Consider the following 40,616-nt stretch of genomic DNA (forward strand, 5'->3'; position numbering starts at 1 on the left):
TACCAAGGTAGAATAACAAGACAGAAAGGCACTAAACAAAGGTTTAGCACCCAAAATGTCAGAGTACTACTCAATTTCGCAGAGTATACCCAAATATACTTTGTATCAAAATATAATCATTGTTAGATGAGGCTCCTATACTGGAAATATGCTACTGCCGCGAAATGTCGAGAGACGCCAAGCTGGTTAAACAAAATAAATCGTGAAGGTTTATTTCAATGTAGCTAGAAAATTTTCTTACGCCGTATAGTGCTAAAGTTCAACGATAGGCTAATGTGCGCAGATAAATGATTGAGGAATCTTGTGCATCAACTTATTGTTGATGTGCGGATTCCTTTTTGTTTGACCTGATTATTTCGTCACGCTAAGCCCGGCCAGCTAGACAAGACAAAATAATCAAATCAAACAAAAATACCTACCATCAAAGCCGTTTATGAAACTTGATTTAATACAATGATTCAACGAAAGAAAAGGTGTTCATGAGCGTTCAGCAATGCTTTTATGCGACGAGTAATCGCAGGAGTGGCGTGAAAACTTAGGAAAATAGGCAAAGACGCTTTAGCGTCTGCGTATTTTATCTAGTTTTATAGGTAATGCTCAAGATAAACCGGATTAAGAGGTCTAAAAATGGAAAAAAAGACAAAAGCGTTTGAATTACAAAAACTTGCCCTACAAGCAAGACAACAGTTGTTTGCTGATTACCAAACAACACCAGAGGGGCTAGGGTCGACAGAAGCCAAGGCACGTCTGGAAACCTATGGCATGAATATCGTGGCATCGCAAAAACCGTTGCCTGCATGGAAAATCTGGCTCAATGCCCTTAAAGACCCCTTTGTTATCGTCTTGATTTTGCTAGCCATCGTCTCTTTCATCACGAATGACATTGAAGCGGTCATCGTCATGAGTTTGATGGTCATCTGCTCGGTCTCTATCAGTTTCTACCAAGAATACACCAGTCAAAAAACCAGTATCAATCTCCGTGAAATGATTGAAAATACAGCAGCTGTCATCCGTGATGGCGAACGTCAAGAAATCCCGATGGATGAAGTCGTGCCTGGCGATATCGTCAAACTTCATACCGGTGATATGATTCCAGCAGACGGCGTTCTGCTCGATTCCAACGACTTGTTTATCAACCAAAGCTCACTTACTGGCGAATCACTACCAGTCGAAAAATTACCTTTAACTGATATCAATCGCGCCGACAATGCCGATAAACCAGCAGTTGATTTACCTAATCTTCTCTTCATGGGAACAGACGTCCTGAGTGGACAAGGTACCATTCTCATCTTGAAAACTGGGAAAGAAACATTTTTCGGAGATATTGCAAAAAGTGCGACAGGCAGTAAAGCTGAGACGGCATTCGAAATTGGTCTGAAACGCGTCAGTGCCCTACTCTTGAAGATGATTGCTATCTTGTTCCCCATTGTCTTCATCCTCAACGTGATTACCAAGCATGATGTCAATAATGCCTTTTTCTTCGCCATTGCCGTGGCGGTCGGTTTAACGCCTGAAATGCTGCCGATGATTGTCAATTCAAATCTGGCAAAAGGGGCACAAAAACTTGCTAAAGAAAAAGTAATTGTCAAGAAACTGTCTGCCATCCAAAATCTGGGTGCCATGGACATCTTGTGTACCGATAAGACAGGGACAATCACCGAGGACCGCGTCGTCCTCATGCACTATGTCGACCCTTTCGGTAATGAAAACGAAGACGTTCTCAACTACGCCTACCTCAATTCTAAATATCAAACCGGTTGGCGTAACCTCATGGATGTCGCTGTACTAGATTACTTTGCTAGTAAGAAAAAGACGTTGCCTTTCGAAAATGTCAGCAAGATTGACGAAATCCCCTTCGACTTTTCACGTCGGAGACTATCTGTCGCTTTATCTCTGGCTGGTGAGCGTATGATGATTACCAAAGGTGCCGTTGAAGAAATGGCAGAGGTCTGTTCATCTGTCCTAATCAATGGCGAAAAAGTCGCCCTGACGCCAGACCTCATTGAGCAAATGAAGGCGGTCAATATCAAGATGAATCAGGACGGTATGCGCGTGATTACTGTGGCACAAAAAACGATTGACAGTGATGTCATTCGCATCGCCGATGAAAATAACCTGACTATTCTAGGCTTTATCGGCTTTCTTGATCCAGCCAAAGAGTCAGCGATTACGGCGATTTCATCTCTTCATACGCATGGTGTGACGGTCAAAGTTCTGACTGGCGATAATGCTATTGTTGCTCAAAAAGTCTGCGCAGACGTTGGTATCAACGCTGAGCACTATCTGCTTGGCAGCGACATTGACGGCATGACAGATGCTGAGCTGACCGAACAAGCAGAAAAACTGCACCTTTTTGCTAAGCTCAATCCCATGCAAAAAGAGCGCGTCATTGGCTTACTCAAACAAAAAGGCCACACCGTTGGGTTCATGGGAGATGGCATTAATGACGCCCCTTCTTTAAGAACGGCAGACGTTGGTATCTCAGTCGACACGGCAGCGGACATCACAAAAGATGCCAGCACGATTATCTTATTGGAGAAAAGTCTCCAAGTCTTGGAAATTGGGGTTCAAGAAGGACGTAGCGTCTTTATTAACATGATGAAATACATCAAAATCACCCTCAGTTCTAACTTCGGTAACGTCTTTTCGATTTTGATCGCTAGCGCCTTCCTACCATTTCTTCCAATGTTATCAATGCAACTTCTCGTGCAAAACCTGATTTATGATGTGGCACAGCTCGCAATTCCTTGGGACAATGTCGATCCAGAAGAAATCGAAAAACCTGTGACTTGGAATATGAAAAACTTACTACACTTTACCTTCTTGATTGGACCAGTCAGCTCAATCTTTGATATTCTTACCTTCATCTTGCTCTATTTTGGTTTCCATTACAATATCGTCGCAAGCCAAGGCGCTTTCCAAAGTGGTTGGTTCATCGTTGGCTTGATTACACAAACACTGGCCTTGCATATCTTGAGAACGAAAAAAATACCGTTTATCAAGAGTAATGCAAGCATCGCAGTTTGGGTTGCAACACTTGGTGTCTTTGTTGTCGGCGGTGTGTTGAGTTTGACATCTATCGGTCACTTCTTTGACCTACACTTGCTACCAATGACTTACTGGTTGATTTTCCCATTTATTATTGTTGGCTATCTCATTACCTTGCAATTTGCTAAGATGATTTATCAAAAAAGTAATGAGTGATCTTGTATTCTCTTGACGTTCTCCTAACTTGAGTATTTTTCAACTTATAAGTTTAACGCATTGGGAGTGTTTGAGTTAAAGTTCAACCAGTACCTTGGTAATGAAAATGAACGGAAATTTGATGTTTAGATTTCTGTTTTTTTATTTGAATAAAAGATAAATATAAGTGAATATTCGGAATATTGACTGAAATATCTAAAAATGCTACAATTAGGAGCAAGGAGCAAGGAGCAAGGAGCAAGGAGCAAGGAGCAAGGAGCTCCCCTTGTGATTTGCTTCTTACAATGCTTATTTGTATTTTTACACTCTCCTGTGATTTTAAAGTAAAAGATGGAGAAATGATGGAATTAGAAAGTCTAGGGAGTTTTTTTAAAGCAACACGGGAAATACGAGGTTATAGTTTACGCGATATTGAAACAGATTATCTGGATAATTCTCAGTTGTCGCGCTTTGAAAATGATAAAGCGATGCTGTCTTCGGACAGACTAATGTTGGCGATAGCTGGACTGAACATGACGCCAACAGAATTTTTTAGCAGAAAATCAGGTTTTGAACAAACTAAGCTACATCTTTTTAGCAAAAAAATAAGTCATTATACGATGACTAGAGATTTTGAAGGATTGAAATCATTAATAAAAGCAAAAGCTAGGAAAAAAGAGGATAGAATTTTCAACATTTTGGTAAAGTGTTCTTTAGTTGATGTACCAGAAGTTGAAGTGCCGATTACAGTTTCAGACCGTAAGTTTGTTGAAGGTTATCTACTTAGTATAGAGCAATGGACAATTTTTGAGGTATCTATTTTTGGTATGTGTTTAGATGCTTTTGATGAAGTAGAAGTTTATGAATTATCCTTAGAATTACTTAAGAGAAATGAATTTTCTCAGTTAATAACTTATCATACGGAAGTTGTAAAGAAAACGATACAGAACGTATATGTGCATTTGATTTGTAAAGGCTGGTATGTCCGTGCAGAACGAATAGCAGAAGAATTAGAGAAACTATTAACTGATTGGGATATGGAAGAAAAAATATTATTCTATATTTTTCGGAAATTTGCAAAATTTAGACAAGAAAAAAATCTTGAACTTTTGAAAGAAATTCAAGACGATATTCAGATTTTAAAAAGATTTGGTGTGGCAGGAGTAGCTACCAGAATTGAAATGATTATTGAAAATTATCAATAAAATGATTTAAAGAAGTGGTAGAAAAATCCAAAAAGGGAATCTTTTTAACATAGTTAAGTTATCCTTTCTTTGTTTGATAAATTCATTTTAACATTTTAAAAAGGAAAAATTTGGAATCTGTTAATCCGCAGCACTTTAAAATGAAGTGCTGCGGATTAACAGATTTTAATTTTGAGTAATATTTTGTAGTAAACTAACCTTGTAGGTTAGTTCGAACGACTTATACAGGAAACAAGGGGAAATTTTCAACTAGTTGGTTCTTGTTTCTAAATTATTTCAGTAAGCGAAAGCTTGCAAGGCACTAACGATTAGCTGACCTGTCATCTGATCATTTTAGAAATGGAAGGAATATTATGAACAAAACAAAATTGGCACTTATTTCAGCGGTTGCACTATTCTCAATTGGTGTGAGTTCTGGTGTTTCGGCAGATGAGTCAGTAAGTGAAGTAGCAACTCAGGAGCAAATTATTTCAGTTGAAAAAAACGAATACGATACAAGCAATATTTTAAGCGTCTTTTTCGACGGAAAAGACGCTTAAAAATGGAGAAAAATGGCTATTAGAAGATTATGAGGGGAAATTTGGTGAATTTGAATTTACGTCGCAGGTTACGAATTCAAGATTGCGTGGTGTGCCGTCAAGCAAATATTTAACGACCTCATGGTATGGTTACGGAACGCCTCCAGCTAGAATGTCTGTAAGGAGTGGGATATATACGTATCGTGATAGTAGATACAGTGATGGCGGCTTAGTCCAAGCTATCTTTGGAGGTACTATACCTAGAACTGGTGCAACACAAGGTACAGGGGGAGGCGTAGCAGCATACTATGGTGGTAATTGCCCTGTAATTGCTTTGTCTCCTGCATAAGAATAGGAGGAAAACTAATGAAAAAATGGATAACCGATAACAAGTGGTATCTCATCTTTACCTTCGTTCCCATTCTCTTTGCCGTGTGTTGTACTGCGGTTGCAATCAAGGTTCAACCTCGGGCAGAGGCGACCATGCTGATTTATGGTGTCAAAAATGTTGAACATGCCCATGACAAGGTTACTGGTTTTAAAATTTCTAAAATGGTTTTGACTAATGGTGAAATCATTGAATATCCAACCATGGCGGATATACGTGAACATAGTTTACTAATTTATAACAATACCCAAGAATTAAATAATAACCTAGTCTTCCCAAAGAGTATGTTAAATTAGGATATAGTCAAAAATGGAGAACTGACTACTATGTTAGTTTGAACACCTTTACAATGAATGAAGAATTGTAAGAAGATAGGAGATATGAAAAAGTGGATAAATTAAAGTTAAAGAGAGCATTAACCGTTACCTCAGCAGTACTTTTGTTGTCGTTGGCAACAACAATAAAAGTTATGGCGAATGAGATATCTAGTTCTATGCAGGGGCAGGTCACGTCAAAAACAGGTAACCAAAATACTGTAGAGATTGAAACTAAAGATGAAATTGAAGCTAAACTTAAAGCAGAAGAAAAAAATGGTAGAGTTTCTATTACATCAGAAAAAGATTTGGAAACACTAATTAATCTTGAAGAAGAAGTTCAGGAAGATTTATCTAATTTTGTGGATGACAAACCCCTTGAAGCTGATAAACCCTCAAAATCTGTTAGGGCACGGTATGGTGCGTGGTCTTGGCGAGATGGAGTTATTGCATTGACAGATGGTGGTTCAGGGATTCAAGTTCCAGTTCTTGGTTTGGAGTGGTCATCTTGGCATGCAGCAATTGTTGCGCCTCAATGGCTCTATGCAGTAGTTGAAGCAGGTCCTAAAAATGGTGTATTTGTAACCCATAGTTCTGCTTCAACTAATAATTTTGAAGGGCGTTATCCAAATAATCAAGTCTGGCAAGTTGCACCAAGAACAACTTCTGTTGCACAAGACTTAGAGGCAGGACGTTGGGCGGGTAGACAAGTTGGTAAACCTTATAACAACGATTTTGCAGGTGATATTAGAAGAACGGATAAGTTTTATTGTTCTCAGCTTGTTTGGGCAGCTTATTACTACTCATGTGGGTATGATTTGGATTTGACAAGATACAATACTTTTGGCACTTGGCGTATTCATCCTAAAGAGATTTATGATGCAGATACAGCTTTGATTTATCGTAAAAGCTGATGAAAAGAAAACGATATTTAATCAGTCTATTGCCACTTGTCATGCTTATTTTAATGGTAGTCCTTTGGTTATGCTTTAAGTCCAATAAGCCTAATGCAAGTCAAATGAAGGCTTTTTCAGAGCGGGATAAGTCACAAACGCTAGCGGTTTTAACACGTGAAGCGCTCCAAAGTTATCAAATTGTGGATAAAAAATTAGTTGGAAATGGTCGTGTGCCGATTAAGACCGCTGATGTGGTTAATGATAGTCTTTTAATTGATGACACACTCTTGTTCTCAACGGGTCATGTGACTTCATCAACTAACGATTTTTATATCTATGCGCTTGATTTAAAAAACGGCAATCTTCTTAAGCATAAACGTCAAGCTTTTCCGACAACTGGGGAAGTTAAAGATAGTCAGCATTTTTATACCCTGACAAGCGAAGCGGGATTAAAGACGACAGTACAGCAATTTTCTAAAACAGGCAAATTTTTAAAAGAAGCCGTGATTGATGCACCAAGTGTTGGGACGCAAGTATTTGAATATGGTGATGAGATGTTTGTCATGGCTGGAACAGAAGACCTTGGCTACGATGAAACTTATTATCGTGGGCGACTGCATATTTTTGATACAAAAACACTAGCCTACAAACGATATGTTAATTTAGAGGCAGATGCTGCCCCTTACAGAAAGAACTATTCCAGTATGCAGGTTATTAATGGGATAGGTTATTGTTTCAGTGATGCTAAAAGAAAGCGTCATGATACCACACCCATGGAACCTGATAATACGCTTTTAACCTATGAATTTGCGACTGGCGAGATGAAAGAAACATCTCTAGCAGGTGCACCAACTAGATGGTTGTCAAAGTCTAGCGATAATGATTACTTGATATACGTATTGGCTGATGAGGCGACTAAAAGTAGTTTACGGATTGTCAATATGATAACAGGAGATGAGTACATTCTCCCAGCTGATGAACTGATTGCTAAAAGCAGTCATATTGATGTAATCAATCATCAATATGTTGTTGTTGCTGGGAAAAATCATCTGGGACTTTATGACTTATTGACTGGAAAGTATTTAGATAACATAAAGTTAAAGGAAAAAGAAAATGATGAAGCTGACATGTTTGTTAAGTTGAGTTATTTATCCGAGTAAAAATACAAGAATATCGTATCTTCAAGGTTTACTTTAATTTATGATGATGTGAGTTTGGGCAATACCGAACCGTAAGCAAATTAGCTTATCAAATTTTGATAGGCTAGTTTGTTTTTTCTACTCTACTCTATTCTGATTGATTTGATTGTGGATACTTTCTTATTACAAATATCCTTAGAACAAGAAATATGATATAATTAGCAATGAAAATAAATTTTGAAAAGGAAATCCTATCATGTCTAAAATCTTAGTTTTTGGTCACCAAAATCCTGATACAGATGCTATCGGTTCATCTTACGCTTTCGCTGAATTGTCACGCTTGCGTGGTCTTGATGCAGAAGCTGTGTCGCTTGGTAAAGTCAATGAAGAAACAGCTTTCGCTCTGGATTATTTTGGTGTGACAGCACCACGTGTGGTGACATCTGCTAAAGCAGAAGGTTCTGATACCGTTATCCTGACTGACCATAATGAATTTCAACAGTCTATCTTGGATATCCGTGATGTGACGATCATGGGTGTTGTTGACCACCACCGTGTGGCAAATTTTGAGACAGATGCACCTTTGTTCATGACTTTGGAGCCAGTTGGTTCAGCGTCATCTATCGTTTACCGTCAGTTTAAAGTTGAGGATCGTGAGTTACCCAAAGCAACAGCTGGTTTGCTCTTGTCGGGCTTGATTTCTGATACTTTACTTCTTAAATCACCAACAACGCATCCAACTGACTTTAAAGTTGCGGAAGAACTAGCTGAGATTGCTGGTGTTGACCTAGAAACTTACGGTCTTGCCTTGCTTAAAGCGGGAACGAATTTGGCAACTAAATCAGCAGCAGAACTCATCGACATTGATGCGAAAACTTTTGGTCTTAATGGTAACACTGTTCGTGTGGCGCAAGTCAACACCGTTGATATCGCAGAAATTTTGGAACGCCAAGATGAGATTGAGGCGACTATTAAGGCTGCGATTGCAGCAAACGGTTACTCTGATTTTGTTTTCATGATAACAGACATCGTGAATTCAAACTCAGAAATCCTAGCTTTGGGTCAAAACATCGGTAAAATCGAGGCAGCTTTTGATTTTGAACTCAAAAACAACCATGCTTTCTTAGCGGGTGCTGTGTCACGTAAGAAACAAGTCGTACCACAATTGACAGAGTCATTTAACAACTAATATAACTAAAGAAAAGTGGTAATGAGCCACTTTTTTTGCTGTTTTGATAATCTTTTGATAGAATATGTTTACAATCGTAAACGAATATAAAGGAGCAAAAATGGCTAAAAAATCAAAAATCGCCAAATATAAAAAACAAGAAGCCTTGGTAGCACGATATGCAGAGCGTCGCCAAGCCTTAAAAGCGGCAGGAGACATCGAGGGGTTGCGTCAACTGCCGCTTGATAGTAATCCTAATCGCTTGAAAAATCGTGATTTGCTTGACGGTCGCCCACATGCCTATATGCGAAAATTTGGCATGAGCCGGATTAACTTTCGCAGGTTAGCTTATCTGGGACAAATTCCGGGCGTTAAGAAAGCCAGCTGGTAATAGCTTAAAACAGTCTTGCTTGAGGTCACAACCATTGGCGCAGATTGATTAAGATAGAAAAAATCCTGTCAAAGTTCAGGATTTTTTTGGTAGGACGAAATAGGCGCTGTTAATGGTGTCGACGGTGATAGGCATCTGGTAGAAGTCGCTCAGGATATTTTCGGTCAAAATCTCAGGCGGTGTGCCGCTAGTGACGATTTGACCGTCACGTAGCAGCATGACTTTCTTAAAATCAGCTGTGATTTCATCAGGATGATGCGTGATATACAGGAGTGTTGGACCATCTTCTAATTGCGTGATATGATGCAGTTTTTCAAGCAAGCGTGCTTTGGCAAATAAATCTAAGCCACTTGTCGCCTCGTCTAATATCAAAATTTCAGGGTTAAGTATCAGACTGCGCGCAATCAAGAGCAGCTGTTTTTCGCCTTGTGATAAAGTACCATAGACACGACCAATCAAGTGTTCGGCACCGATTTGGTGCATGAGCAATCTTGCTTCGTCTAAGTCAACTTCTGAAAATTCCCGATAGAGCATGGACGAGTTATAACGCCCAGTCAAAACAAGGTTTTCAGCAATAATATCGGGTCTGAAACGCTCCGCGATAAAAGAGCCGACAATGCCGATTTTGGCACGAAGTTCAGGAATGCGGTCGATGCCGAACCGTGTGCCAAGAACAGTCAGTTCACCGTTTGTCTTCCAATTTTCAGCCATGATTAATTTTAAGAGACTAGATTTACCAGAACCATTTAGCCCTAAAATCGCCCAGTGTTCATTTTTTTCAACAGTCCAGTTGATATTTTTCAAAATGTATTGCTGATTTCTGATAAAATCAACAGCTTTCATTTCAATAATCGCCATATGTTACCTACCTCCGTGCTAATTTTATGTGCTAACTACTATCATTCTTATTTTAATTATTATACAATAATAGGAGGGAGAATAACAAGATGAAATGGTCATTACAAGAATTAAATAAAAAAAAATCGGTCGAATTTGAGGAAAAATTTGACTTAACACAAGAATTGAGATCACGAGAACCAGAAATTTTAGATGTTTCGACAGTTGTTGTGAGTGGTCGCGTGGATGGAGATGGTGGGATTTATAGTATGAGTTTTACAGCAGATTATACTTTAACCATGCCCTCAAGTCGGAGTCTGGCGCCGGTGGAGGTGCCGATGACTTTGAGCGTGTCAGAAATTTTTGCGACACAAGCCTATTTTGATGCGCACCAGACAGAGCTAGACGCGGATATGATTTTCGTTTTAGAAAAAGACTTGATTGATTTAGAAGAGTCTGTGGCAGATAATATCCTGCTAGAAATTCCTTTGCGTGTCTTAACAGAAGAAGAAAAGCGCTCAGAAGAACTGCCCTCGGGTTCATCTTGGCAAGTTTTGTCAGAAGAAGAGTATTTGGCAATGCAGGCTAAGACAGATGCAGAAGTTGAGAAAAAATCACCTTTTTCTCAACTCAATGGTTTATTTGATTAAGAACGGTGGTAAACTATAAATTGCGTGACAAGTGATACAGCCTAATTTGTATCGCTTTTTTGCTGTCAACATGGTAAAATACAGTCAAATAAGATTGAAAAAAGGAGATAGTATGATTTCTAAAATCTAACGATTCCAAGCAGAAATAAAAAAACTTGGATAACAATGCCGCTCATGTCGACATATCATTTGATGTCAAGGCGACATTTGACGGCGAACCTGACGAGGGTGGTCTTGTGAAAATGGGGACACCTTGTCAGGTTATCGGTGTACGCCAATCTATTCCGAGATAAGATCAATAAGCAATCGAGAGAGTTCATCACGGTGATGATAAAAGAGAGGAAGACAACAATGAAGCAAAGTTTTGAGGACATTGATGCCTATATCGCAGCACAAGCTGAAGACATTCAGCCGATTTTGCAAAAGATTCGTAGGGTCATAAGAAAAAATGCACCAGATGCCACAGAAAAAATAGCTTATCAGATGCCGACATTTTGGCAAGGTGAAAACTTGATTCATTTTGCTGCAGCAAAACGACATATCGGTATCTATCCGGGAGGCGAGTTAGTGGGACTCTGGGGCGAGAAGTTGGCGGGATATAAAACTTCAAAGGGAACCGTTCAGTTGCCCCTAAATCAGCCGATAGATTACGATCTGATTGGTGAGATGGTGAGATTTCGGTTGGCGCACCGTCGTTGAAAAGTTAGGGGATAAAATTTTGAGATAACCAACGAACCTTTGGGTGTTTTGACTGCCAAATCGACGAGAGTTCGCCTTGTTTTTTTTTTTTTAGGTATTTTTTGGGGAATTGATGTTCAGATAATCGTCAAAAATTTTTTTGTCGAAATGTTAGAATTTCAGATTTTTAGGCTTGAAAATATATTAAAATTATATTATAATAAATTATTATAAAGTACAAAAGTTGTAAGATTCGATAGGAGAATGGTCAATGACACAAGCAAACTTTGGTGTGGTCGGCATGGCAGTGATGGGACGCAATCTAGCGCTCAACATTGAGTCACGAGGCTACACAGTCGCAATTTATAATCGCTCAAAAGATAAAACGGAGGATGTGATCGCCTCACATCCCGACAAAAATTTTGTGCCGAGCTATGAGATTGCATCATTTGTAAACTCAATTGAGAAACCACGTCGTATTATGTTGATGGTGCAAGCAGGTTCGGGAACAGATGCGACGATTCAAAGCCTCTTGCCCCATTTGGACAAGGGCGACATTCTGATTGATGGTGGGAACACCTTCTATCAAGACACAGAGCGCCGTAACGCTGAATTGGCAAATTCAGGGATTAACTTTATCGGCACTGGTGTTTCAGGTGGAGAAAAAGGCGCGCTCGAGGGGCCTTCAATCATGCCCGGTGGTCAAAAAGAAGCCTATGATCTTGTCAAAGACGTTCTAGAAGAAATTTCAGCTAAAGCGCCAGAAGATGGCAAGCCATGTGTGACTTACATCGGTCCCGGGGGTGCAGGTCACTATGTGAAAATGGTGCATAACGGCATCGAATACGGTGATATGCAGTTAATCGCTGAGTCTTATGATCTCATGCAAAGATTGCTCGGTCTCAGTGCAACTGAGATGCAAGCCGTTTTCGCAGAATGGAACAAAGGTGAGTTAGATAGTTATCTGATTGAAATCACGACAGATATCTTGACACATCAAGACGATCAAGGTCAAGATGGCCCGATTGTCGACTACATCCTTGATGCTGCTGGTAACAAGGGAACTGGTAAATGGACAAGCCAGTCGGCGCTTGACTCAGGTGTGCCGCTCCCGTTGATTACAGAGTCAGTTTTTGCACGTTACATCTCAGCCTATAAAGCAGAACGCGTCGCAGCAAGCAAAATCTTGCCAGCACCAGACTTTAAATTTGAAGGTAATCAAGCAGAATTGATTGAAAAAATTCGTCAAGCGCTTTACTTCTCAAAAATCATGTCTTACGCCCAAGGTTTTGCACAGTTGCGTGTGGCTTCTAAAGATAATAATTGGGACTTGCCATTTGGTGAAATTGCAGCCATTTGGCGTGCGGGATGTATCATCCGCGCCCGTTTCTTGCAAAAAATTACAGATGCCTATGGTCGTGATGAAGATTTAGCCAATCTTTTGTTGGATGAATACTTCATCGATATCACAGCCAAGTATCAAAGTGCAGTACGTGATGTCGTGGCGCTTGCTGTTCAAGCAGGTGTCCCTGTACCAACGTTTTCAAGTGCGATTGCCTACTTTGACAGTTATCGTTCAGAAAACTTGCCAGCCAACTTAATCCAAGCACAACGGGATTACTTTGGCGCACATACCTATGAACGTAAAGACAAACCCGGCATTTTCCACTATTCGTGGTATGACGAAAAATAACGTTCTTGCTTATTAACTCACATTAGTTTAAATATTATATAGAAAAGAGAAAACAAAAATGGGAAAAAAAATTCTAATCATTGAAGATGAAAAACAATTGGCACGTTTCATATCACTTGAGCTTGAACACGAAGGCTACAGCGTAGAAACACGCCACGATGGCCGTAGTGGTCTCGAAGCAGCTATGACCCAAGAATGGGACATGATCCTCTTGGATTTGATGTTGCCTGAATTAGACGGTTTCGAAGTAGCCCGTCGCTTGCGCAATGAAAAACAAACATCAATTACCATCATGACAGCTCGTGATAGTACAATGGACAAAGTCGCTGGTCTTGATATCGGTGCAGACGACTATATCACAAAACCATTTGCGATTGAAGAGTTGCTAGCGCGCCTTCGTGCTAATTTCCGTCGTCAAGAACGTGAAATTCAAAAGCGCAAGAAAACTGACGGGACAACTTTCCGTGATTTAATCATCAACAAGAAAAATCGTCAAGTCCAACGTGGCGAAGAAATCATTGACTTGACAAAACGTGAATACGATTTGTTGACAACTTTGATGAAAAACATCAATGATGTCGTGACACGTGAACAACTCGTTCAAAACGTTTGGGGCTACGAAGAAGGGACAGAAACAAACGTTGTGGATGTCTATATTCGCTACCTCCGTAACAAACTTGACCAAAAAGGTAAAGAATCATATATCCAAACTGTTCGTGGTTTAGGATATATGTTGCGCGAAAATAATTAAGCAAAGCGTTCATAGTTTTAGACGCATTTAAGTATCAAAACGAAAGACAAGATTTTGAGAGAGTTTTGGAGCACTCAGAGAAGGCATTTACAAACGTAGCGGGCTACGATAGAATGTTGTCAATGAATTGCCTGAAACTAGTCAAAATCTGTTTTGATTTTGTGCTTGAACGCCTCTAACATTGATAAACTGACAATATTCGGTTTATCAAATTACATAGACAGGTCTGAGCAAGCGTAAGGATTTAAAGGCTTCATCTTGGACGTGATATCCTTTGGTTTGAGATAAGTTTGAAACATTTTCCTCATCGGACTAGTCGGACTGAGTAGTCGGGCTGTCGAAAGTGTTAGAAACGAAAAATATAGATTGGCATGTTTTGAGATGAGGTAAGTCTGCTCAAATCATAATAAAAAGACGACAAATAGTTAGGAGAAGGTCATGAAGACTGTATCGTTAAAAAAAAATAAATCCAAAAAACATAGCATCATACTCAAATGGTCCTTCGCAAATATGCTTTTTTGTTTATTGTTTTTTACAGCGGTTGTGATCATATCGTATCAGACCTCTGTTCTTTATTTTTTGCATGGCGAAAAAGACAATCTAGTTAAAGTTGTTGATAGAGCTGCGAAAAAACTAGAAACTAGCGATGGTGCTTTGACATCAGATAATATCTATAAGTATCTAGGCTATAAAGAACCAGATTCCCTGATGATTCGCTATGGGGAAGATGGTCATATGTTCAAGTCTGCTGAAGGAGTCGGTATTCCATATATTGATTGGCGCTCCTTTCAAATCTATGATGTAACAGGTCGGATCATCTTTACCACACAAGGTTCAGCTCTACCCTTGTCCAGTAAAAAATCAACGACACCTGTAGTTGTGGTACGAGGAGGGAAATCAGGCTATATCATAACGCGACAAATCAAATCTAAAAAAACAGGTCAAGTGGTGGGATATTTACAGTCTTTCAATAATCTAGGTTTTTACTATGCGATTCGCAACAAGCTCATGTTCGTTTTGATTGGACTTGAGATTATTGCCTTGCTTCTAGCCAATTACGTTGGCTACTTCCTTTCAAATCATTTCTTAAAACCGTTATCTAGGCTACACCTTGCTATGAAGCGAGTGACGCATTCGCCTTCCAGTGAGTTTAAGGAAGTCAAGATTGATTCTGGAGATGAAATTGAAGAACTGGCAAATGTTTTCAATAAAATGATGTATAAAACGCATGATTACATTGAGGAGCAGGAACGATTTGTCTCGGACGTGAGCCATGAACTGAGAACGCCACTCGCTGTGCTAGATGGTCATGTCAATCTCTTGTTGCGTTGGGGGAAGGATGACTCAGAGCAGTTAAAGGATTCCTTAAAAGCCTCTCGACAAGAAATTCAGAAAATGTCAAGCATGATTCAAGATATGCTAGATATTACGCGTTTGAAACAGTCGGATGAGTTTAAAATGGAGGAGACAGAAGTTGCAGATAGCGTGACTGATTTGCTCAATAACATGGAAATGATTCATCATCTCTGCAATTTTACTTTTGAATCTAAGTTAGATGATCCTCAAGTCAAAGCTCAAATTTATCAAAATCATTATGTTCAAGCTTTGACGATTTTGATTGATAACGCCATTAAGTATTCTGGTGAGGGAGAAAGTTTTGTCGAAGTAACCTTGTCAGAAGATGAACAACACATTATCACATCAGTCTCTGATCATGGTATAGGGATTTGTGAAGAAGATCAAGCTCATGTATTTGAACGCTTTTTCCGTGCCGACAAAGCTAGAAATCGTGAAATTGGGGGGACAGGTTTAGGGCTTTCTATTATTGCTAATATCGCTCAAATTTATCAGGGGTCTGTCTCAGTCAAATCAGAATTAGGCGTTGGGTCGACCTTCACATTAGTTTTACCCAAGGCTCAATTAAAATACTGACTTGAAACGTTGCAATTGCAGCGTTTTTTTGCATCTTTGAAATTTTGTTTGAATTTTTTGAATATTTCCTCTTTACAAGTTGTTTATGATATGCTAGAATATGTAGCATAGTATATGTTAGAAAATCTAACATAGAAAACGCTTATTGAGCTAATGCTCATCTTTTGACATGATTTTAGGAGATATCTATGAACTCAGGAAGTATTGCATTTATCATTATTTGTGCTGCGATGGTTTTTCTTATGACCCCAGCACTCGCATTTTTCTACGGTGGTTTAGAGCGGCGTAAGAACGTGATTAACACCATGTTAATGGCAGTTATACCGCTAGGGATAGCCTCTATTTTTTGGGTGGCGATTGGTTATAGCCTATCGTTTTCTGGCGATGGTGCTTGGATTGGTAATTTATCTCATGCTTTCTTTAGTGGTGTTAGTTCTTCTGACAATGTCTTGCATGGTCTCGAAATTACGGATGGCCTATTCGGTGGTTTTCAAATGATGTTCTCAATTATCACAGTAGCGATTTTAACAGGTTCCGTGGTCGGACGGATGCGCTTTACGCCACTTGTGATTTTCATGGCTTTCTGGTTGGTCATCGTTTACTATCCATTGGCACATATGGTTTGGGGTGGCGGTTTCTTAGCTCAGATTCACTCGATTGACTTCGCAGGTGGGAATGTGGTTCATATCTCATCTGGTGTCAGTGCCCTAGTTTTAGCGCTTGTCTTGGGTCGTCGTCGTGATTATGCACGTTTAGAATATCGCCCGCACAATATCCCCTTTGTTCTATTGGGCGCAGGTCTGCTCTGGTTTGGTTGGTTTGGTTTCAATGCCGGCTCAGCACTTGCGGCAAATGGACTTGCCGTACACGCTTTGCTGACGACGAATACATCAGCAGCAGCGGCTATGTTATCATGGATTTTGATTGAGAAAATTATGATTGGTAAGCCGACCTTAGTTGGCGCTTCGACTGGTTTAGTTGTAGGGCTCGTTGCGATTACACCGGGTGCAGGTTTTGTCTCTCTCTGGTCATCTATCTTGATTGGGGCACTTGTATCGCCGATTTCTTACTATTTCATCTCAGTCGTTAAACATAAATTTGGCTATGACGATGCTCTAGATGCTTTTGGTGCTCATGGCATAGGGGGAATCTTTGGTGGTATCGTGACAGGGATTTTCACTCTACCGTCACTTGCCTTAGAAAAAGGATACGCAGGTATACTCTATGGCTCGGGCAAGCTGCTCCTTGCACAACTTGAGGCTATTCTGTTTACGATTGTTTTTAGCGCCATTGCGACCTTTGTCATCATCAAAGTTATCTCGATCTTTATGGCAATCCGTGTCAGCGATCGCGAAGAAGCTATTGGGTTAGATGATAGTGAACATGATGAGACAGCTTATCCGACATTTATGGGCTTGGATAGCTAAACGCTGAACCTTGAGAAGGAGAATTCAGAGATGAAAAAAGTAGAAGCGATTATTCGCACTGAAAAATTGGAAGATTTAAAAGACGCCTTAGTCAAACACGACTTGGCAAAAGGAATGACTGTCACGCAAGTCCTAGGCTATGGCAATCAAAAAGGTTTTACTGAATATGTCCGAGGGCAGAAACTGCACACGACTTTATTGGCCAAAATTAAGATTGAGATTGTCACCGTTGAAGAACGTGTCGCCAAATTGATTGAGGTCATTCGCGAAACAACACAGACAGGTGAGGTCGGAGATGGTAAAATCTTTGTCCTACCAGTTGAACATGTCATTCGCATTCGCACGGGGGAAGAAGATGCAGATGCTATCTAAGGTCATTTGACCTGCTACTGTATCTGATTGTGCATTGATGGTGTCAGTCATCAAATTTTAAACGAAAATTAATATTAGCAGTGACCGTACACACCACACAAATAAAACGCTTAACAGATAGCTTTTCTAGAGATGTTTAGATGGCTTCTGACTTTAAGCGTTTTTTTGTTTGCTTGTTAGAACGGCATTCAGGACAGATGATACTGAGTATTGAAAAATTGGGATAAAAACGGTAGAATGAGAAGATATGAAGACAAGTTCCGGATGAAAAAGACGGATTAAATAAGGAAAACAATCATGAAAACAATCACAAATTTTGAAAATAAAAAAGTATTGGTTCTAGGTTTGGCTAAATCTGGAGAGTCTGCGGCGCGTGTGCTCAGTCAGCTAGGGGCAATTGTCACGGTCAATGATGGTAAGCCTTTCGATGAAAATCCAGCAGCTCAAGATTTATTAGCCGAAGGCATCAAAGTGGTGACAGGCGGTCATCCACTTGATTTGCTGGAAGAAGATTTTGCGGTCATGGTTAAAAATCCAGGGATTCCCTACAATAATCCAATGGTCGAGCGGGCGACTGCTTTGAAGATTCCGATTATTACGGAAGTTGAGCTGGCGTTTTTGATTTCTGAGTCACCGATTGTTGGGATTACGGGTACTAATGGGAAAACAACAACAACAACGCTAATTGCGGCTATTTTAAATGCAGACGGAAAGACTGCTAAATTATCAGGGAATATCGGCTTTCCTGCCTCTGATGTGGCATCGAAATCGACGGCTGATGAAACCTTGATTATGGAGCTGTCTAGTTTTCAATTGATGGGTTCTGAAACTTTTAGACCTAAGATTGCAGTCATTACGAATTTATTTTCATCACATTTGGACTACCATGGTTCACAAGACAATTATGAGGCGGCTAAATGGCGCATTCAAGACAATATGACTTCGGATGATTTTTTGGTGTTGAATTTTAATCAAGCTAAACTAAGAAGTAGAGCAACTTTGACAACAGCGCAAGTCGTGCCTTTTTCAACGACTGAAAGTGTTGCAACAGGAGCTTATGTGTCAGAAGGTGACATTTATTTCAAGGGTGAGAAAATCATGGCGGTAGCGGATTTATCCCTACCCGGTGAACATAACGTTGAGAATGCCTTGGCTGCGATTTGTGTTGCCAAGTTATCAGGTGTGTCAAATGCAGCGATTACAAGCATTCTGACGACATTTTCAGGCGTCAAGCACCGCTTGCAGTATTTGGGTCAGAAAAGTCATATCAAGTTTTATAATGACAGCAAGGCGACTAATATTTTAGCGACTCAAAAAGCGCTATCAGGCTTTGATAACCGCACACTTTGGCTTTTAGCTGGCGGTTTAGACCGTGGCAATGGTTTTGAGGAGTTGGCAGCAGATGTTGCTGATTTGAAAGGGATGATTGTCTTTGGCGAAACAGCGCCGAAACTTCGTGCACTGGCGGAGTCTCTCGCAATTCCTGTCTTTGACAGCGAGAATGTCGTGACGGCAGCGGTATTGGCTTATGACAAGGCTGATGCTGGCGATACAGTCCTTTTAAGCCCAGCCAATGCGAGCTGGGATCAATACAAGACTTTTGAACAACGCGGCGACTTATTCATTGACGCATTTACTGGATTGGAAGAAAAATAATCATGAAAATCATTGTTAGTGGTGGTGGGACAGGTGGCCATATCTATCCAGCACTCAGTTTTATCAACTATCTGAAGACGGTTGAGCCAGATGTGTCGGTGCTTTATATTGGCACGAAGAAGGGTCTAGAATCTAAAATTGTTCCAGAAAATGGGATTGATTTTCAAACGATCGATATTCAAGGTTTTAAACGGTCGTTGTCGCCTGAAAATGTCAAAACGGTTTATAAATTTCTCAAATCGGTATCGGATGCGAAAAAAATCATCAAGGCTTTCAAGCCTGATGTGGTCATCGGTACAGGTGGCTATGTGGCAGGTCCTGTGATTTATGCTGCAGCCAAGCTAAAAATTCCGACGATTGTTCATGAGCAGAATTCTATTCCGGGTGTGACGAATAAATTCTTGAGTCGCTATGCGACGCGTGTTGCGTTAGCTTTCCAAGAAGCGGGGTCATTTTTCCCGTCTAAGAAAACGGTCTTTACAGGGAACCCGAGAGCTCAGGAAGTGGCTGATTTGACTGACACGAGTCATGTGTTGTGTCAATATGGCTTAAGGACAGACAAGAAGACTATCGTCATCTTTGGTGGTAGTCGTGGGGCGCTCAAAATCAATACAGCAGTCGTTGAAGCCCTGCCCGAGCTGGCAACGAAAGCTTATCAGATTCTCTATGCCTCCGGTGAAATTTACTACAACGATCCTGAATTTTCTGATATATTCACAGCCTATAACGAAAAAGAAAATATTAAAATCGTCCCTTATATTAAGAACATGGTTGAGGTTTTAAATGATGCCAACTTGATTTTGTCACGAGCAGGCGCAACGACGTTGGCTGAAATTACAGCACTTGGTTTGCCGTCTATCTTAATACCAAGTCCTTATGTAACAGCTGACCACCAAACGAAAAATGCCGAAGCGCTTGAAAATGCTGGTGCTGCGATTATGATTAGAAATGCTGAATTGACTGGTGAGCGTGTCGTTGATGCGATTGACAGTCTTTTGTTGGCCGATAGGAGGTATCGGAAAATGGCTGAAAATGCTTTACGTGAAGGCGTGCCGGATGCGAGTGAACGGTTGTATTTGGTACTTAAGGATGTATTAAATGGCAGATAAAGAGAAACAACCTGAACTGACACCTTGGCAGCAAGAGCATGCCGAGTTTGAAAAGAAAAAGCAGGAAGAAGCGGCGAAGCTTGTCCGAGAAGAAAAGCGCAAGAAACAGCCTCCCAAAGTCGAATCAGTCATTGAAAAATATGAGGCGACACCCAGTCAACCTCCGATTGAGGAAAAGACACCGTTTTTTCAACGCTTTAAAATTAAGACAGCACCAGCAGATAAAGGTGAATTTTCTGAAGTACTCGGTAAAATCTGGCCCTTTATTTTGGTAACACTCTTGGTCTTTCTGGGCAGTCTTTATGTCATCTCACCACTCAGTAAAATCGCAAGTTTCACTGCAACTGGCAATGTGCATGAGTCGACCGAGCAAATTGCTGAGGCAACGGGGATCAAAACTAATGACCATATTTGGCAAGTCATCAAAAAATCAACTGCCATCTCGACTAAAATCGAACAGGCATTTCCACGCATCAAATCAGCTAAAATCACTTGGTCCTTTCCTAACAAATTTAGGGCTAAAATCGTCGAATATAGTGAAAGTATCTATCTCAAGACAGGGGCGACTTATCAGTTAGTCTTATCCAATGGTGAGATTTTAACACAGGAGCAAGTGGATGCTCAAAAATTAGCACAGTTGCCGATTTTAGAAGGTTTTGATGCCAAAGAAGTTAAGACTTTTGTCATCGCCTATGAAACGATCAAACCAGAGATTAAGGCGCAAATCACAACCGTGACTAAAATGCCTACAAAAGTGACATCAGACTTCATCGCACTTGAGATGAAAGACGGTCACCAAGTCAGAGTGCCTTTGAGTCAAATGGCGGAAAAGATGCCCTATTATACGAGTGTCGCCTCGCATTTGACCGAACCTAGTGTCGTGGATATGGAGGCGGGCGTCTATGCCAAATCTAAAGAAGCTTACCAGAAAGATTTAGACGACGAAAAAGAAAAAGAAGAGAAAGCCAAAGAAACTGCTGCTGCAAATAAATTAAACGCACAGTCTGAGGGGAATGATAGTGACATGAGTGATGGGACTGGCACTGTAAATGACGAGGTGGGGCAAGTCACTGAGTAATCTGAGATAGCCTCTAATGTTTCTCAGTAAGGTCATCTAGCCTAGAAAAGTGATGTTTTTTGCTTGTCATCAGTGACCGAATTTTTATCTGAGCACCTGTCACTGAGCTGTCATCACTACTCAAAATCAAGTTTCAAATTAGATGGTTTGTGTTATTTTAAATTTGAAAGTCAAGCAGTGGAAATAAGGCTTTAATAATAAAAAGAAATGTCTGAATATCTTGACATTTAAGATGAAATTAAGTACACTAAGAAGGTGAATAACGCTTCATTCATTAATCAAATATTCCGATAGGAGAAAGAAAATGAAAACAACGAAATTGTTAAGTATTGGCCTAGTGTCAACTGCTTCTCTAGGACTTCTCGCAGCTTGTGGAGGAGGAAACTCAAAGACATCTAGTGAGTCGAATCTTGATAAGTCCTTTACATACATGTATAAGACAGAGCCAGAATCGATGGACTATGTCTACACTAATTTGGCAGCTTCTAGCTCACATACTATCAACTTTGTTGAGGGATTGCTCAGTTATGATCAATACAAACAAATCCAACCAGCGATGGCTGAATCATGGGAAGCATCTGAAGATGGCAAAACCTATACTTATAAAATTCGTGAGGGTGTCAAGTGGGTTGATGCCGATGGCAATGCCTATGATGATGTTAAACCGTCAGACTGGGTAACCAGTCTGAAACATGCGGTTGCTTCTGAATCAGAAGCACTTTACTTGATTGCGGGTTCTATTACGGGCTTGCAAGATTATATTGATGGTAAAACAACAGATTTTTCAACGGTAGGTATAAAGGCAGATGATGAAAAAGGCACACTGACTTATACACTTAGTAACCCAGAACCTTTTTGGAACTCTAAAACAACCTACTCAGTACTCCATCCGATTAATGAAGCGTTCTTAAAGGAAAAAGGTGCTAAATTTGGAGCAGTAGCAACGGATTCTATTCTCTATAATGGACCGTTTATCCCAACAAAATTTGATGCTAAATCAGAAATTACTTATAAAGCAAATCCAAATTACTGGGATAAGAAAAATGTCCATATCGATACAGTTAGCTTGTCTTACTATGATGGGTCAAAACCAGAAGAGTTATACAATGCTTTTAAGGATGGTAAGTATAATGAAGCCCTGCTTTATCCAACTGAATCTTATTACAAAGATGTCAATGAGAAGGATGTGACGTGGACACCGACAGATTCTACGACACGCTTTGCAGGCTTTAACTTCGACCGTCAAACATTTAATCATACCTCTAAGGATGCAGCGCAACAAGAAGCAGCTAAAAAAGCTATCTTAAACACTGATTTTCGTCAGGCGATTACTTATGCTTTTGATAAAGCGAAATATGTTGACCAAAAGGTTGGAGAACAAGCCGGTGCTAAACCGGTCCGCAATTCATTAGTGCCGGATGATTTCGTCCAAATTGATGGCAAGGACTATGGAACGGCTGTTCAGACTGAACTTGAAGCCCTTAACCCGCAATGGAAAGAGTTGAAAATCGCCCAAGGTGCTGATGGTATTTATAATGTTGAAGCAGCTAAAAAAGCCTTTGATAAAGCTAAAGCTGGCTTAAAAGCTGAAGGTGTTGAAGTTTCAAAAGAACATCCGATTGTTTTAGATGTACCAGTTGATCAGTCAGTGAAATATATTATTGCCCAAGCAACATCATTTAAAAACTCAATCGAGAAAAATCTCGATGGAGAAGTCCAAATCAATGTGGTGAAACTGGATACAGATACCTTTAATAACTCAGCTTACTATGCACCAACAGGCAAGGATGCTGACTATGATATCATGTTGTTCAAAGGTTGGTCACCAGATTATCAAGATCCAGCTACCTATCTGAATATCTTCGCACCTAAAAATGGTGATGCCATTAATGTTCTTGGTTTTGAATCAGAAGCAACGCTTAAGGGTGACGACCATGGTAAAGCGGCAAAATCAGCGATTCATATTGAGGAGTATCAAAAACTATTGGATGCTGCGAATGACGAGTATGCTGATGTCAATACACGCTATGCTAACTTTGCAAAAGCTGATGCTTGGCTAGTGGATAATGTTTTAGCTATTCCAATCTATCAAGATGGCGCGGCACCTAAGTTATTCACACGTGTACCGTTCAGTGGTGCTGAGTCAGCTATCGGTAACTATAGCGAATATGGTCTCAAGTACCGTAAGTATCAAAAAACGACGGTTACAGCTGCTGAGTATGAAAAAGCTCAAAAAGCATGGGAAGCAAAAGTAGAAGAAAAAGCGACAGCTGCTGAAAAATAAGAGAGGATAGCGCTTTGGGAAATCTCTAAAAATTTTGCCTTGTATCTGATGTTTTTAAGCGTTCGTTACAGGGCAAAGCATGCCACACACTTTCTACGACAAGTAAGTGATTGTAGAACTAAATGATGCAAGCGCCGTTTTTAAAGGTTCCCTTATTGCAATGATGAGGCTAGTGATGACTAGTCTCACTTTTGCATTTTAAGAGCAGTTAATCAGATAAATATGAAAAAATACATCTTCTTTAGAGTTATCAGGGCTTTATTTTCTGTCGTTATCGTCACGACAATTGTCTATGCCATGATTTATACCATGATTCCAAGACGCCAGATTTTTATCTCGGATCCGAACTATTCTAAAATGGCAGGCGATCCAGATAAGCGAGTTAATTATGAAAATCAAATCTTGGAACGTCAAGGCTATATTGACTATTTGACAAGCAAAAAGTTGATTGAAAAGGTTTCAAAAATTGACGCAAGCTTTACTGCAGATAATACCGCCGAAAATGTTAAAACTGCTCAAAAATGGGCAGACAAGCAAAAAGGTAAGTGGAAAATTGCCAAATTACCCAACAGTCAAAATTTAATTGCGACGCGTGAAATTCCAATTTTGGAACGTGTCCTTTCTTTCTATAGTCACTTAATTCAGGTTGATCATCCTTGGAAAATTCAGGATCAGTCAAATCCTAACTTGAAACGGTTTATCAAATTCGGTTGGGAGAATGGTCCTGTGATGATGGGAAGCGGTACACAGCATAAGTATTTATTTTATGTTGATGGTAGTTTTCCGTTTATCCATCAAAATGTCATCACTTTAAATCTTGGTCAATCTTACCCAACATTTGGCGGGCGAAGTGTCTCGGATGTTCTGACAAGCGGTCAGGGTGAGACAGTCACGAAAGAAGTGACACTATCAGATGGGACCAAGCTTAATTCGTCTATGGATCCGCATACAGCGCAATATCAAAGTCCTAAAACGCAATCAGATCGTCAGAAAAAAATGTTTTCAGATGATTACACAGATGTCAAAAATAATTATGCAGACCCCTCTATGCTCCAAAATTCATTTGTGATTGGAGCAGTCGGTGTTATTTTGAGCTACTTGATTGCCATTCCAGTGGGTGCTTATTTATCGCGTAAAGCAGGCGCTTGGATTGACCGATTTGGTTTACTAACGATTTCGATGTTAATCGCTTTACCATCGCTATCAGTCATCTATTTTGATCGTCTAGTTGGTAGCCAGTTATTTGGTTTACCAGATTCATTTACCTCTTTAGGCGCTCATGATTTACGTACCTATGTGCTACCTGCTGTCATCATCGCTTTGATTAATGTACCAGCTTTAGCGTTATGGATCAGGCGTTATATGACAGATCAACGGTCATCAGACTATGTCAAATTTGCGCGTGCCAAGGGTTTAAGTGAAAAAGAAATTTCTCGACGTCATATTATGAAAAATGCGATGATTCCGATTTCAAATGGTATCCCAGCAGCGATTATCGTCTCAATTGCAGGGGCGACGATGACAGAAACGATTTTCTTAGTACCGGGCATGGGTAAAATGTTACCGGATGCTATCAGAGCGCATAATAATGCGATGGTTGTTGGGATTGTTTTTGTCTATACTATCGTAGCTGTTCTTGCGGTATTGGCGGGAGATCTCTTGATGCAACGTGTCGATCCACGTATCAAACTTTCAAGTAAAGGGGGAAGCAAATGACATCAGATAATGAGTTATTCAAAGTTGTATCAGCACATACAAATGAATCTGAAATAATTGCTGCACCTGTCTATTCTTACTGGCGGTCAGTAGGACGGAAATTCTTTTCGTCCAAATTAGCAGCTGCTATGCTCATCTTATTAGCAGTGATTCTATTGCTCAGCTTTATTCAACCGATGTTTACGAATTATGCAGTGGTTAATGCAGGCAAAATTGATGAGTTTGGTCTCAGATATCTTCATCCTAGCATGAAATATTGGTTTGGAACGGATTCGACAGGTCAGTCCTTATTTGATGCTGTTTGGGCAGGAGCAAGGACATCAATCATTTTATCAGTCCTTGCAACGCTTATTACGACCTTTATCGGTGTTGTTGTCGGTGCGATTTGGGGTGTTTCAAAAGCAGTAGATCGTGTGATGATTGAAGTCTATAATGTCATTACCAACGTGCCAATTTTATTGATTTTGATTGTCTTTTCTTACGCATTTGGTCAAGGGTTCTGGAATCTACTTTTAGCCATGTGTTTGACTTCTTGGGTAAATGTTGCTTATGGTATTCGTGTCCAAGTCATGATGTTGCGAGATCGTGAATATAATATCGCTTCAAAAACGTTGGGAACAAAATCAGCGACTTTGATTGGCAAAAATATCTTACCATTTCTTGTTTCTTATATTGTAACGGCTATGGCGGGTGCTTTGCCAAACTTTATCTCCTATGAAGTTTTTCTATCATTTCTGGGGGTTGGCTTGTCAGCAGATACACCGTCATTGGGGCGGATTATTACGGAAAATACCAACAACATCACGACCAATGGCTATCTATTCTGGATTCCAACGATTATTTTGGGGCTTGTGACGATTTCGATTTCCCTTGTCGGTCAAATTCTAGGTGATGCGTCTGACCCTAGAAATCATTAAAAGTAGAAAGGCTAAATATCATGTCGAAAAATAATATTATCCTTTCTGCAAAGGATATCAGTGTCGAATTTCAAGTGCGCAATCGCACTTTACGTGCGATTCGCAATATTTCTGTTGACCTATATGAGGGTGAAACGCTTGCTCTCGTAGGTGAGTCAGGCTCTGGTAAATCAGTCTTTACGAAAGTTTTTACAGGGATGCTAGAAGCAAACGGTGCAGTCTCAACTGGCGAGGTGACATATGGTGACCTCAAGTTGACGGATTTTAAAACAAATATTGAATGGGAAAAAATCCGAGGTTCGGAGATTTCAACTATTTTTCAAGATCCTATGACATCGCTCAATCCTATCAAGACAATCGGTAGTCAAATTTCTGAGACGATTATCAAGCATCAAGAGAAATCAAAAGAAGAGGCGCAAGCACTTGCGATTGACCTAATGAATCGTGTGGGGATTACAGATGCTGCTAAGCGTTATGACGAATATCCCTTCCAATATTCTGGTGGCATGCGCCAACGGATTGTTATCGCGATTGCATTGGCTTCTAGACCCAAAGTTCTAATCTGTGATGAGCCAACAACCGCTCTTGATGTGACTATTCAAGCACAAATCATCGCTTTGTTGAAGGAATTAAAAGAAGAATACGGCTTTGCCATGATTTTCATCACACATGACTTAGGTGTGGTGGCATCAATTGCGGATAAAGTGGCAGTGATGTATTCTGGTGAAATCATTGAGTATGGCACGGTTGAAGATATCTTCTACGACAGCCGTCATCCATATACATGGGCTTTACTCTCTAGCTTGCCACAGCTTGCAACGACTGAAAAACTTTACTCGATTGCTGGTACGCCACCTTCTCTTTACTCTGAGATTAAAGGGGATGCCTTTGCACCGCGTAATCCAAAACCAATGGCGATTGACTTTGTTGAAATACCACCAAAATTCCCAGTTAGTGACACACATTGGGCAAAAACATGGTTGCTGGACGAACGTGCACCAGAACTAACAAAGCCAGAAGGCATCCAAGATTTGCACGCTAAAATGGTTAAAATTTACGCAAAAGAAGGAGGGGCTTAAAGATGGCTGAAAAATTATTAGAAATCAAAGACCTCTCGATTTCTTTTGGTGAAGGTAAAAACAAAAATATCGCAGTTAAAAATGCCAACTTTGATATCTATAAAGGTGAAACTTTTGCGCTTGTAGGAGAATCTGGCTCTGGTAAAACAACCATTGGCCGTGCGATAATGGGCTTAAACAATATTGAAAACGGCGATGTCATTTTCGACGGTAAAAAAATCAATACTAAATTGTCTGGCTCAGAAAAAGAAGAATTAACCAAAGATATTCAGATGATTTTCCAAGACCCAGCCGCATCACTCAATGAGCGGGCAACAGTGGACTATGTTATCTCAGAAGGCTTGTATAACTACCATATGTACAAGGATGAAGCAGATAGAAAAGCAAAAGTAGAAGCCATGCTGAAAGAAGTGGGTTTACTGCCTGAACATCTGTCACGTTATCCACATGAGTTCTCAGGTGGTCAACGGCAACGGATTGGGATTGCGCGGGCACTTGTTATGGAGCCACGTTTGGTCATCGCTGATGAACCAATCTCAGCCCTAGATGTGTCGATTCGTGCCCAAGTCCTCAACCTCTTGCAACGTTTGCAAGAAGAAAAAGGCTTGACTTACCTCTTTGTTGCACATGACTTGTCAGTGGTGCATTTCATCAGTGATAGAATTGCCGTGATTTATCATGGCGACATTGTAGAAATGGCTGAGACAGAGGAATTGTTTAACAATCCAATCCATCCGTACACGAAATCACTTTTATCTGCTGTACCAATTCCTGACCCAGCACTTGAACGTCAGAAACAATTGATTGTATATGATGACGCAATTCATGATTATGAGACAGACAAACCTAGTTTCCAAGAAATCAAGCCGGGACACTTTGTTTGGGCCAATACTGTTGAAGCAGAAAACTATAAAGCACAACAATAATGGTGAAAATAAAGAATGGGCTAAGGTTTGTTCTCTGTTTTCGGTACGAGAGAATAATTTAATGACAGAAGACGTGAGCGAAAGCTTGCGTTTTTTGTTATAATGGAACTAACTATAGAGAAAAATACAGAAAATCAAGGTGACAACATGTCAATGTTTTTAGATACCGCACGAATTGAAGTAAAAGCCGGAAAAGGTGGCGATGGCGCTGTTTCTTTCCGTCGAGAAAAATATGTACCAGACGGTGGACCTGCAGGTGGCGATGGCGGCCGTGGTGGTGACGTCATCTTTGTCGTTGATGAAGGTCTGCGCACCCTTATGGACTTCCGTTATAACCGCCATTTCAAAGCGAAACCCGGCGAAAAAGGCATGAATAAAGGCATGCATGGTCGCGGCTCAGAGGACTTGATTGTTAAAGTTCCCCAAGGCACAACGGTCAAAGATTTCGAGACAGATAAGATTTTGGTCGATTTGTTAGCCCCCGGTCAGACCTTTACCGTGGCACATGGTGGTCGCGGCGGTCGTGGCAATATTCGCTTCGCGACTGCCAGAAATCCTGCACCTGAAATCGCTGAAAATGGTGAACCGGGTGAAGAACGCACCTTGTTACTAGAACTTCGCGTTTTGGCAGATGTCGGCCTCGTTGGCTTTCCATCAGTTGGGAAATCAACTTTATTGAGTGTCATTTCAAACGCACGGCCCAAAATCGGTGCCTATCATTTTACAACCCTAGTCCCTAATATTGGGATGGTACGTGTTGGGGACGGCGAAAGTTTTGTCGTTGCAGATATGCCAGGTTTGATTGAAGGTGCTAGTCAAGGGATTGGCTTAGGAACACAGTTTTTGCGCCATATTGAGCGGACGCGCGTTTTACTACACGTCATTGACATGAGTGGTATGGAAGGACGCGATCCATATGATGATTACGTAGCCATTAATGATGAGCTAGAAGGTTACAACCTTCGACTTATGGAACGGCCACAAATTATCGTTGCCAATAAAATGGATATGCCTGATGCAGAAGAAAATTTAGCTGAGTTTAAAGAAAAACTTTTCGCAAACTATGAAGAGTTTGAAGATAAACCACAAGTTTTTCCAGTTTCTGGTATTTCACGCCAAGGTTTACAGAACTTGCTTGAAGCAACAGCAGAGCTATTAAGTGAAACGCCTGAATTTCCATTGTACGAAGATGCAGACTTTGCAGATGATAACAAAGAAGCCTACTATGGCTTTGATGAAGGTACGCGTGATTATGAGATTACGCGTGATGATGATGCGTCATGGATTCTATCTGGTGAGAAACTTGAGAAACTCTTTACCATGACGAACTTTGATCACGATGAGTCTGTCTTTAAATTTGCCCGTCAATTACGTGGTATGGGTATTGATGAAGACCTCCGTGGTCGTGGTGCTAAAGATGGTGATATTGTGAGAATTGGTAATTTCGAATTTGAGTTTGTGGATTAATGAGACACATTTTAGTATAAAAACGAAACAGTTTTTAATGCTTGAAGGTGTATAAAACACAGATAAGTATAATTTGGAGGTAGCAAGATGGGATTTAAAATTATCGGAAATCGAGATGCAGAAGGCAATTTCATCGCCTCTGCGGATGCTTGGCCACCAGAAAAAATAGCTGAGCTATTTGATAAATACAATCCCAATCGCAAATTGCGGTTGGCGCGTGAAGCAGCAGAAAAAGAAGATAAGAAAGAAGACAAAGCCATTTGAACTCTCTTGAAATCAAACTTAATCACCCTGACGATGGGGCCAATCTTTTTGGCGCTCAGGAAAAACACTTGAAATATCTGGAAGAAGCGATTGGTGTCACCATACATTTTCGTAGTGAAGTGGTTCAGGTGGTGTCAGACTCAGACGAGAAAAATGAGCTAACTCGTCTAGTTTTACAAGCCTTACTAGTCCTAGTTAGTCGTGGTCAGACCGTGAATACACCTGATGTCGTCACAGCTCTAACTATGGCGCAAAATGGCGAAATTAATAAATTTATCGCCCTCTATGAAGAGGAAATTACCAAGGATAGCAATGGTAAACCAATTCGTGTCAAGACCTTGGGTCAAAAAATCTATGTTGAAGATATCTTGCACCATGATATTACCTTTGGCATTGGCCCAGCCGGAACGGGAAAAACATATCTGGCTGTTGTTTTAGCGACCACTGCCCTTCGTCGTGGTCAGGTCAAGCGCATTATCGTCACACGACCTGCCGTTGAAGCTGGTGAAAATCTAGGTTTCTTACCGGGTGATTTGCAGGAGAAAGTTGATCCCTACTTGCGCCCAATTTATGATGCTTTGTATAATGTTTTAGGTAAAGTTACAGTTGAGCGCATGCTAGAACGTGGCACAATAGAAATTGCTCCGTTAGCTTATATGCGCGGTCGAACTTTGGATGATGCTTTTGTCATTTTAGATGAGGCGCAAAATACCACAACCATGCAAATGAAAATGTTTCTAACACGACTTGGCTTCAACTCTAAAATGGTTATCAATGGTGATATCAGTCAAATCGATTTACCGAGACATGCTAAGTCAGGTTTGATTGATGCCAAAGACAAACTCGCTAAAATCAAGCAAGTTGCCTTTGTCTATTTCTCTGCAAAAGATGTCGTCAGACACCCAGTCGTGGCTGAAATTATTCGAGCTTATGAAGATGATGGTGATGATATATAAAAGAGGTTGGGACAAAAGGCTTCAAAAATGGATAGACTAAGTGATGCTAATTTTCGACTTTTCACAGGTTCTTGATTTTTTCAATGGTAGCAGCGCTTTTCTTGCTAATTTCGTATTGTTTTGACAAAAGAATACCAAATTCACACAAAAACAGCACTTTTCTTTTTAGAGGACTTTGTCCCAACCTCTTTTATAAAGTTGATCAGATCATTATAAATTACTCAATAGTTCAACAAGAATAATACGATAATTACCGGACCACAGGACTGCTGATTTACCTGCATCCTGTGGATTTCTTGTTGTTTCTAATGTATTTTTTATTAGTTCTTGCCCCATTTTATTCCAAAGATCAATAGGGTTAGTTTTGAATTCGAGCGTTTCAATGTCTATTAATGCTCTGAAAGCTCCAAAGATTGGTAAAATAAAGCCATTTGCGATTTTAATATCTGTTTCGTTTTGCAAAAATGTTGTTTTAAATTTTTTACCATTTTCTCCACGTTCAACTCCACGAAGCCGTCTTATACGTCCGTTAGGAGAATATAACTTATATTTTGATTCAAAAGTTAATTCGATCTCGTCGTAAAGTTTCACAAGCATTGGTAATAATTTTGACAATTTTGTATATTGCACGGTTTTTGAATCAAGATCTTTTTTTACATCTTTAAATACTGCTGCTTTACCAGAGTATGCTTGAATTGGTACATTGTTTCCATCAGGATATTTGAATGTATTATATGCAAATAGTAATTTCAAAAATTCAATGACTGGTAATCGCTTATCATCATTGTCCTTATAGGCTATTTCAGTTGCGAAAGGCTCGTTTTCAATAGCTTTTTTTATAAAGTCAAATTTATCATCTAATTCATACAATGCTATATCGCTAACTTCGTTAGAAGTATTTCTTGCATCAGCTATACGGGATGTTGTCAAATTTTCTCCAACTATAATTTCGAGTTTTACATATTTATCAATATCATCATTGAGTTCCTCACGATTTTCTATGATAGCAGTATAAGTGTGACCGCCGTCTAAAATGCCGAACTCTTTTATATTATCCCGAGATCTAATTCGACGATGTCTTTACTGGGGTAAAATTTTAAATTTTTTGCAACTATGACGATTCCACGATTGTTAATATCGAAATCAGTTTCTGGTGAGGTTACGGCTTCGATCAGTTGTTTCGCAACTTGCGTTGTCATTTTAGGTTTACGAGGATTTACATCAAGTGGTAATTTAGTGGGTAAATCTTTAAAATTGACATACACGAAATATGTCGTAACATCGTTTTGTGAGGGGGAGGTGATAGTGCGCACACTATTTACGAGAAATGAGATTTTAGAAATCATAGACTTCCTCCTTTTTGTTTTTTATGTTATATTGTATTTCATAAATTTATTATACGCTAATTACATTTTATTCTAAGGAACTAAGGTACTTTATGGTATCATATAACTATGACAATAAGGAATGGATACAACAAAGATTGTATAAAAATTGGAGAGATATTGAAATCACACCGTATGGACTTGACTGATATCTCAAAAAATAGAATGGATTTTATCTCAGATAGGGAAATGAAATTTTTTATGGCGGAAGGTTTTATAAGTGAAAAAACTTTAATGAATTATGAGTTAGGGAAGAATACACCAACTTTATCGAATTTAAAAAAATTAGCGATAGCATTGGAAGTGGATTTTCTAAAATTGGTTGAAGAATTGATGCCATATCTATAAAATATTGATTTTATGCTATAATTAAACTATAAACAAAAACGAGGATACTTATGTACATTGAGATGCAAGATAAGACAGGTAAAGTACCTGAAACATTGCAAGAAGATACGATTAAGTTACTAAATTTTGCAGCTGATTTTATCCATTTACCTGAAAATAAAGAAATGGCCATTACTTATGTTTTGAATGATGAGATTCAGGTCATTAACCGTGAGTATAGGGGAAAAGATGTCCCCACGGATGTGGTCAGTTTAGAATATGAACCAGAAGACATTGCTTTTGGTGAAGATTTTGAGATGCCAGAAGAACTTCAGGCAGAGTTAGAAGACTTTGATAGTTTTATTGGTGAGCTTTATATCTCTATTGAAAAAGCGCAAGAACAGGCTGATAATTACGGCCATAGTTATGCGCGTGAGATGGGCTTTTTAGCGGTACATGGCTTTCTTCATATCAACGGCTACGACCACATGGTACCAGAGGACGAGAAAGTGATGTTTGCCTTACAGGAAGAGATTTTGACAGCTTATGGTCTTACAAGATAAAAAATCAGCTAAAAAATGGAAGAATCTGACGGTTTATGCCTCACTTGAATTCGCACTAACTGGGATTATCACAGCCTTTCGTGAAGAACGTAACTTGCGCAAGCACGCAGTGAGTGCTATTATAACCATCATTTTTGGCTTTGTTTTTAGGATTTCAATTACGGAGTGGCTCTTCTCATTACTGGCAATCTTCCTCGTGATTTTTGGAGAAATCATCAATTCAGCGATTGAAAATGTCGTCGATTTAGCCAGTGAGTATCACTTTTCTATGTTAGCAAAAAATGCCAAAGATATGGCAGCAGGAGCGGTTTTATTTATTTCGCTCTATGCGGTTATCGTTGGCATGCTGATTTTTTTACCTAAAATTTGGTCGTTGATTTTTTAAACTCAGCGAAATAATGAAAAAGTTGAAACGTGGGTACAGCCCGCGTTTTTTAATGTGTTGGCGGTATGTCTAAGGGTTGTGCCAGTGGTATAAATATCATCAAAAATGACTAACTTATCAGGAATGATGACAGCCTTTTTCATCACAAATGGATTATCAGAAGCTAAACGCTCAGACCGATTTTTATGAGATTGGTGACGGGTCTCTTTTTTTGTCAATAGATCGAGATAGGAGAGATTAGCACTACTTAAAAAGCCAGTGACTTGATTAAAGCCTCGAGTTTGCAGACGCTCAGGTGATACGGGTACTGGTACGATGAGTTGGTTTTTTAAGCTGTTTGTAAGCACAGTATTAAAGGCAGAGCGCAGTCTAAAATCACCTTGAAATTTATAGGCTTGAAAATAAGTTTTCGCAAAATCATTATAGTGAAAAATGGCACGATGTAAGTTGGAGGGACTGCGTTGTTGACAATCCTTGCAAATGCCATCAGTATTCGGCTTATAACAGATTTGACAATGTTTTTCTGAGATAACCTCAAACTCTGTCCAACAATCGGTGCAAACAGTCTCTCTTGGTTTTCGAGATAAGAATATATCAGAGAATTGAAAAGAAGGTGTTAGCGTATTGTGACACAACAAACAATTGGTCATGTGAAACCTCCCAAACGATTCATCTGGCGAATTTCGGAGATGGCTCGCGTCATCTCTCTGGTCAAACCAGCATGGAAAAAGTAGACCAGACCAGTCGGTCGCTCAGGACTTCGTCCTGCCCGTCCTGCAATCTGAATCAGACTAGATTTTGTAAACAGGCGATGGTGACTATTGATCACAAAAACATCAACTTTTGGGAAGGTCACACCACGCTCCAAAATCGTCGTAGAGATTAAAATCGTGAGTTGACCTTGTCGAAAGCGTTCAATTTCATCAGCACGATCTTCACTAGTAGAGGCAACAAAGCCTATACCTTCATCTGGGAAAAGACGGCACAAGCGCTCAGAGAATAATGTCCCAAAGGCAATGACGGGTGTAAAAATGAGGAGTGGAAAACCTGTTTCACGCTGTTTTTTGATGTGACGGTAGATGCGTTTTTCGCTGCTAGTAAAGATGGGGCGAGGGACGACGAGGGGGTTGCCATGAAAGCGGCGTGACAAAGAGACCTGCTTTAACCGACCAGACTTAACTAATTTATCCAGTTTGTCAGTAGATGTCGCAGTCAGATAAATCAGCGTTGACGCAGTTTTTCGAGACCGCTCAGCCGAAAAGTAAAGGGCATCATTGTCCACAAAGGGAAAGGCGTCCACTTCATCAATAATCAGCAAATCAAAGGCCTCGCGAAAGCGCAAGAGCTGGTGAGTTGTCGAGATGACGAGTGCTGTCGGAAAATAAGGCTCAGAATCAGCGTGTAGCAGTGAAATTGGGATTGAAAAGTCACGGGATAATCTGGCGTGCAGTTCACGAGCAACATCAGTTCTGGGTGTCGCAATGCCAACAGCACCCCCTTTTGAGATGACCCTAGCCACCGCAGCATAAATCATCTCAGTTTTACCCGCCCCTGTAACGGCATGGACTAAAATCTGAGATTTTTGATCAACAGCCACGATAAGTTTCTGAGAAATTTCGGATTGGTAGGGCGTGAGTTGGCCGTTCCAAAGGAGCGTCTCTTGAGGCGGAAAGTCTTGTTGTGGTAAGTGGTAGAGCCATTCATCAGATCGAACCCGACCCAGATGTAGACACTCCGGACAAAAGTAAGCGGAGATTTCTAGTTTGACAGTCTGAAGCGTAGAAGTCGTCCCGCAGCGTTGGCAGGTGGCAGACTTGTTATTGCATACCATGCCGGGGAAAGTTATAGTATGTTTAGGTAGACGCTCAAAGTCATCGCCAAGTTCTTGTCGCGTCAGCAAGCGACCAAATAAGTTATCCATACTTTCTTATACGTAATTCAACAGAAAATGTTACAATATTTTTATGATGATTACGATAAAAAATGATTTTATATTTGAAGAAGAGATTAAAAAATCACGCTTTATTTGCCACCTCAAGCGCGTGACGAGTGAAGACGAGGCACGTGAATTTATCACTTCAATCAAAAAACAGCACCATAAAGCCAACCATAATGTTTCGGCATTCACAATCGGTGAGCATCAAGAAGTCCAACGCTCATCCGATGATGGCGAACCTTCTGGAACAGCAGGGGTACCGATGTTAGAAATACTAAAAAAACGTGAGCTGACCAACCTTGTCGCCGTCGTGACACGTTATTTTGGCGGTGTCAAACTCGGCGCGGGAGGTCTGATTCGTGCTTATGCAGGTAGTGTCAACCACGCCATTGACGCCGTTGGGATCGTCAAAATCGTCGAGCAGACGCAGCTAGACCTCCACATGGATTACGGGCTTTTTGACAATGTTTCTAGGTATCTAGCAAGTGCTGGTCAGACTATCGCCGACTCAGTTTTCACGGATAAGGTCGTCATCTCTGTCTTTGCGGATACAGCTGACATTGAGCAGCTAAAGCTAGACTTAATTGAGCAGTTTCATGGTAAGTTAGAGCTAACAGTAGGCGATAAAAAACTTGTAGAAGTCGCCATTTAGTGCTATAATGGATTTCCAAGAGGTCACTTGCTAGACTTTTTGGAACATAAAAGTCAACTTATGCTTGTCATAGTGACTTAGAATTCGGGGTCGTTCTGGATTCGACAGGTGTTGTCGCGTATGAGCTGCGATTAGTGAGGCGCCACTCTAAACCGCCGCAGATAAATATAACTGCTAAAAATACACAAACTTACGCAGTAGCTGCCTAAACCACAGCCTGCGTGCCTGACTTTCGCTCGCCTATGGCGATTTGATGGCCTAATTGAGTAGGATACGATTTGACGGTGTTTTGACGTCAAAGAAGAGATTAAGAGACTCGCAAGCTGACTTTGTTCGAGGATTGTCTCGTCAGCTTGTTAAATGTAGACAGTCCCTATGATTGTAGACGCTGATATAGCAAGACATTTGGACGTGGGTTCGACTCCCACCGGCTCCATTTAAGTTGATAAAAGCCCTATTTTGGGGGCTTTTTGTATTTAGTTTCATATTAAAAAAGCACGAGAATCTCGCACTTTTTATTTTTGAACGATTTAAATTAACTAACTTTAGCGGCAAGTGTTTCAGCGAATGCTTCAAGTTTAACGATATCGTCTGCTTCAGCGGCTAAGTCAACTTTAACGCTGTCAGCGCCTTTTTCAGCTGAAGTTTTCGCAAAAGCAGCTTCAAAATCATCAACTGATTTACAAAATTCATCGTAGAAAGTATCACCAGAACCAATGACACCGAAGATTTTACCTGAAAGATCCAAATCTTGTAAGTCATCATAGAAATCAACGATTTCGTCAGGCAACTCGCCGTCACCATAGGTGTAAGTAGCGACGATAGCGATATCAGCATCTACAAAATCAGATGCGTCAACTGTCGTACACTCGTCAATATCGACATCAAGACCAAGTGCCTCAAGTTTTTCTGCAACGATGTCAGCAATCTCTTCGGTGTTACCCGTCATGCTGGCATATACAATCTTAGCCAAAGCCATAGTAATCTCCAATTTACATTTTTATAATAAGGAAATTATACCAAAATGCGCTGAAAAATCAAGTTTTGTATTTTTTGTGATGGTATGACTTTTTGAAACCTAAAAATACAAACGGTTTTATTTTTAGATGGCAGAAATGTGTTTACTAGCGAAATAGTTCCCTAAAGGCGTTAGAAATTTGATAAAATAGACATAGACTAAAAAACGAGAAGGATATTTTATTCATGATTACACTCAAATCACCGCGCGAAATTGCCATGATGCAGGACGCCTCAGCAGTTTTAGCGAGCATCCATGTTGGTCTTCGTGACATCATTAAACCGGGCATTGACATGTGGGAAATCGAAAGTTACGTCCGCCGCATCTGTAAAGAAAAAAATGCTATTCCCTTGCAAATTGGTGTGGATGAAGGCAATGTCAATCCCTATCCTTATGCCACTTGTTGCTGCCTTAACGACGAGGTGGCACACAGCTTTCCGCGCAAAGGTCATATTTTGAAATCAGGTGATTTGATTAAGGTCGATATGGTCATTGGGACAGGTGGCGGTATTGACATGAGCAAGGTCAACTTTGATGATGGTCTGGCGATGAAGGCTCTGGCAGATAACTTTACCGGTGGCGTTGCGGATTCGTGCTGGGCCTATGCAGTTGGTGAAGTTTCTGACGAGGTCAAACAGCTCATGGCTGTCACCAAAGAAAGTCTTTATCGTGGGATTGAAGCAGCGCAAGTAGGTAATCGCATTGGTGATATTGGATATGCCATCCAATCATATGCTGAGAGCTTTGGTTATGGTGTTGTACGTGACTTGGTTGGTCACGGTGTTGGTCCAACCATGCATGAAGAACCGCTTGTCCCGCATTATGGCACACAAGGCAAAGGGCTTCGCTTGCGTGAAGGGATGGTCTTGACCATTGAGCCGATGATTAACACAGGCGATTGGGAAATTGACCATCCAAGTAATGAACGAGGGTATACAACGCTTGATGGTAGTCTTTCTTGTCAATACGAGCATCAATTTGTCGTGACAAAAAAAGGCCCAGTGATTTTGACCAGCCAAGGTCAAGAGCGAACCTATTAAATTGCCATGAAAAAGTTCATTGCCTCAATCAAAAATTCTAAGCGTCTCAGTTATTTTATGACTTTTTATAAATCAGCTGAGATGAATTTATCCAGTATTGCCGTGGCTTATTACTTGCTTTTGTCACTATTTCCCTTGTTGATGATCGTAGCCAATGTTTTGCCGTTTTTGCATTTAAATACGTCAGAAATTCTTGATTTTCTAAAGAGTAATTTGCCGAAACAACTTTATGCAACGGTTGCGACGATTGTTAGGAGTGCGCTTGCGCAGCCTAGTACAGGCTTGTTGTCTATTTCCGTTTTAACCGCTTTCTGGACTTTCTCTAAAGCCATGACAAGCCTACAAATGGCGATGAACAAGGCTTATGAGGTCAGTGAGCATAGGGATTTTATCGTCAGTCAATTTTTTTCAATCATTGCAAGTTTTGCGATTATTGTTTTCCTATTTGTTGCCGTTTTGCTCTCAACATTTGGTCAGACAGTCCTTGAGAAGATTTATGAGCATGTTAAATTTGACATGAAATTTTATACAACACTGCATAATATGACAGTGCCGGCTGTTGCCATCACTGTCTTTGCTGCCTTAGCCCTGCTTTATTTCATCATGCCAAATGTTAAAATTCGCAAAATCAAGTATGTCCTACCTGGTGCTATTTTCTCAACCGTCGTCTTAGTTTTCTTGACCAATGTCCTAGGGAAATATATCGGAAGAACAACAGATGCAATGGCAGACTTGAAAATCGTCGGAAGTTTGGTGGTATTCGCCTTGATGCTTTGGTTTATATTTATCGCCAAAGTACTAATCTTCGGAGCCATTTTAAATGCGGTTTATCTGAAACGCCATGGTGACATTGAAACCAGACGAGGTGAAATCGTCGCTATCATCAAAAATGTGAATAGTAAAAGATCAGAAGAAAAAGAAGCTACGGATTAATTTTGATCCTTATAACTTTTTTTACTCAAAATAATAGTGTATTTAAAAATTGTCTTACCAAAGTCAGAATATCAGTCTGGCTTTAGTAAGACAGTTTTTTCTTTACTTTATACTAAAATGTTGTAAGTTATTCTTTAGTATCCAGATACGCTTGACCAATCATTTTTCTAAACTGGCTAGGAGAAATGCCCTTTTGTTTTTTAAATGTGCGATTAAATGATGAAACGCTTGAAAATCCAGAATTTGCTGCAATCTCAATGATAGAAGATTTAGAATTTGAGATTAAAAATACTGCTCGTTTGATACGTTCAGCCATAAGAAACTCAATAAAAGTCATATTTGTATAAGCTTTGAATAAATGTGAGAAGTGGAATTTGCTAAACCCGATGTAATTAGCAATATCATCCAGCATGAGTGATTTGGTACAATTCTTAGAAATATAGAGGCAAGCTTCTGTCATAAGTTCAATAGCGTTATTTTCCATATTTGGATTGTCTGAAAGTACTTCTTCTTTTTTATTATTGATAAAATACTGTCCTACTTTTGTAAAAAATTCTAGCAAAAGTGAGTAGATGTGTACTTCCTTAAATGATAGGTCGGAGTAATAAAATTCAGACATTTGTTTGATAGCTCCGGTCATTTTGTCAGCATTAATGTTTGAAGCAGCATACTTAATATGATGCTGCTGTCGAAACATAGAAAAGTTGTTATAAAGTTCACCCATAATCATGAGTAAATCAATAGAAAACTGAACTAAAATAAATCCTTTTTCAGATGCATGCCTAAGTGAATGTAGTTCTCCAGGATATATGATGACAATATCGTTTGTTTTGAGATGATACGTTTTAAAATTAATGATGACTTCTGCACTATCTTGCAGGCATAGAAGTATTTCGATAAAAGGGTGCCAATGTGTTGTTTCAGAGAAAGCTGTATCAATCTTATTTGATAAATTGATTTTTTCTCCATTGTTAAAATTCAAATTTTCAAAATAATTATGGTACATACTTTTCCCTCCTATACTAAGATTCTATCATTTATAAGATGTCATAGCAATATATGATTAAATTTATGTAATAAATTGATGGGGTGACTCGTAAAATGACTTATATCTCCAATAACTTAAGAGGGCTTAGATATAATTACCGCAAGATATGCATAGAGTATACACAAGTTTTAAGGAGAAAAATATATTTTGAATTGATAAAATGAAGTAAAGAATAGGAGGCAGAAGTAATGGTACACAATAAGTTAATTCAGAGAGGAATTTAGGATGAGAACATTTAAACTCGGCATACTTGGTGCGGGTGTCATCAGTAGAACCTACCTTGCAGACATCAAAGCATTTTATCAGCAGCTTGAGATTGTCGCCTGTGCAGACAT

General features: G+C 39.9%; 41 protein-coding genes, 1 other RNA gene and 1 riboswitch. Of the genes, 35 read left to right on the forward strand and 7 right to left on the reverse strand.

Annotated features, from left to right (window positions below):
- Window positions 1–111 precede the first annotated feature (111 nt).
- Window positions 112–278: riboswitch (M-box (ykoK) riboswitch) on the forward strand.
- A 349-nt stretch (window positions 279–627) separates the two neighbouring features.
- From mgtA to rpsN, 9 genes are all read left to right on the forward strand, one after another.
- A complete protein-coding gene (gene mgtA / locus ACYQ21_RS04960; protein WP_460055893.1) occupies window positions 628–3,204 on the forward strand; it encodes a magnesium-translocating P-type ATPase in 2,577 nt (858 codons plus the stop codon).
- A gap of 182 nt (window positions 3,205–3,386) precedes the next feature.
- Window positions 3,387–4,388, forward strand: a complete 1,002-nt coding sequence (locus ACYQ21_RS04965; protein WP_460055896.1) for an Rgg/GadR/MutR family transcriptional regulator — start codon at window positions 3,387–3,389, stop codon at window positions 4,386–4,388.
- A gap of 353 nt (window positions 4,389–4,741) precedes the next feature.
- On the forward strand, window positions 4,742–4,927 hold the full coding sequence (locus ACYQ21_RS04970) for a hypothetical protein (protein WP_460055898.1): 186 nt from the start codon (window positions 4,742–4,744) through the stop codon (window positions 4,925–4,927).
- Between the two features lie 151 nt (window positions 4,928–5,078).
- Window positions 5,079–5,255, forward strand: a complete 177-nt coding sequence (locus ACYQ21_RS04975; protein WP_460055900.1) for a hypothetical protein — start codon at window positions 5,079–5,081, stop codon at window positions 5,253–5,255.
- A 17-nt stretch (window positions 5,256–5,272) separates the two neighbouring features.
- Window positions 5,273–5,590 carry a hypothetical protein gene (locus tag ACYQ21_RS04980; protein WP_460055903.1) on the forward strand — a complete coding sequence of 106 codons (318 nt, stop codon included), beginning with the start codon at window positions 5,273–5,275 and terminating at the stop codon, window positions 5,588–5,590.
- A 92-nt stretch (window positions 5,591–5,682) separates the two neighbouring features.
- Window positions 5,683–6,522, forward strand: a complete 840-nt coding sequence (locus ACYQ21_RS04985; RefSeq protein WP_460055904.1) for a YiiX/YebB-like N1pC/P60 family cysteine hydrolase — start codon at window positions 5,683–5,685, stop codon at window positions 6,520–6,522.
- On the forward strand, window positions 6,522–7,664 hold the full coding sequence (locus tag ACYQ21_RS04990; protein ID WP_460055906.1) for a hypothetical protein: 1,143 nt from the start codon (window positions 6,522–6,524) through the stop codon (window positions 7,662–7,664). The genes ACYQ21_RS04985 and ACYQ21_RS04990 overlap by 1 nt, the downstream gene beginning before the upstream one ends.
- A 235-nt stretch (window positions 7,665–7,899) precedes the next feature.
- Window positions 7,900–8,832, forward strand: coding sequence for a manganese-dependent inorganic pyrophosphatase (locus ACYQ21_RS04995; RefSeq protein WP_460055909.1), 933 nt, complete (start codon window positions 7,900–7,902; stop codon window positions 8,830–8,832).
- A gap of 100 nt (window positions 8,833–8,932) precedes the next feature.
- On the forward strand, window positions 8,933–9,202 hold the full coding sequence (gene rpsN / locus ACYQ21_RS05000) for a 30S ribosomal protein S14 (protein ID WP_460055911.1): 270 nt from the start codon (window positions 8,933–8,935) through the stop codon (window positions 9,200–9,202).
- Between the two features lie 75 nt (window positions 9,203–9,277).
- On the opposite strand, the gene ACYQ21_RS05005 is transcribed toward rpsN, so the two are convergent.
- Window positions 9,278–10,060 carry an ABC transporter ATP-binding protein gene (locus ACYQ21_RS05005; protein ID WP_460055913.1) on the reverse strand — a complete coding sequence of 261 codons (783 nt, stop codon included), beginning with the start codon at window positions 10,058–10,060 and terminating at the stop codon, window positions 9,278–9,280.
- Between the two features lie 89 nt (window positions 10,061–10,149).
- Here ACYQ21_RS05005 and ACYQ21_RS05010 point away from each other — a divergent pair, with 89 nt between their 5' ends.
- The 19 genes from ACYQ21_RS05010 to ACYQ21_RS05100 all read left to right on the forward strand — a co-directional run bounded on the left by ACYQ21_RS05010 (window position 10,150) and on the right by ACYQ21_RS05100 (window position 30,994).
- On the forward strand, window positions 10,150–10,689 hold the full coding sequence (locus ACYQ21_RS05010) for a YceD family protein (protein WP_460055915.1): 540 nt from the start codon (window positions 10,150–10,152) through the stop codon (window positions 10,687–10,689).
- Between the two features lie 155 nt (window positions 10,690–10,844).
- Complete coding sequence (locus tag ACYQ21_RS05015; protein ID WP_460055918.1) at window positions 10,845–10,982, forward strand: DUF1905 domain-containing protein; 138 nt, start codon at window positions 10,845–10,847, stop codon at window positions 10,980–10,982.
- 58 nt (window positions 10,983–11,040) lie between these two features.
- The gene (locus ACYQ21_RS05020) at window positions 11,041–11,388 is read left to right on the forward strand and encodes an iron chaperone (RefSeq protein ID WP_460055920.1); all 348 of its coding nucleotides are present in this window, start codon (window positions 11,041–11,043) and stop codon (window positions 11,386–11,388) included.
- A gap of 250 nt (window positions 11,389–11,638) precedes the next feature.
- Window positions 11,639–13,060 carry an NADP-dependent phosphogluconate dehydrogenase gene (gene gndA, locus ACYQ21_RS05025; RefSeq protein WP_460055923.1) on the forward strand — a complete coding sequence of 474 codons (1,422 nt, stop codon included), beginning with the start codon at window positions 11,639–11,641 and terminating at the stop codon, window positions 13,058–13,060.
- 58 nt (window positions 13,061–13,118) lie between these two features.
- Window positions 13,119–13,811 carry a response regulator transcription factor gene (locus ACYQ21_RS05030; RefSeq protein ID WP_460055926.1) on the forward strand — a complete coding sequence of 231 codons (693 nt, stop codon included), beginning with the start codon at window positions 13,119–13,121 and terminating at the stop codon, window positions 13,809–13,811.
- A gap of 525 nt (window positions 13,812–14,336) precedes the next feature.
- Window positions 14,337–15,743 (forward strand): HAMP domain-containing sensor histidine kinase, encoded by a 1,407-nt coding sequence (locus ACYQ21_RS05035; RefSeq protein ID WP_460055929.1) that lies wholly within the window; start codon window positions 14,337–14,339, stop codon window positions 15,741–15,743.
- Between the two features lie 188 nt (window positions 15,744–15,931).
- Window positions 15,932–17,170, forward strand: coding sequence for an ammonium transporter (locus ACYQ21_RS05040; protein ID WP_460055932.1), 1,239 nt, complete (start codon window positions 15,932–15,934; stop codon window positions 17,168–17,170).
- A gap of 30 nt (window positions 17,171–17,200) precedes the next feature.
- On the forward strand, window positions 17,201–17,542 hold the full coding sequence (locus ACYQ21_RS05045) for a P-II family nitrogen regulator (RefSeq protein WP_460055935.1): 342 nt from the start codon (window positions 17,201–17,203) through the stop codon (window positions 17,540–17,542).
- Window positions 17,543–17,839: 297 nt separating this feature from the next.
- On the forward strand, window positions 17,840–19,198 hold the full coding sequence (murD, locus tag ACYQ21_RS05050; protein ID WP_460055938.1) for a UDP-N-acetylmuramoyl-L-alanine--D-glutamate ligase: 1,359 nt from the start codon (window positions 17,840–17,842) through the stop codon (window positions 19,196–19,198).
- A gap of 2 nt (window positions 19,199–19,200) precedes the next feature.
- Window positions 19,201–20,307, forward strand: coding sequence for an undecaprenyldiphospho-muramoylpentapeptide beta-N-acetylglucosaminyltransferase (murG, locus tag ACYQ21_RS05055; RefSeq protein ID WP_460055940.1), 1,107 nt, complete (start codon window positions 19,201–19,203; stop codon window positions 20,305–20,307).
- Window positions 20,297–21,385 (forward strand): cell division protein FtsQ/DivIB, encoded by a 1,089-nt coding sequence (locus ACYQ21_RS05060; RefSeq protein WP_460055943.1) that lies wholly within the window; start codon window positions 20,297–20,299, stop codon window positions 21,383–21,385. The genes murG and ACYQ21_RS05060 overlap by 11 nt, the downstream gene beginning before the upstream one ends.
- A 304-nt stretch (window positions 21,386–21,689) precedes the next feature.
- Window positions 21,690–23,669 carry a peptide ABC transporter substrate-binding protein gene (locus tag ACYQ21_RS05065; protein WP_460055945.1) on the forward strand — a complete coding sequence of 660 codons (1,980 nt, stop codon included), beginning with the start codon at window positions 21,690–21,692 and terminating at the stop codon, window positions 23,667–23,669.
- A gap of 222 nt (window positions 23,670–23,891) precedes the next feature.
- On the forward strand, window positions 23,892–25,385 hold the full coding sequence (locus tag ACYQ21_RS05070; protein ID WP_460055947.1) for an ABC transporter permease: 1,494 nt from the start codon (window positions 23,892–23,894) through the stop codon (window positions 25,383–25,385).
- Window positions 25,382–26,302, forward strand: a complete 921-nt coding sequence (oppC, locus tag ACYQ21_RS05075; RefSeq protein WP_460055950.1) for an oligopeptide ABC transporter permease OppC — start codon at window positions 25,382–25,384, stop codon at window positions 26,300–26,302. Before ACYQ21_RS05070 ends, oppC begins: the two co-directional genes overlap by 4 nt.
- 20 nt (window positions 26,303–26,322) lie before the next feature.
- A complete protein-coding gene (locus tag ACYQ21_RS05080) occupies window positions 26,323–27,381 on the forward strand; it encodes an ABC transporter ATP-binding protein (RefSeq protein WP_460055953.1) in 1,059 nt (352 codons plus the stop codon).
- Window positions 27,382–27,383: 2 nt separating this feature from the next.
- On the forward strand, window positions 27,384–28,307 hold the full coding sequence (locus ACYQ21_RS05085; protein WP_460055955.1) for an ATP-binding cassette domain-containing protein: 924 nt from the start codon (window positions 27,384–27,386) through the stop codon (window positions 28,305–28,307).
- 147 nt (window positions 28,308–28,454) lie between these two features.
- On the forward strand, window positions 28,455–29,774 hold the full coding sequence (obgE, locus tag ACYQ21_RS05090) for a GTPase ObgE (protein WP_096823124.1): 1,320 nt from the start codon (window positions 28,455–28,457) through the stop codon (window positions 29,772–29,774).
- An 87-nt stretch (window positions 29,775–29,861) separates the two neighbouring features.
- Window positions 29,862–30,038 (forward strand): hypothetical protein, encoded by a 177-nt coding sequence (locus tag ACYQ21_RS05095; RefSeq protein WP_003137484.1) that lies wholly within the window; start codon window positions 29,862–29,864, stop codon window positions 30,036–30,038.
- Window positions 30,035–30,994, forward strand: coding sequence for a PhoH family protein (locus ACYQ21_RS05100; RefSeq protein WP_460055959.1), 960 nt, complete (start codon window positions 30,035–30,037; stop codon window positions 30,992–30,994). The genes ACYQ21_RS05095 and ACYQ21_RS05100 overlap by 4 nt, the downstream gene beginning before the upstream one ends.
- A 210-nt stretch (window positions 30,995–31,204) precedes the next feature.
- Here the strand turns inward: ACYQ21_RS05100 and ACYQ21_RS05105 are convergent, their stop codons facing one another.
- Window positions 31,205–32,062, reverse strand: a complete 858-nt coding sequence (locus tag ACYQ21_RS05105; RefSeq protein ID WP_460055990.1) for an AIPR family protein — start codon at window positions 32,060–32,062, stop codon at window positions 31,205–31,207.
- Window positions 32,041–32,340, reverse strand: a complete 300-nt coding sequence (locus tag ACYQ21_RS05110; protein WP_460055962.1) for an AIPR family protein — start codon at window positions 32,338–32,340, stop codon at window positions 32,041–32,043. The genes ACYQ21_RS05105 and ACYQ21_RS05110 overlap by 22 nt, the downstream gene beginning before the upstream one ends.
- 108 nt (window positions 32,341–32,448) lie before the next feature.
- On the opposite strand from ACYQ21_RS05110, the gene ACYQ21_RS05115 reads away from it, so the two are divergent.
- From ACYQ21_RS05115 to ACYQ21_RS05125, 3 genes are read left to right on the forward strand one after another with little or no spacing between them, the layout of a single operon-like run.
- Entirely contained in the window at window positions 32,449–32,727 is a 279-nt protein-coding gene (locus ACYQ21_RS05115) for a helix-turn-helix domain-containing protein (protein WP_460055964.1), read from the forward strand.
- 50 nt (window positions 32,728–32,777) lie between these two features.
- The gene (ybeY, locus tag ACYQ21_RS05120; protein WP_460055966.1) at window positions 32,778–33,269 is read left to right on the forward strand and encodes an rRNA maturation RNase YbeY; all 492 of its coding nucleotides are present in this window, start codon (window positions 32,778–32,780) and stop codon (window positions 33,267–33,269) included.
- Window positions 33,253–33,654, forward strand: coding sequence for a diacylglycerol kinase family protein (locus tag ACYQ21_RS05125; protein ID WP_460055968.1), 402 nt, complete (start codon window positions 33,253–33,255; stop codon window positions 33,652–33,654). Before ybeY ends, ACYQ21_RS05125 begins: the two co-directional genes overlap by 17 nt.
- A 2-nt stretch (window positions 33,655–33,656) precedes the next feature.
- On the opposite strand, the gene ACYQ21_RS05130 is transcribed toward ACYQ21_RS05125, so the two are convergent.
- On the reverse strand, window positions 33,657–34,304 hold the full coding sequence (locus tag ACYQ21_RS05130) for a ComF family protein (protein ID WP_460055971.1): 648 nt from the start codon (window positions 34,302–34,304) through the stop codon (window positions 33,657–33,659).
- Entirely contained in the window at window positions 34,301–35,575 is a 1,275-nt protein-coding gene (locus ACYQ21_RS05135) for a DEAD/DEAH box helicase (RefSeq protein WP_460055974.1), read from the reverse strand. The genes ACYQ21_RS05130 and ACYQ21_RS05135 overlap by 4 nt, the downstream gene beginning before the upstream one ends.
- Before the next feature lie 43 nt (window positions 35,576–35,618).
- Here ACYQ21_RS05135 and ACYQ21_RS05140 point away from each other — a divergent pair, with 43 nt between their 5' ends.
- Entirely contained in the window at window positions 35,619–36,242 is a 624-nt protein-coding gene (locus ACYQ21_RS05140) for a YigZ family protein (protein ID WP_460055977.1), read from the forward strand.
- Between the two features lie 86 nt (window positions 36,243–36,328).
- Window positions 36,329–36,681: a transfer-messenger RNA gene (gene ssrA / locus ACYQ21_RS05145) on the forward strand.
- 96 nt (window positions 36,682–36,777) lie between these two features.
- Here the strand turns inward: ssrA and ACYQ21_RS05150 are convergent.
- Window positions 36,778–37,221 carry a flavodoxin gene (locus ACYQ21_RS05150; RefSeq protein WP_460055979.1) on the reverse strand — a complete coding sequence of 148 codons (444 nt, stop codon included), beginning with the start codon at window positions 37,219–37,221 and terminating at the stop codon, window positions 36,778–36,780.
- A 224-nt stretch (window positions 37,222–37,445) separates the two neighbouring features.
- Between ACYQ21_RS05150 and ACYQ21_RS05155 the strand changes: the two genes are divergently transcribed.
- Window positions 37,446–38,300, forward strand: coding sequence for a methionyl aminopeptidase (locus ACYQ21_RS05155; protein WP_460055982.1), 855 nt, complete (start codon window positions 37,446–37,448; stop codon window positions 38,298–38,300).
- A 6-nt stretch (window positions 38,301–38,306) separates the two neighbouring features.
- Window positions 38,307–39,233, forward strand: a complete 927-nt coding sequence (locus ACYQ21_RS05160; protein WP_460055985.1) for a YihY/virulence factor BrkB family protein — start codon at window positions 38,307–38,309, stop codon at window positions 39,231–39,233.
- Between the two features lie 127 nt (window positions 39,234–39,360).
- Here the strand turns inward: ACYQ21_RS05160 and ACYQ21_RS05165 are convergent, their stop codons facing one another.
- Window positions 39,361–40,239, reverse strand: a complete 879-nt coding sequence (locus ACYQ21_RS05165) for an AraC family transcriptional regulator (protein WP_460055987.1) — start codon at window positions 40,237–40,239, stop codon at window positions 39,361–39,363.
- Between the last annotated feature and the right edge of the window lie 377 nt (window positions 40,240–40,616).

Source organism: Pseudolactococcus yaeyamensis (assembly GCF_054658615.1).

What these genes read in the sequence shown, in the direction of transcription:
- obgE (WP_096823124.1), top strand. Translation starts at nt 28,455, where the DNA reads ATGTCAATGTTTTTAGATACCGCACGAATTGAAGTAAAAGCCGGAAAA.
- ACYQ21_RS05130 (WP_460055971.1), bottom strand. Translation starts at nt 34,304, where the DNA reads ATGACCAATTGTTTGTTGTGTCACAATACGCTAACACCTTCTTTTCAA.
- ACYQ21_RS05110 (WP_460055962.1), bottom strand. Translation starts at nt 32,340, where the DNA reads ATGATTTCTAAAATCTCATTTCTCGTAAATAGTGTGCGCACTATCACC.
- ACYQ21_RS04970 (WP_460055898.1), top strand. Translation starts at nt 4,742, where the DNA reads ATGAACAAAACAAAATTGGCACTTATTTCAGCGGTTGCACTATTCTCA.
- murD (WP_460055938.1), top strand. Translation starts at nt 17,840, where the DNA reads ATGAAAACAATCACAAATTTTGAAAATAAAAAAGTATTGGTTCTAGGT.
- ACYQ21_RS05070 (WP_460055947.1), top strand. Translation starts at nt 23,892, where the DNA reads ATGAAAAAATACATCTTCTTTAGAGTTATCAGGGCTTTATTTTCTGTC.
- gndA (WP_460055923.1), top strand. Translation starts at nt 11,639, where the DNA reads ATGACACAAGCAAACTTTGGTGTGGTCGGCATGGCAGTGATGGGACGC.
- ACYQ21_RS05125 (WP_460055968.1), top strand. Translation starts at nt 33,253, where the DNA reads ATGGTCTTACAAGATAAAAAATCAGCTAAAAAATGGAAGAATCTGACG.
- ACYQ21_RS04990 (WP_460055906.1), top strand. Translation starts at nt 6,522, where the DNA reads ATGAAAAGAAAACGATATTTAATCAGTCTATTGCCACTTGTCATGCTT.
- ACYQ21_RS05115 (WP_460055964.1), top strand. Translation starts at nt 32,449, where the DNA reads ATGACAATAAGGAATGGATACAACAAAGATTGTATAAAAATTGGAGAG.
- murG (WP_460055940.1), top strand. Translation starts at nt 19,201, where the DNA reads ATGAAAATCATTGTTAGTGGTGGTGGGACAGGTGGCCATATCTATCCA.
- ybeY (WP_460055966.1), top strand. Translation starts at nt 32,778, where the DNA reads ATGTACATTGAGATGCAAGATAAGACAGGTAAAGTACCTGAAACATTG.
- ACYQ21_RS05135 (WP_460055974.1), bottom strand. Translation starts at nt 35,575, where the DNA reads ATGGATAACTTATTTGGTCGCTTGCTGACGCGACAAGAACTTGGCGAT.
- ACYQ21_RS05140 (WP_460055977.1), top strand. Translation starts at nt 35,619, where the DNA reads ATGATGATTACGATAAAAAATGATTTTATATTTGAAGAAGAGATTAAA.
- ACYQ21_RS05150 (WP_460055979.1), bottom strand. Translation starts at nt 37,221, where the DNA reads ATGGCTTTGGCTAAGATTGTATATGCCAGCATGACGGGTAACACCGAA.
- mgtA (WP_460055893.1), top strand. Translation starts at nt 628, where the DNA reads ATGGAAAAAAAGACAAAAGCGTTTGAATTACAAAAACTTGCCCTACAA.
- ACYQ21_RS05030 (WP_460055926.1), top strand. Translation starts at nt 13,119, where the DNA reads ATGGGAAAAAAAATTCTAATCATTGAAGATGAAAAACAATTGGCACGT.
- ACYQ21_RS04980 (WP_460055903.1), top strand. Translation starts at nt 5,273, where the DNA reads ATGAAAAAATGGATAACCGATAACAAGTGGTATCTCATCTTTACCTTC.
- ACYQ21_RS05165 (WP_460055987.1), bottom strand. Translation starts at nt 40,239, where the DNA reads ATGTACCATAATTATTTTGAAAATTTGAATTTTAACAATGGAGAAAAA.
- rpsN (WP_460055911.1), top strand. Translation starts at nt 8,933, where the DNA reads ATGGCTAAAAAATCAAAAATCGCCAAATATAAAAAACAAGAAGCCTTG.
- ACYQ21_RS05160 (WP_460055985.1), top strand. Translation starts at nt 38,307, where the DNA reads ATGAAAAAGTTCATTGCCTCAATCAAAAATTCTAAGCGTCTCAGTTAT.
- ACYQ21_RS05010 (WP_460055915.1), top strand. Translation starts at nt 10,150, where the DNA reads ATGAAATGGTCATTACAAGAATTAAATAAAAAAAAATCGGTCGAATTT.
- ACYQ21_RS05155 (WP_460055982.1), top strand. Translation starts at nt 37,446, where the DNA reads ATGATTACACTCAAATCACCGCGCGAAATTGCCATGATGCAGGACGCC.
- ACYQ21_RS04975 (WP_460055900.1), top strand. Translation starts at nt 5,079, where the DNA reads ATGTCTGTAAGGAGTGGGATATATACGTATCGTGATAGTAGATACAGT.
- ACYQ21_RS05060 (WP_460055943.1), top strand. Translation starts at nt 20,297, where the DNA reads ATGGCAGATAAAGAGAAACAACCTGAACTGACACCTTGGCAGCAAGAG.
- ACYQ21_RS05080 (WP_460055953.1), top strand. Translation starts at nt 26,323, where the DNA reads ATGTCGAAAAATAATATTATCCTTTCTGCAAAGGATATCAGTGTCGAA.
- ACYQ21_RS04995 (WP_460055909.1), top strand. Translation starts at nt 7,900, where the DNA reads ATGTCTAAAATCTTAGTTTTTGGTCACCAAAATCCTGATACAGATGCT.
- ACYQ21_RS05095 (WP_003137484.1), top strand. Translation starts at nt 29,862, where the DNA reads ATGGGATTTAAAATTATCGGAAATCGAGATGCAGAAGGCAATTTCATC.
- ACYQ21_RS05005 (WP_460055913.1), bottom strand. Translation starts at nt 10,060, where the DNA reads ATGGCGATTATTGAAATGAAAGCTGTTGATTTTATCAGAAATCAGCAA.
- ACYQ21_RS05020 (WP_460055920.1), top strand. Translation starts at nt 11,041, where the DNA reads ATGAAGCAAAGTTTTGAGGACATTGATGCCTATATCGCAGCACAAGCT.
- ACYQ21_RS05085 (WP_460055955.1), top strand. Translation starts at nt 27,384, where the DNA reads ATGGCTGAAAAATTATTAGAAATCAAAGACCTCTCGATTTCTTTTGGT.
- ACYQ21_RS05040 (WP_460055932.1), top strand. Translation starts at nt 15,932, where the DNA reads ATGAACTCAGGAAGTATTGCATTTATCATTATTTGTGCTGCGATGGTT.
- ACYQ21_RS05065 (WP_460055945.1), top strand. Translation starts at nt 21,690, where the DNA reads ATGAAAACAACGAAATTGTTAAGTATTGGCCTAGTGTCAACTGCTTCT.
- ACYQ21_RS05045 (WP_460055935.1), top strand. Translation starts at nt 17,201, where the DNA reads ATGAAAAAAGTAGAAGCGATTATTCGCACTGAAAAATTGGAAGATTTA.
- oppC (WP_460055950.1), top strand. Translation starts at nt 25,382, where the DNA reads ATGACATCAGATAATGAGTTATTCAAAGTTGTATCAGCACATACAAAT.